Annotated in this window: 46 protein-coding genes and 9 tRNA genes (2 of these 55 cut by a window edge); 14 read left to right on the top strand and 41 right to left on the bottom strand. The window is 66.0% G+C overall.

Annotated features, from left to right (window positions below; genetic code table 11):
* The 3 genes from AACH00_RS17325 to AACH00_RS17315 form a co-directional block, all read right to left on the bottom strand.
* Positions 1-713, bottom strand: partial view of a UvrD-helicase domain-containing protein gene (locus AACH00_RS17325; protein WP_341400430.1) — the 5' end (the start) only. The gene continues 1,048 nt to the left of window position 1, outside the view; the window shows 713 of its 1,761 coding nt (coding positions 1-713); its start codon is at positions 711-713; the stop codon falls past the left edge of the window.
* 219 nt (positions 714-932) lie between these two features.
* Complete coding sequence (locus AACH00_RS17320; RefSeq protein WP_341400429.1) at positions 933-2,882, bottom strand: tyrosine-type recombinase/integrase; 1,950 nt, start codon at positions 2,880-2,882, stop codon at positions 933-935.
* Positions 2,883-2,960: 78 nt separating this feature from the next.
* Positions 2,961-3,034: transfer RNA gene (locus AACH00_RS17315), tRNA-Gly, on the bottom strand.
* A 102-nt stretch (positions 3,035-3,136) separates the two neighbouring features.
* On the opposite strand from AACH00_RS17315, the gene trmB reads away from it, so the two are divergent.
* Positions 3,137-3,928 carry a tRNA (guanosine(46)-N7)-methyltransferase TrmB gene (trmB, locus tag AACH00_RS17310; RefSeq protein WP_341400428.1) on the top strand — a complete coding sequence of 264 codons (792 nt, stop codon included), beginning with the start codon at positions 3,137-3,139 and terminating at the stop codon, positions 3,926-3,928.
* A 9-nt stretch (positions 3,929-3,937) separates the two neighbouring features.
* On the opposite strand, the gene AACH00_RS17305 is transcribed toward trmB, so the two are convergent.
* Positions 3,938-4,771, bottom strand: a complete 834-nt coding sequence (locus AACH00_RS17305) for an undecaprenyl-diphosphate phosphatase (protein ID WP_341400427.1) — start codon at positions 4,769-4,771, stop codon at positions 3,938-3,940.
* A 79-nt stretch (positions 4,772-4,850) separates the two neighbouring features.
* A complete protein-coding gene (locus AACH00_RS17300) occupies positions 4,851-5,435 on the bottom strand; it encodes a DUF1439 domain-containing protein (protein WP_341400426.1) in 585 nt (194 codons plus the stop codon).
* Between the two features lie 67 nt (positions 5,436-5,502).
* Here AACH00_RS17300 and AACH00_RS17295 point away from each other — a divergent pair, with 67 nt between their 5' ends.
* The 6 genes from AACH00_RS17295 to AACH00_RS17270 all read left to right on the top strand — a co-directional run bounded on the left by AACH00_RS17295 (position 5,503) and on the right by AACH00_RS17270 (position 13,016).
* Positions 5,503-6,144: a TetR/AcrR family transcriptional regulator gene (locus AACH00_RS17295; protein WP_341400425.1), complete on the top strand. Its 642-nt coding sequence runs from the start codon at positions 5,503-5,505 to the stop codon at positions 6,142-6,144.
* A 15-nt stretch (positions 6,145-6,159) separates the two neighbouring features.
* Positions 6,160-7,365: an efflux RND transporter periplasmic adaptor subunit gene (locus tag AACH00_RS17290; RefSeq protein ID WP_341400424.1), complete on the top strand. Its 1,206-nt coding sequence runs from the start codon at positions 6,160-6,162 to the stop codon at positions 7,363-7,365.
* A 13-nt stretch (positions 7,366-7,378) separates the two neighbouring features.
* Complete coding sequence (locus AACH00_RS17285; RefSeq protein ID WP_341400423.1) at positions 7,379-10,519, top strand: efflux RND transporter permease subunit; 3,141 nt, start codon at positions 7,379-7,381, stop codon at positions 10,517-10,519.
* Between the two features lie 69 nt (positions 10,520-10,588).
* A complete protein-coding gene (locus tag AACH00_RS17280; protein ID WP_341400422.1) occupies positions 10,589-11,242 on the top strand; it encodes a protein-L-isoaspartate O-methyltransferase family protein in 654 nt (217 codons plus the stop codon).
* Positions 11,242-11,577 (top strand): rhodanese-like domain-containing protein, encoded by a 336-nt coding sequence (locus AACH00_RS17275; protein ID WP_341400421.1) that lies wholly within the window; start codon positions 11,242-11,244, stop codon positions 11,575-11,577. Before AACH00_RS17280 ends, AACH00_RS17275 begins: the two co-directional genes overlap by 1 nt.
* Positions 11,578-11,654: 77 nt before the next feature.
* The gene (locus tag AACH00_RS17270) at positions 11,655-13,016 is read left to right on the top strand and encodes a TolC family outer membrane protein (protein WP_341400420.1); all 1,362 of its coding nucleotides are present in this window, start codon (positions 11,655-11,657) and stop codon (positions 13,014-13,016) included.
* Positions 13,017-13,028: 12 nt separating this feature from the next.
* Here AACH00_RS17270 and AACH00_RS17265 read toward each other — a convergent pair whose 3' ends face one another.
* Positions 13,029-14,321, bottom strand: a complete 1,293-nt coding sequence (locus AACH00_RS17265) for a 3-deoxy-D-manno-octulosonic acid transferase (RefSeq protein WP_341400419.1) — start codon at positions 14,319-14,321, stop codon at positions 13,029-13,031.
* Positions 14,322-14,367: 46 nt separating this feature from the next.
* Positions 14,368-15,756 (bottom strand): phosphomannomutase/phosphoglucomutase, encoded by a 1,389-nt coding sequence (locus tag AACH00_RS17260; RefSeq protein WP_341400418.1) that lies wholly within the window; start codon positions 15,754-15,756, stop codon positions 14,368-14,370.
* Between the two features lie 296 nt (positions 15,757-16,052).
* On the opposite strand from AACH00_RS17260, the gene AACH00_RS17255 reads away from it, so the two are divergent.
* The 5 genes from AACH00_RS17255 (at position 16,053) to AACH00_RS17235 (ending at position 21,064) form a co-directional block, all read left to right on the top strand.
* Positions 16,053-17,114 carry a sensor histidine kinase gene (locus AACH00_RS17255; RefSeq protein ID WP_341400417.1) on the top strand — a complete coding sequence of 354 codons (1,062 nt, stop codon included), beginning with the start codon at positions 16,053-16,055 and terminating at the stop codon, positions 17,112-17,114.
* Positions 17,115-17,157: 43 nt separating this feature from the next.
* Positions 17,158-17,952: a LytR/AlgR family response regulator transcription factor gene (locus tag AACH00_RS17250; RefSeq protein ID WP_341400416.1), complete on the top strand. Its 795-nt coding sequence runs from the start codon at positions 17,158-17,160 to the stop codon at positions 17,950-17,952.
* Positions 17,953-18,036: 84 nt separating this feature from the next.
* A complete protein-coding gene (locus AACH00_RS17245; protein ID WP_341400415.1) occupies positions 18,037-19,614 on the top strand; it encodes an Ada metal-binding domain-containing protein in 1,578 nt (525 codons plus the stop codon).
* A complete protein-coding gene (locus tag AACH00_RS17240) occupies positions 19,611-20,177 on the top strand; it encodes a methylated-DNA--[protein]-cysteine S-methyltransferase (RefSeq protein ID WP_341400414.1) in 567 nt (188 codons plus the stop codon). Before AACH00_RS17245 ends, AACH00_RS17240 begins: the two co-directional genes overlap by 4 nt.
* The gene (locus tag AACH00_RS17235) at positions 20,174-21,064 is read left to right on the top strand and encodes a DMT family transporter (protein ID WP_341400413.1); all 891 of its coding nucleotides are present in this window, start codon (positions 20,174-20,176) and stop codon (positions 21,062-21,064) included. The genes AACH00_RS17240 and AACH00_RS17235 overlap by 4 nt, the downstream gene beginning before the upstream one ends.
* 96 nt (positions 21,065-21,160) lie before the next feature.
* Here the strand turns inward: AACH00_RS17235 and AACH00_RS17230 are convergent.
* From AACH00_RS17230 to scpA, 34 genes are all read right to left on the bottom strand, one after another.
* Positions 21,161-21,237, bottom strand: a tRNA-Asp gene (locus AACH00_RS17230).
* A gap of 79 nt (positions 21,238-21,316) precedes the next feature.
* Positions 21,317-21,392: transfer RNA gene (locus tag AACH00_RS17225), tRNA-Glu, on the bottom strand.
* A gap of 7 nt (positions 21,393-21,399) precedes the next feature.
* Positions 21,400-21,476: transfer RNA gene (locus tag AACH00_RS17220), tRNA-Asp, on the bottom strand.
* 80 nt (positions 21,477-21,556) lie between these two features.
* Positions 21,557-21,632 (bottom strand) — tRNA-Glu (locus AACH00_RS17215).
* Positions 21,633-21,670: 38 nt separating this feature from the next.
* Positions 21,671-21,746 (bottom strand) — tRNA-Ala (locus tag AACH00_RS17210).
* Between the two features lie 72 nt (positions 21,747-21,818).
* A tRNA-Asp gene (locus tag AACH00_RS17205) sits at positions 21,819-21,895 on the bottom strand.
* 80 nt (positions 21,896-21,975) lie between these two features.
* A tRNA-Glu gene (locus AACH00_RS17200) sits at positions 21,976-22,051 on the bottom strand.
* 42 nt (positions 22,052-22,093) lie between these two features.
* Positions 22,094-22,169, bottom strand: a tRNA-Ala gene (locus AACH00_RS17195).
* A gap of 133 nt (positions 22,170-22,302) precedes the next feature.
* Positions 22,303-23,697, bottom strand: coding sequence for a glutamate--tRNA ligase (gene gltX, locus AACH00_RS17190; RefSeq protein WP_341400412.1), 1,395 nt, complete (start codon positions 23,695-23,697; stop codon positions 22,303-22,305).
* Positions 23,694-24,938: an O-succinylhomoserine sulfhydrylase gene (locus AACH00_RS17185; RefSeq protein ID WP_341400411.1), complete on the bottom strand. Its 1,245-nt coding sequence runs from the start codon at positions 24,936-24,938 to the stop codon at positions 23,694-23,696. The genes gltX and AACH00_RS17185 overlap by 4 nt, the downstream gene beginning before the upstream one ends.
* Positions 24,938-26,464: an amidophosphoribosyltransferase gene (purF, locus tag AACH00_RS17180; protein WP_341400410.1), complete on the bottom strand. Its 1,527-nt coding sequence runs from the start codon at positions 26,462-26,464 to the stop codon at positions 24,938-24,940. The genes AACH00_RS17185 and purF overlap by 1 nt, the downstream gene beginning before the upstream one ends.
* A gap of 41 nt (positions 26,465-26,505) precedes the next feature.
* Positions 26,506-27,003, bottom strand: coding sequence for a CvpA family protein (locus AACH00_RS17175; RefSeq protein ID WP_341400409.1), 498 nt, complete (start codon positions 27,001-27,003; stop codon positions 26,506-26,508).
* A gap of 17 nt (positions 27,004-27,020) precedes the next feature.
* Positions 27,021-27,875, bottom strand: a complete 855-nt coding sequence (locus AACH00_RS17170; RefSeq protein ID WP_341400408.1) for an SPOR domain-containing protein — start codon at positions 27,873-27,875, stop codon at positions 27,021-27,023.
* A gap of 122 nt (positions 27,876-27,997) precedes the next feature.
* Complete coding sequence (folC, locus tag AACH00_RS17165) at positions 27,998-29,290, bottom strand: bifunctional tetrahydrofolate synthase/dihydrofolate synthase (protein ID WP_341400407.1); 1,293 nt, start codon at positions 29,288-29,290, stop codon at positions 27,998-28,000.
* A 94-nt stretch (positions 29,291-29,384) separates the two neighbouring features.
* Positions 29,385-30,257: an acetyl-CoA carboxylase, carboxyltransferase subunit beta gene (gene accD / locus AACH00_RS17160; RefSeq protein ID WP_341400406.1), complete on the bottom strand. Its 873-nt coding sequence runs from the start codon at positions 30,255-30,257 to the stop codon at positions 29,385-29,387.
* Between the two features lie 46 nt (positions 30,258-30,303).
* Positions 30,304-31,113 (bottom strand): tryptophan synthase subunit alpha, encoded by an 810-nt coding sequence (trpA, locus tag AACH00_RS17155; protein WP_341400405.1) that lies wholly within the window; start codon positions 31,111-31,113, stop codon positions 30,304-30,306.
* Positions 31,110-32,396 (bottom strand): tryptophan synthase subunit beta, encoded by a 1,287-nt coding sequence (trpB, locus tag AACH00_RS17150; protein WP_341400404.1) that lies wholly within the window; start codon positions 32,394-32,396, stop codon positions 31,110-31,112. The genes trpA and trpB overlap by 4 nt, the downstream gene beginning before the upstream one ends.
* Before the next feature lie 22 nt (positions 32,397-32,418).
* Positions 32,419-33,057, bottom strand: coding sequence for a phosphoribosylanthranilate isomerase (locus AACH00_RS17145; protein WP_341400403.1), 639 nt, complete (start codon positions 33,055-33,057; stop codon positions 32,419-32,421).
* A gap of 22 nt (positions 33,058-33,079) precedes the next feature.
* Positions 33,080-33,964, bottom strand: a complete 885-nt coding sequence (gene truA / locus AACH00_RS17140; protein WP_341400402.1) for a tRNA pseudouridine(38-40) synthase TruA — start codon at positions 33,962-33,964, stop codon at positions 33,080-33,082.
* Positions 33,954-36,725, bottom strand: coding sequence for a motility hub landmark protein FimV (locus tag AACH00_RS17135; RefSeq protein ID WP_341400401.1), 2,772 nt, complete (start codon positions 36,723-36,725; stop codon positions 33,954-33,956). The genes truA and AACH00_RS17135 overlap by 11 nt, the downstream gene beginning before the upstream one ends.
* Positions 36,726-37,060: 335 nt before the next feature.
* Positions 37,061-38,188: an aspartate-semialdehyde dehydrogenase gene (gene asd, locus AACH00_RS17130; protein ID WP_341400400.1), complete on the bottom strand. Its 1,128-nt coding sequence runs from the start codon at positions 38,186-38,188 to the stop codon at positions 37,061-37,063.
* Between the two features lie 96 nt (positions 38,189-38,284).
* Positions 38,285-39,376 (bottom strand): 3-isopropylmalate dehydrogenase, encoded by a 1,092-nt coding sequence (gene leuB, locus AACH00_RS17125; protein WP_341400441.1) that lies wholly within the window; start codon positions 39,374-39,376, stop codon positions 38,285-38,287.
* Positions 39,377-39,402: 26 nt separating this feature from the next.
* Entirely contained in the window at positions 39,403-40,053 is a 651-nt protein-coding gene (gene leuD, locus AACH00_RS17120; RefSeq protein WP_341400399.1) for a 3-isopropylmalate dehydratase small subunit, read from the bottom strand.
* Between the two features lie 4 nt (positions 40,054-40,057).
* Positions 40,058-40,183: an entericidin A/B family lipoprotein gene (locus tag AACH00_RS17115; protein ID WP_341400398.1), complete on the bottom strand. Its 126-nt coding sequence runs from the start codon at positions 40,181-40,183 to the stop codon at positions 40,058-40,060.
* Between the two features lie 14 nt (positions 40,184-40,197).
* Entirely contained in the window at positions 40,198-41,610 is a 1,413-nt protein-coding gene (gene leuC, locus AACH00_RS17110; protein ID WP_341400397.1) for a 3-isopropylmalate dehydratase large subunit, read from the bottom strand.
* A 70-nt stretch (positions 41,611-41,680) separates the two neighbouring features.
* Positions 41,681-42,580 carry a LysR family transcriptional regulator gene (locus AACH00_RS17105; protein WP_341400396.1) on the bottom strand — a complete coding sequence of 300 codons (900 nt, stop codon included), beginning with the start codon at positions 42,578-42,580 and terminating at the stop codon, positions 41,681-41,683.
* Between the two features lie 304 nt (positions 42,581-42,884).
* Positions 42,885-45,122: an NADP-dependent isocitrate dehydrogenase gene (locus tag AACH00_RS17100; protein ID WP_341400395.1), complete on the bottom strand. Its 2,238-nt coding sequence runs from the start codon at positions 45,120-45,122 to the stop codon at positions 42,885-42,887.
* 219 nt (positions 45,123-45,341) lie between these two features.
* Entirely contained in the window at positions 45,342-47,252 is a 1,911-nt protein-coding gene (locus AACH00_RS17095; protein WP_341400394.1) for a propionate--CoA ligase, read from the bottom strand.
* 70 nt (positions 47,253-47,322) lie between these two features.
* A complete protein-coding gene (locus AACH00_RS17090; RefSeq protein ID WP_341400393.1) occupies positions 47,323-47,784 on the bottom strand; it encodes a VOC family protein in 462 nt (153 codons plus the stop codon).
* Between the two features lie 6 nt (positions 47,785-47,790).
* Positions 47,791-49,866, bottom strand: a complete 2,076-nt coding sequence (locus AACH00_RS17085; protein WP_341400392.1) for an acetyl-CoA carboxylase biotin carboxylase subunit — start codon at positions 49,864-49,866, stop codon at positions 47,791-47,793.
* A 257-nt stretch (positions 49,867-50,123) separates the two neighbouring features.
* The gene (locus AACH00_RS17080; protein WP_341400391.1) at positions 50,124-51,656 is read right to left on the bottom strand and encodes an acyl-CoA carboxylase subunit beta; all 1,533 of its coding nucleotides are present in this window, start codon (positions 51,654-51,656) and stop codon (positions 50,124-50,126) included.
* 75 nt (positions 51,657-51,731) lie between these two features.
* The gene (gene meaB, locus AACH00_RS17075; protein WP_341400390.1) at positions 51,732-52,760 is read right to left on the bottom strand and encodes a methylmalonyl Co-A mutase-associated GTPase MeaB; all 1,029 of its coding nucleotides are present in this window, start codon (positions 52,758-52,760) and stop codon (positions 51,732-51,734) included.
* Positions 52,761-52,769: 9 nt separating this feature from the next.
* Positions 52,770-53,237, bottom strand: coding sequence for a GNAT family N-acetyltransferase (locus AACH00_RS17070; protein WP_341400389.1), 468 nt, complete (start codon positions 53,235-53,237; stop codon positions 52,770-52,772).
* Positions 53,238-53,244: 7 nt separating this feature from the next.
* Positions 53,245-55,401 carry a methylmalonyl-CoA mutase gene (gene scpA, locus AACH00_RS17065; RefSeq protein ID WP_341400388.1) on the bottom strand — a complete coding sequence of 719 codons (2,157 nt, stop codon included), beginning with the start codon at positions 55,399-55,401 and terminating at the stop codon, positions 53,245-53,247.
* A 129-nt stretch (positions 55,402-55,530) separates the two neighbouring features.
* Between scpA and AACH00_RS17060 the strand changes: the two genes are divergently transcribed.
* Both AACH00_RS17060 and AACH00_RS17055 read left to right on the top strand, forming a co-directional pair.
* Positions 55,531-56,178 carry a GntR family transcriptional regulator gene (locus AACH00_RS17060; protein ID WP_341400387.1) on the top strand — a complete coding sequence of 216 codons (648 nt, stop codon included), beginning with the start codon at positions 55,531-55,533 and terminating at the stop codon, positions 56,176-56,178.
* A gap of 66 nt (positions 56,179-56,244) precedes the next feature.
* Positions 56,245-57,671, top strand: the 5' portion of a protein-coding gene (locus AACH00_RS17055; RefSeq protein WP_341400386.1) for an SUMF1/EgtB/PvdO family nonheme iron enzyme. Its footprint extends 28 nt past the window's final position; 1,427 of the gene's 1,455 nt are visible here — the first part of the coding sequence; the start codon lies at positions 56,245-56,247; the stop codon falls past the right edge of the window.

The raw sequence follows: 57,671 nt of genomic DNA, 5'->3' as shown, positions 1-57,671 counted from the left end.
TGCTGATGACGATCCCCCACAAGCGTCAATTGTGCCTGCTGAGATTTCAAGACTGATAAAACCGCCCCGTTCGTATCCTGTGCCTCGTCAAGCAGAATGTAGTCGTAGTGCAATTCAGGCCGGCTGAGAGACCAAAGCTTAAGGTAGCCATCATGCCCCAAGGGCGCAACGTCATTCGCATCGCTCATGCGGCCCCACAAATGCCGAGCCATACGAGTGACGTAAGTCGAAAAGACTTTCGCATCATTGGCGCTCATCTTTTCCAACTTCCCAGTCATCGGGACGTGTCGGCGCGTAATTTCGTCACTTTCGCTTTGACAAAACCGCTGGACTGTTCGCGCTGTGAGGTATCCGAGAGTTCTCGGCGTCAGCAGAACATCAGCAACATAAATTTCCTCAAGATTCAACAGCTGGGCAACTCGATTGCCCTGCAAGGCGTCGAAGAGCTTGGCTTGATTGTTGCGAAACTGAGGAGGTAATGAGCGTAGCGCCAACGAATGCGTGGTGCGGCAATCGACGGTCTTTGGAAACCTAGAACCCGCCTCCAAGGCAATGCTGCGATTGAACGCTAGGTAGACACCGGACTTTGTAGTCGACTTGCCGATCTCTGTGAGCGTAGTCGTCTTACCAGCGCCGGCGAAGGCGCTGATCTTCAGCGACTTCGCATACTTGAATAGCTCTACCGCGGATTCCTGCTCACTAGTCAGCGCCATTGCTGCTCCCAGTTGGGGCGGTCAAGAACGACCGGCGATGCCCAATGAAGCCTAGTTTAAGCCCTCAAAAGATGACAAGAACACCTCCCGAAATTGAAGTAGTTCTTGCATGCTGGCAATGACGCCCCCAACATGGACCGTTAAGCAGTAACCGCGCGACAGCTTGAAGCACGTTGATGAGACAAATTGGAGCACCCGAGACACACGCTGCTCATCGAATCACCTGCTTGCGGGGATACGGGCTGCGGCCTTTCGCTTCAGCGCGTGCTCAATGGCCTTCAATCCGGCAGCTTGATCAAAGCCTGAAATCTCGGCCAGCGCAAAGTTCATCTTTTGAATCGCGGGGCATACATCGTCAGGGACTTGATTCTTCATGTAGGGCAGAACGCCGCCCGCCACTCCACGCTCGTGGCCTGTGATCTGAACAACCACGCTAGGTGGAATTTCAAAGTCGTTGGTCGCGCGAGTGATAAACGTGTGACGGAAGGAATGAAAGGTCTTTCTGCCGTCACGCTCCCAGCCCAGCCGGCCCAGGTAGGCGCTGAACCACTTAACTGCAGCCTTGGAGTAGCCTTTGGTTGAGTCGTACTTCAACTCCGGGAACAACCGATCGTAGCCCTTGCCCTGAAGCGCAGTACGCCACTCAATCAAACCCAATTGAATCAACAGGGGGTGAAGTGGCACGTTACGTACCGAATTACTGTTTTTCACCGACTGATCATCAGCTCCGTCGTTGATGTCGATGTACCAGACACCAGCTGGGGTCTGCTTGATGTCGGTGAGTTTGAGCTGACACAGCTCGTTGATACGGGCGCCGGTATGTAGCCCGAGCAGTGGCAGCCAGTAGTAGAGGGGCATGAACTCCCTGTATGTACCGGCCAGATTAATTTGCCCTCGACCGGTCTTGAACCAGCTTGCCGAAAAGATGGCGTGCAAGTCATCGTCGGTGAAAGCGTCTCGGCTGTCCTGCTTGCGGTGCTTTCGCTTCTTTGGCCCAGCATCCTGATTAGCGGACGCTTGAACAAGGCCGTCAGCAGGATCCGCCTCGATGAGCCTCTCTTTGCTCAGCCAGGCAAAGAGGCCGGCGAGCCAGCCCATCCGCTTTCGTTGTTCCAGCTCTGAGATGCGCGGCCATTTCGAATCCACAACCTCAATTGCAGCGGTGATTGATTCGGCGATCTCTGGATGTTTGTGACGAAGGAGGTGCAACTTGGCTGGCACCTTCGGGAGGTACTCGTCCCGGTACGTTCTCAACATGTCCCGCGTCACTGCAGAAACCAATGGATCACCCATGAGGTCTGCGAACAGGTTGCAGGCATCGCGCAGACGCCTGGTGCGGTCTTCAGCGCAACCAGTCGAGCGCTCGCTCATGTAGCGCTCAGTCGCGTCCGAGACGCGCATTCCCTTGGCGGACGGTACGCGTCTGGCAGCAACAGCTCCCTCCTTCAAGCGCTGGACTTCCAACAGCTGCTCTGGCTTGACTGAGGCCAGCGTCACAACACGGAGGGCTTCAACTTCGGCGACTGCCAACTCGACTGAAGAGCGACGAAGTTCGACGGGGCGATCCGGCGCGAAAACATGGCCAGGGCGCGTCGGAAGGTCAAACAAGACCAACTGTGGTGTTGCTCGCGAAAGCAGCGCCGACGCGATCTCTGCGCATGATCGAACCCGCAGAACGCCTGTGTGTTGAACAACGACCGCGTTCACCGGCATGTGCCCCGACGCAGGAACAACGAAGACCTCTCGATCTCCTTCGTGCTCGACTTCAAGGGCTGACTGCGGCAGCACGTGCCCGGTAACTGCGGTCAGCCGGGCATGCAGCGTCAGGCGGCCCTCAGAGCCCTTGCGGAGCAGCTCTTCCTCGGTGAACCCCGCTGCCTCCGCGGCTTCCGGAAGCGAGAGGTAGCCAGCACCCTCAAGAAGTGGCGAGCCAAGGCTGAGACGTTCAATGTCCATTCGTTCGATACCGCTCAAGGCCAGAAATCTCTGACGCCAGTGAGCCATGGTTCCTGCAGCGACCGCCTTGGCAACGCCAGGCGTTCGAGAGCCTGTCGAGATGTGAATTTCACCTTTGCCAACGAACCGGCGCAGCCGTTCAGGCACAGTGATGCGAACGACGTAGATGCCGCTGCTTCGACGATACAAATTTGATTTTTGGGTCACTGTCACTCCGACTTTGTAGGAGTGCCCTGTAGCGACCGGGTGCAAGGACGGATTCCGATTGAAAATCAATCACTTGCAGAGATGTGGAGCGGGCGAAGGGAATCGAACCCTCACTATCTGCTTGGGAAGCAGAAGTTCTACCATTGAACTACGCCCGCACTGCGACGCATTCTAGCGGGGAAAGGTGCGGCTTCCGGGGCATCGGGCACAATGCGCGCCCTGCCCGCTCGCAACCTTGACGGGCCCAATTTGCGCCTTCCATGACCGACACGCCCAACGCCCCCCTGCCCGACCACGACGAGCCTGCCGACGACAACGGCCTGGGCGCAAACGCCAAGGAAGGGGCCACGGAAGCCGCCACTGAAGCCGCCACTGAGGGCGCCGCGCCGCGCCGCAGCATCCGCAGCTTCGTGGTGCGCGCGGGCCGCATGGGCACGGGCCAGATCAAGGCACTGGAAGAGTTGGGCCCGAAGTTCGTGCTGCCCTACCAGGCCTCCTTGCTGAACCCGACCGATGTGTTCGGCCGTCAGGCGCCGGTGGTGCTGGAAATCGGCTTTGGCATGGGCGCCGCCACGGCCAAGATCGCCGCTGCGCGCACCGACACCGATTTCATCGGCGTTGAAGTGCACACGCCGGGCGTGGGTGCGCTGCTGAAGCTGATCGGTGATGAGGGCCACCAGAACCTGCGCATCATCCAGCACGACGCGGTGGAGGTGCTGGAGCACATGATCGCCCCGGACAGCCTGGACGGCGTGCATGTGTTCTTCCCGGACCCGTGGCACAAGAAGAAGCACAACAAGCGCCGCCTGATCCAGCCAGCGCTGGTGAAGCTGCTGGCGTCGCGCCTGAAGCCGGGCGGCGTGCTGCACTGCGCGACCGACTGGGAGCCGTATGCCGAGCAGATGCTGGAAGTGCTGTCAGCCGAGACCAGCCTGGCCAACACCGCCGATGGCTACGCGCCGCGGCCAGACTACCGGCCCCTGACCAAATTCGAGGCCCGCGGCATTCGCCTGGGCCACGGGGTGTGGGACCTGCTGTTCAGCCGCCGCTGAGCGGCCTGCTCAATCAGCCCAGACGACGGTGCCGGTCCACCAGGTGGCCAGCACCAGCAGGCCGAAGGCGATGCGGTACCAGGCGAACACCGTGAAGGTGTGGTTGGCGATGTAGCGCAGCAGCCAGCGCACGCAGATCCAGGCGCTGATGAACGACACGACCAGGCCGACGGTGAACATCGGCACGTCGGCCATCGACAGCAGGTGGCGCTCTTTCCACATGCTGTAGGCGCCGGCGCCGACCAGCGTCGGAATCGCCAGGAAGAAGCTGAAATCGGTGGCCGCCTGGCGCGACAGGCCGAGCAGCATGCCGCCGATGATGGTCGAGCCTGAGCGGCTGGTGCCGGGGATCATGCCCAGGCATTGCACCAGGCCCACCTTCAATGCGTCCAGTGGCGAAAGATCGTCCACCGTGGCAATGCGCGGGGCCGCTGCAGCGGCGGTCGGCCGGCGTTCCACCCACAGGATGATCAGGCCACCCACGATGAACGACGTGGCCACCACCGGCGGCGTGAACAGGTAGGCCTTGATGGTCTTGTAGGCCAGCAGGCCGATGACGGCGGCGGGCAGAAAGCCGATCAGCACATTCAGCACGAAGCGCTGCGACGCGCGCTCGCTGAACACGCCCGTGGCTGCATCACGCAGGCGCACCCAGTAAACGATGACCACCGCGAGGATGGCACCGGTCTGGATGGCGATCTCGAACACCTTGGCCTTCGCATCGGCGAAGTTCAGCAGGGAGCCCGCCAGAATCAGGTGGCCGGTCGACGAGATCGGCAGGAACTCGGTCAAGCCTTCCACCACGCCCATGACGGCGGCCTTGAGCAGCAAAATCAGATCCAACAGGGACTCCCAAGCGCAAATTTGATGCGGCGCATCATAAACGGCGAGGCCCCTGAGGCGGCCGCAGGTTCGGGGGATTTCAAGTGGCTCGGCGCGCCACCAGCGTCAGCTCCAGCGCGTCAGCCGTGACGCGGATCTCGCCCGGCTCCACCCCTGCGCGCGCCAGCCGCGCCTGTTGCTGCTCACTCAGCTTCAGCAGCGGCGCGTCCTCCAGCAGCTTTTCCACCAGCAAGGTACCCACCCGCTGTGCCTGCATCAGCACACCGCCCTGGTCACGCTCCAGCCGCACCGATTGCACCGTCACGCGCCGCAGGCGCACGGTCTGATCCGACGGCTGATAGCGCAGCGCGCTGTCGAGCACCATCTCGCCCTGCCAGCGGCGGCCGTCGCCCTGGCGCTCAGCCACGCTCAGGCGCAGCGCGGTTCGCAACTGTTGCTGGTCGCCCAGCAACTGCACCTGCGGCGCGCTCAAGGTCAGCGACCACAGCCCCAACACCTGGCGCTCCTGCGGAAACCGGCTCGCCAGCAGCTGGTTCAGCTCGTCCTCGCGCCAGCGCAGCGTGGGCGGCACAAGCAGGCTGGCGCAGCCGGCCAGCCCGACGGGCAGCGCGCAAAGCAGGCCGCGGCAGACGACTCTGCGCTGGATCAGTACCTTCCCGGTCATAATACCCCCTATAGTATTGACGGCATCCCCGCCACTGTTAGCATTACTGACCGATCAGTCAGTAATCATGCCCAGCCCGTCCACCCGACAACGCCGCAAAGACGCCCGTCCGCAGGAACTGCTGGATGCTGCCATGGCCCTGTTCGTGGAAAAGGGTTTCGCGGCCACCAAGTCTGAAGAAGTGGCGGCGCGCGCTGGCGTGTCCAAGGGCACCTTGTACCTCTACTTCCCGAGCAAGGAAGAATTGCTGAAGGCCGCGATCCGCCACACCTTGTCGGCCGACATCGCCGCCGGTGCGCAGATGGCGGAGGCCCACACCGGCAGCTGTTCCGAGCTGCTGCAGGACGTGATGAGCGCGTGGTGGCTGCGGGTGTACAGCAGCAGCAGCGCCTGCATCTTCAAGCTGGTGCTGACCGAGGTGCGCAACTTCCCCGACATCGCCGACTTCTACCTGCGCGAAGTCATCGAGCCCGGCACCGCCGTGATCACCCGCATGGTGCAGCGTGGCATCGACGCCGGCGAATTCCGCCCGGTCGATGTGACCGGCACGGTGCATTCCATCGTGTTGCCGATGATCATGCTGTGCGTGCACAAGCACTCGCTGGGGGCTTGCCCGAACATGGAGGCCTCCCTCGGCGATCCGGAACTCTTCATCCGCCAGCACATGAGCCTGCTGCTCGGCGGACTGCGCCGCCCCGCGGCGACCTGAACCAAGAAGCAGCCCATGAAAAAACCTGTGATCTGGGCCGCTGGCCTGTGCGTGGTGGCCGCAGCCGCCTGGGTGGCGACCCACCGTGGCGGCAATGGCGCGGCCACCGCTGCCAGCGCACCCGCCACCGGAACCGACAGAGGGGCAGCGAGTGCACCGGCCATCGCCACCTTGCAGCTGGCGGCTGGCGATGTGACCAGCGTCAGCCGGGCCACCATGCAATCGAGCATCGAGCTCAACGGCAGCTTGAAGGCCCGGCAGTCGGCGGTCATCAAGGCCAAGGTGGCAGGTGAATTGAAGAGCCTGAGTGTGCGCGAAGGCGACGCCGTGCGCGCCGGCCAACTCCTGGGCCAGATCGACCCGACCGAGTTCGACCTGCGACTGCGACAGGCCGAGCAGCAGGCCGAAGCCGCGAAGGCGCAGCTCGATGTGGCGGAACGCGCGCTGGCGAACAACCGTGCGCTGGTCAACCAGGGCTTCATTTCAACCACCGCGCTGGACACGGCGGTGGCCAATGCCAACGGTGCGCGCGCCAGCCTGCAGGCCGCACAGAGCGCGACCGAGCTGGCACGCAAATCACGCAATGATGCGCAGCTGCTGGCACCGTTTGCCGGCTGGGTGGCGCAGCGCCTGGCGCAGCCGGGTGAGCGGGTGCCGCTGGACGGCCGCATCGTGGAAATCGTGGATCTGTCGGTGCTCGACCTCGAAGCCGCCATTCCGCCGCAAGACGCTGCCGCCCTGAAGATCGGCGCCAAGGCCCTGCTCGAGGTTGAAGGCCAGGCCGCCCCGGTGGCCGCCAAGCTGGCGCGCATCAATCCGAGCGCTGCGGCTGGCAGCCGCACCGTCTCGGCTTATCTGGAAGTGATGGGGCAGCCGGGCCTGCGCCAGGGCTTGTTCGCGCGGGGCCGCCTGATGACGGGTGAGCGCGAGGCGCTGACCGTGCCGACCTCGGCCATCCGCATTGATCAGCCGCAGCCCTACCTCATCGTCATCGACGAGACCCAGGTGGCGCGGCAACGGCCGGTCACGCTGGGCGTCACGGGCCTTGTGCAAGGTGTGCCGGTCACCGAGGTGCTCACGGGCGTGAAGGACGGCAGCCGCGTGCTGGCCGGCCGCGCCGGTCTGGTGGCCGACGGCACGCCGGTGCGGGCGCCTGCAGCGCCATCAGCCCCCGCGTCGTCGGCCAACACCGCGCCAGCAGCCTCCACGGCTGCCCGCTGAGCAGGCCCGCACCATGTGGTTCACCCGCGTCTCGATCAGCAACCCGGTGATGGCCGTGATGGTCATGCTGGCCCTCGTGGTGCTGGGCAGCTTCTCGCTGCAGCGCCTGAAGGTCGACCAGTTTCCGAACATCGACTTTCCGACCGTGGTGGTGTCGATCGACTACCCGGGCGCCTCGGCCGAAATCGTCGAGAACGAGCTGACCACCAAGGTGGAAGAAGCCGTCAACACCATCGCCGGCATCAGCCAGCTGACCTCGCGCAGCTACGAAGGCACCTCGGTCGTGATCATCCAGTTCAACCTGGAGCTCGACGGGCGCAAGGCGGCCGATGACGTGCGCGAGAAGATCGCACTGGTGCGCTCCAACTTCCCTGACGAGGTGAAGGAAGCGCGGGTGCAGCGGTTCGATCCGGCCTCACGCCCGATCTGGAGCCTGGCGCTGACCTCACCGGGTGGCGTGCGCAGCCCGTCCGAGCTCACCACCTGGGCCGACCAGGTGGTGAAGAAGCGGCTGGAGAACGTGCGCGGCGTGGGCTCTGTCACGCTGGTGGGCGGCGCCCGCCGCGAGGTGAACATCTACCTCAAGCCCGACGCGCTGCAAGCCTTCGGCCTGGGCGCGGATGCCGTGCTCAACACGGTGAAGGCCGAGACGCGCAACCTGCCGGCCGGCACCTTGCGCGGCGCCGATACCGAGCGCATCGTGCAGATCGACGGGCGCTTCACCAGCCCGGCGCAGATGGGCGAGCTCATCGTCGCGCGGCGCAATGGCCAGCCGGTGCGCCTGTCGCAGGTGGCCGACATCGTCGACGGCCCCGAGGAAGTCGAAAGCCTGGCGTTGTACAACGGTGAGCGCACCCTGGCGCTCGACGTGTTGAAGGCCCAGGGCGAAAACACCATCGACGTGGTGGACGGCCTGAGCGGCGTGGTGGCTGACTTGCAGGCCCGAGCCCCTTCGGGCATGACCCTGCAGGTGGTGCGCGACAACTCGCGCCCGATCCGGGTCTCGGTGAACAACGTGCGCCGCACGCTGATCGAAGGTGCGGTGCTGACCATCGGCATCGTGTTCCTGTTCCTGAACTCGTGGCGCTCCACGGTCATCACCGGCCTGACGCTGCCGATCTCGCTGATCGGCACCTTCCTGTTCATGCACGCCTTCGGCTTCACGATCAACATGATCACGTTGATGGCGTTGTCGCTCTGCGTGGGCCTGCTGATCGACGATGCGATCGTGGTGCGCGAGAACATCGTTCGGCATGTGCAGATGGGCCGCAGCCCGCACGACGCCGCGCTGTTCGGCACCCAGGAAATTGGCCTGGCCGTGCTGGCCACCACGCTGTCGATCGTGGCGGTGTTCCTGCCCATCGGTTTCATGGGCGGCATCATCGGCAAGTTCTTCCACGAGTTCGGGCTGACCATCGTCTCGGCCGTGATGATCTCGATGTTCGTCAGTTTCACGCTCGACCCGATGCTGTCGTCCGTCTGGCATGACCCGGCCATCGACCGCGAAGGCCAGCCCTTCGTGCCACGCAACCTTTATGACCACACGCTGGGGCGCGTCACGCACTGGGTTGACCGTGGCTCGAAGGCCTTGGCGCGGGGTTACGAGCGTGCACTGAGCTGGTCGCTGACGCACAAGGGCAAGACGCTGCTGATCGCCCTGTCCACGCTCGTGCTGGCGGTGCTGCTGGTGGGCAAGCTCGGCACCGAGTTCGTGCCCAAGGCCGACTTCTCCGAGACCACCGTCAGCTTCTACACCCCGGTGGGTGCCAGCCTGGAAGTGACGCGTGAGCGCACCGCGCAGGTCGACGCCATCCTGCGTGAATTGCCGGAGGTGCGCTACACGCTGGCCACCATCAACACGGGCCAGGCGCTGGGCCGCAACCAGGTCAGCATCTATGTGCGCCTGGTGGACCGGAAAGATCGCAGCCGCAGCGTTGATCAGTTCTCCGAGCCGCTGCGCGCACGGCTGGCCAGCGTGCCCGGCATCACCGTCACCCACGTCGGCCTGCTGGATGCGGTGGGCGGGCAGAAGCCCATTTCGCTGTCGATGCAGGGTCAAGACCTTGCGCAGTTGCAGAAGCTCTCGGCACAGCTGTCGAAGGACCTGCAGGCCATTCCCGGGCTGGTCGATCTGGACACCAGCATGAAGCCCGAGAAGCCCACCGTGGCGGTGGATGTGCGGCGTGACGCGGCGTCCGATCTGGGCCTGTCGGTGGCCAGCATCACCAGCCACCTGCGCAACCTGGTGACGGGCAGCGTGGTGGGCCAGTGGCGCGCGCCCGATGGCCGCAACTACGACGTGCGTGTGCGGCTGCACCCCTCGCAGCGTGAAGATGCAGCTGACCTTGCCCGGCTGTCGCTACTCGCCGGAACGAACGCCGATGGTTCAGCCCGCATGGTCAGCCTGCCGCAGGTGGCCGATCTGCGCCCGTCGACCCTGGCCAACCAGATCAACCGCCGCGACATGAACCGCGAGGTCGAGCTGACCGCCAACACCAGCGGCCGCGCGCTGGGCGAAGTCTCGGCCGACATCCGCACCCTGCTGGCCAGCAAGCCGCTGCCACCGGGCTACAGCTACCGCTTCGGCGGCTCGGTGAAAGACATGCAGGAATCGATCGGTTATGCGGTGTCGGCCCTGCTGATGGGCGTGATCTTCATCTACATGATCCTGGCCAGCCAGTTCCGCAGCTACCTGCAGCCGCTGGCCCTGATGAGTTCGCTGCCGCTGACGCTGATCGGCGTGGTGGGCGCGCTGCTGATCTGGCGCTCCACCCTGAACATGTTCTCGGTGATCGGCGTGGTGATGCTGATGGGCCTGGTGACCAAGAACGCCATCCTGCTGCTCGATTTCGCGATCCGCCTGCGGGCGGACGGCATGGAGCGCTCAGCCGCTCTGCTGCAGGCCGCCCATGTGCGGCTGCGTCCGATCCTGATGACCACGCTGGCCATGGTCTTCGGCATGGTGCCGCTGGCCTTCGCCCTGACGGAGGGCTCCGAGCAGCGCGCGCCCATGGGCCAGGCGGTGATCGGCGGCGTCATCACCTCGTCGGTGCTGACGCTGGTGGTGGTGCCGGTGATCTATTGCTACCTCGACGATCTGGCCCGGTGGGCACGGCGCCGATTTGGCACTCAGCACAGGGGTGAACCCGCATAAAATGAAGGGTTGATTCGAGCGCCGCCGTCCTGTTGGCAGCGCTTCAGCCCACCCCCGAAGGACACCGAGATGAACATCGAACAAGCCCGCTTCAACATGATCGAGCAGCAGATCCGCCCCTGGGATGTGCTGGACGCTGGCGTGCTGGGCCTGCTGGCCGCCGTGAAGCGCGAAGACTTCGTGCCCGTGGCGCAGAAGGCGCTGGCCTTCGTGGACGCCGAGATCACCCTGCCGGAAGGCCAGACCATGCTGGCCCCGCGCGTCGAGGCCCGCCTGCTGCAGGAAGCCAAGGTGCAGCGCCATGAGAAGGTGCTGGAAATCGGCGCCGGCTCCGGCTTCATGGCCGCGCTGCTGGCCCACCGCGCCCAGCATGTGTTCACCGTGGACAACCGCCCGGCCCTGGTCCGCATGGCCACCGACAACCTCAAGCGCGCCGGCCTGAGCAACGTCACCGTGCTCGAAGCCGACGGCCATGCCGGTCTGCCGTCCGAAGGCCCGTTCGATGTGATCGTGCTGTCGGGCTCGGTGGCTTCGGTGCCGCAAGCCCTGCTGGACCAGCTCAAGGACGGCGGCCGCCTGATCGCCATCGTCGGCGCCCTGCCCGTGATGCGCGCCACGCTGTTCACCCGCCAGGCTGCCGGCGCCTTCAGCCGCGTCGAGCTGTTCGACACCGTGGCCCAGCGCCTCGACGGCTTCGCCGAACCCACCCGCTTCAGCTTCTGATGAACACGCTGCACGTCCAGGAACTGTCATCGTTTCTTCAAGACGAAGCGGCACGCTCACCCGTGCTGCTGGACGTGCGCGAAGCCTGGGAAGTGGCGCTTGCGCCACTGCAGCTGTCGGGCGTGACCACATTGCACATCCCCATGAACCAGGTGCCGGCGCGCCTGGCGGAGCTGGACCCGCTGCAGCCTGTGGTCGCTTTTTGTCATCACGGCATGCGCAGCGCGCAGGTCGTCGCATTCCTGATGCATCACGGCCATGCCAGCGCGTACAACCTCGCCGGCGGCACGGATGCCTGGTCCGTCCACGTCGACCCCTCCGTGGCGCGTTACTGACCCTGCGCTGATCGCGCACGCCAGATGCCACCCCGACAACCGTTCACTCATTGATCCCAAGCCAGAGGAAAGCCTCCATGACGCATCTCCACCGCTCCCCGCTGTTCCGTGCCGCCCTGCTGAGCCCGCTGGCTGCCGCCGTGATGGCCCTGAGCGCACCTGCCCAGGCGCAGAACCTGCAGACGCTGTATGAAGCCGCCCGCGGCTTCGACGCGACCTACCTGGGCGCCGTGGCCCAGGCCGATTCCGCCCGCGCCAAGGCCGACCAGGCCCAGGCGCTGATCCTGCCGAGCGTGGGCCTGAGCGCTGGTCTGAGCCGCTCGGAAGCCGACACGCCGTACTCGTCAACCCGGAGCACTGACACAACGTCGCGCGCCATCACGCTGTCGGCCCAGCAGAGCCTGTTCAACCGCACCAACGGCCTGACCATCGACCAGGCCGAGCGCGCCGTGTCAGTGGCGCAAGCCCAGCTGGCCGCGGCAGAGCAAGACCTGATCGTGCGCGTGTCGCAGGCGTACTTCGATGTGTTGGCTGCCACCGATGCGCTGGGCACGGTGCAGGCCAACAAGAAGGCGGCGGCCGAGCAACTGGCCTCGGCCAAGCGCAACTTCGAAGTGGGCACCGCCACCATCACCGACACCCGTGAAGCCCAGGCCAAGTACGACCTGGTGCTGGCCCAGGAACTGGTCGCCGAAAACGACCTGCGCGTGAAGCAGCTGGCGCTGGAGCAGACCGTCGGCCAGAGCGGCCTGAAGCCGGCGCCGCTGGCCCTGCCGGTGGCCCTGCCGCCGGTGCAGCCCGCACAGATCGACACCTGGGTGCAAACGGCTGACGACAACAACACCTCGGTGCGTCAGGCTCGCCTGGCCCTGGATGTGGCCAAGCTGGAAACCGAAAAGGCCCGCGCCGGCCATCTGCCCACCGTGGGCCTGACGGGCAGCTACGGCAAGAACAAGGTGTCGGTCAGTGGTGACACGGCCGTGGCCCCCTACAGCATCTCGGGCACCGGCACCAACGCCGCCGTGGCCGTGACCCTGAACGTGCCGCTGTTCGCCGGCTTCGCCACGCAGAACCGCATCAAGGAAACGCTGCTGCTGGAAGACAAGGCCCGTTATGACCTGGAAGGCGCTCGCCGCTCGGTCTCGCAGGGCGCACGCTCGGCTTTCCTGGGTGTGCAGTCCGGTCTGGCGCAGGTGAAGGCGCTGGAAGCCGCTGAGTCGTCCACCAAGCTGGCGCTCGAAGCCACCCAGCTGGGCTACAAGGTGGGTGTGCGGGTGAACCTGGACGTGCTGAACGCCCAGACCCAGCTGTTCCAGACCCAGCGTGACCTGGCCAAGGCCCGTTACGACGTGGTGATGGGCGGGCTGAAGCTGCGTCAGGCGGCTGGCCAGCTGACCGCGCAGGACGTGCAGAACATCAACGCGCTGCTGGCGCGCTGAACCTCCGGCGCCTCAAAGCCAGGCGCTGATCGCTGCGGCCATGCGCGCCGCAGCACCGCGGTGAGCCGCCGCAAACTGCTGCGCGGCCTGCACCGCTGCTGAACGGCTGGCGGGGGCTGCCAGCCAGGCCAGCGCGGCCTGCAGCGCGGCACGCATATCGGGGGCGCGCTGCGCGGCCCCGGCAGCCAGCGCCAGCTCAGCGGCTTCGGCGAAATTGAAGGTCGACGGCCCCATCATCAGCGGGCAGCCGTTGGCCGCCGCCTCGATCAGGTTGTGGCCACCCAGCGGCAGGAAGCTGCCGCCCAACAGCGCCACATCGGCCAGGCTGTAGTACACGGCCATCTCGCCGAGCGAATCACCCAGCCACACGTCGACATCGCTGCCCAGCGCATCGGCAGGTGGCGTGTGCGCCCAAGTGCTGCGGCGGCGCAGGGTGAAGCCAGCGGCTTCGACCATGCGGGCAACATCGTCAAACCGCTGCGGGTGACGAGGCACGATCAGCAGCAGCGGCCGCGGCGCAGGCAACTCGGCCCAGGCCGCCAGCAACTGCGCCTCTTCGCCGTCACGGGTATTGGCCACGGCCAGCACCGGGCGCTGCCCGGCCGACTGCACCAGTGCGCGCCACTGCTGGCCCAGCGCCTGCTGGCTGGCGGGTGGCTGCAGGTCGTATTTCAGGTTGCCCACCACCTCGACCTTCGGCACGCCCGCGTCACGCAGGCGCCGTGCGTCGTCGGCGGTCTGGGCCAGCGCCACACTCAGCGCCTCGGCCGCAGGCCGCATCAGGGCCGACATGCGCTCACCCTTGCGGGCGCTGCGCTCGCTCAGGCGGGCATTCGCCAGCACCATGGGCACCTGCTGCTGCCGGGCCGCCTGCTGCAGGTTCGGCCAGATCTCGGTTTCCATCAGCACGCCCACGGCGGGCTGGGTGGTGCGCAGGAAGCGGCGCACCGCGCCCGGCGTGTCGAACGGCAACCAGCTTTGCACATCCCCTGGCTGCATCAAGGCATGTCCGGCCTCGCGGCCCGTGGCGGTGCCGTGGGTGAAGATGAAGCGCACGCCGGGGCGGCGGTCACGCAGGGCCTGCACCAGGGCAGCGGCGGCGCGGGTCTCGCCCAGCGACACCGCATGCAGCCACACCGCCCCCGGCGTCACCGCAGGCAGGCCCCAGCCGAAACGCTGGAGCAGCGCATGCCGATAGCCGGGCTCCAGGCGGCCGCGCCACCACAGGCGGGCCAGGTAAACAGGCGTACCCAGGCGCAGCAGCGTGCTGTAGCCGAAGCGGGCCAGTGCGCTTTGCCAGCTCACCAGCACCACCGCCTGGTCATGCTCAAACGGTCGTTCAAGAAACCGCTCAATGCGCGGCCGCAGCGATCTGAGCGTCCGGCTTCACGGCGCGCAGCACGGCCATGAAATCAGCCTCGATGCGGTGCATGGCCTCGGGCGTGTGGCCCTCGAAGCGCATCACCAGCACCGGGGTGGTGTTGGACGCGCGCACCAGGCCAAAGCCGTCCGGATAGTCGGCACGCAGGCCGTCGGTGGTGGTGATGGTGGCGCCCGGGAACTTCGCGGTCTCGAGGATCTTGGCAATCACCAGCGGCGGCTCGCCTTCGGCGCAGGCCACGTTCAATTCCGGCGTGTTGAAACTGGTGGGCAGTGCGTTCAGCACGGCGCTCGGATCGTCGTGACGCGAGAGGATTTCCAGCAGACGAGCGGCCGTGTACATGCCGTCGTCGAAGCCGTACCAGCGCTCCGAGAAGAACATGTGGCCGCTCATTTCGCCGGCGATCGGGGCGCCGGTTTCCTTCAGCTTGGCCTTGACCAGCGAGTGACCGGTCTTCCACATCAGCGGCTTGCCGCCGGCGGCTTCGATGGCCGGTGCCAGGCGCTGGGTGCACTTCACGTCATAGATGATCGTGCCGCCCTTGACGCGGGTCAGGATGTCGCGCGCGAACAAGATGAGCTGGCGGTCCGGATAGATGATCTGGCCGTCCTTGGTGACCACGCCGAGGCGGTCGCCGTCGCCGTCAAAGGCCAGGCCCAGTTCGGCGTCGGTGGCATGCACCACCTTGATCAGGTCAGCCAGATTTTCGGGCTTCGACGGATCCGGGTGGTGGTTGGGGAAGTCACCGTCGACCTTCGAGTACAGGTCGATCACCTCGCAGCCCAGCGCCTTCAGGATGGCCGGCGCGGTGGCACCCGGGATACCGTTGCCCGAATCAACCACGATCTTCATCGGGCGCGACAGCTTGCAGTCGCTGGTGATGCGGTGGGTGTACTCGGGCACGATGTCCATCTGGCCGATGCGGCCCTTGCCCGTGGTGTAGTCCTCGGCTTCGATGCGACGCTTCAGGCCCTGGATCTCTTCGCCGTAGATGGCGCGGCCGGCCAGCACCATCTTGAAGCCGTTGTAGTCCTTCGGGTTGTGGCTGCCGGTGACCTGGATGCCGCTGCTGCAACCGAACTTGGCGCGCGTGGCCGCCACGTAATAAACCATCGGCGTGGTGACTGCGCCGATGTCCACCACGTCGAGGCCCGTCGAGGCCACGCCGCGCATCAGGGCCGCCACCAGGCCCGGGCCCGACACACGACCGTCACGCCCGACCACCACCGCCTTTTCACCGGCCTTGATGGCCTCGGTGCCGAAGGCCCGGCCCAGGTGTTCGGCCAGGGTTTCGTCGAGCGTGGTGCCGACGATGCCGCGGATGTCATAGGCCTTGAAAATCGATGCGTTGACTTGCATGAGGGGTGCTTTCTTCGGGGTCGATGGTGCGCACACGCGCTGTTGGGGGCATTGTAGGAGCCGCCAGTTACATCATCACTGCAATCCTTTGGGGTGGCGCGCCGTCGATTCGTCGCGTGCAATGTCGATTCGGCGCGCGTGCGCCCTTCCGCATGCTCCGCCTGCCTAAACTGGCCCGCATGAACTCGACACACACCACAGCCGCCTCATGGCCTCGGCACAGCCTGAGATCGCAACTCCACGCGTCCTGGCGTTCCTGGTGGGCGCAGGATTTCAAGCACACCGGGCCAGGATGGATGCTGTGGTTGTGGACGCTGGTCTTCAGCCTGGCGTGCGCCGCGGGCTTCACCATCCTCGGCTTCGCCATGTTTGCCGGCGGCGAAGGCGCGTGGCGCAATCTGGACGGATGGCTGGAGTGGTACGTCATCAACTTGCGCATCAGCCTGGCCATCGGCATCACCATCCACCTGCTGCATGTGCTGTCGCGGGCGGTGATCGGGCTGCCACGCCTGCGCCGCATGGGCCGCCGGGCGCGCGGCTTTTACTTTTCCGGCATTCCCCTGGTGGGTGTGGCCGTGGGCATGCCGCTCGGCCTGTCGTGGGCAGACGCCGGCTGGTTGTGGGTGCTGCGTGACGGTGATGCCAATACCGTGGCGGCCAGCCTGCTGCTGTCCACGATGATCGGGCTGCTGTTCTGGGGCGGCTTCACGCTGAAGGCCCGCCAGCTGCGCGCCGAGCAGCAGGCCGCCGAAGCAGCCCTGAAGCTGCTGCAGGGCCAGATCGAGCCGCATTTCCTGTTCAACAGCCTGGCGAATGTGGTGGGGCTGATCGAGGTGGAACCGGCCCGCGCCCGCGCCCTGCTGGAGAGCTTCATCGCCTACCTGCGGGCCTCGCTGGGCGGCCTGCGCCAGGACAACCGCACGATGGCCGACGAGCTGACGCTGGTGCGGGCCTTTGTCGATGTGCTGAGCCACCGCATGGAAGACCGCCTCACGGTCGACATCAACGTGCCGGCCACGCTGCTGCCACTGCCGCTGCCAGCGCTGCTCATTCAGCCGCTGGTGGAAAACGCCATCCGCCACGGGCTGGAGCCCAAGGTGGAGGGCGGCCATCTGCAGGTGCATGCCCGCGCCGAGGGCAGCACGCTCATCATCGAGGTGATCGATGATGGCCTGGGGCTGACCCGGAACGCGGGCACCGCCGGCTCCGGCACGGCACTGGCCAACATCCGGGAACGGCTCTGGCAACAGTTCGGCACGGACGCCAGCCTGACCCTGGCACCAGGCGAAGCCGGACGCGGCGTGTGCGCACGCCTGACCTTGCCGCTGCCAGCCTTGCCTGCTGCCCCCTCAGCCTGACCGCACCGCGCTACATTCCACCGACCAGCCTGCCTTCAAGACCATGCGCGCACCCACCGCCCTGATCGCCGACGACGAACCCGCACTGGCCCGGTTTCTGGCCGAACAATTGCGCACCCTGTGGCCCGAGCTCGAGTTGCTGCCGCTGGCGCGCAACGGGATCGAAGCCACGCAGCGCATCAGCGAGCTGGCGCCGGACGTGGCCTTCCTCGACATCCGCATGCCGGGCCGGACGGGCCTGGAGGTGGCGCAAGGCATTGAGGGCACGACGCGGGTGGTGTTTGTCACCGCCTACGACGAGTTCGCCGTGCAGGCCTTCGAGCAGGAAGCGCTGGACTATCTGCTCAAGCCGGTCGGGCGGGAACGCCTGCAGCAAACGGTCGCTCGCCTGAAGGCCGCGCTGGCAGCTTCCCCAGATGCTGCGGCTGGCGACGATGGGCAACTCTCGCGCACGCTGCATCAGCTGCAATCACGACCAGCCCCGGGCGCGGGCGAGAGCGCACCGGCAGCAGCACCGCTGCGCTGGATCCGTGCCAGTGCCGGTGACACCACCTACCAGATCGCGGTGGACGACGTGCTGTGCTTCGAGGCCGATGAGAAGTACACGGTGGTGCACACGGCCGGCCGCGAGCACATCATCCGCATGGCGATTGCCGAGCTCGCGCAGCGGCTGGACGGTGAGCAGTTCTGGCAGGTTCACCGCTCCACCCTCATCAACGTGGACAAGCTGCACGCCACCCGCCGCGACGACGCCAGCCGACTGTGGCTGAAGCTGCATGGCACCGACAAGGAGTGGCCGGTGTCACGCGCCTACGTGCATTTGTTCAAGGCCATGTAGGCACGCAAACCGCCCCGGCGCGGCGGCTCAGGCAGAGGTCCGGAAATGGCTAGTCTGGATGGCCTGCCCGCCTATCATGGCGCCATGAGCACCCCGGACACCCCGCTGCAATCCGACGCCGCCTACCGCGCGCTCAGCACCCGCGATGCGCGCTTCGATGGCCGGTTCTTCGTCGGGGTTACCTCCACCGGCATCTACTGCCGGCCAGTGTGCCGGGTGCGTGTGCCACGCGCCGAGAACTGCCGGTTTTTCCCGCATGCCGCAGCGGCTGAGCAGGGCGGCTTTCGCCCTTGCCTGCGCTGCCGGCCTGAGCTCGCGCCAGGACTGTCGCTCACCGACACCAGCCGCACCCTGGCGCGCACGGCCGCCAGCATGATCGAGCGGGCCGTGGCCGACGGCCTGCCCGTGTCGCTGGCCGATCTGGCGGGGCGCCTGGGTGTGACCGACCGCCACCTGCGGCGCATCTTTGCCGCGGAATTTGATGTTTCGCCGATCGACTGGCTGACCACCCACCGCCTGCTGCTGGCCAAGCAATTGCTGACCGACACGCGGCTGCCCGTGACCCAGGTGGCGCTGGCCAGCGGCTTCGGCAGCCTGCGGCGCTTCAACGATGCTTTTGCCAGCCATTACCGCCTGGCCCCCGGTGCGCTGCGCAAGGCGGGTGAGCCACGCAACGCCAAAACCGCCCCGGTCACAGCGCATGACGCTGGTGACGTCACCCTGACCCTGCCCTGGCGCGCGCCCTATGACGTGGCCGCGATGCGCCAGTTTCTGGCCAATCGGCCCTTGCCCGGCGTGGAAGCCCATGCCGAGGGCGTGTGGCGCCGGACCCTGCGTGTGCCGCACCTGCAGACCCACCTCACCGGCTGGATCAGCCTGACGCTGGACGAGACCCGCGGCGCCGCCCGCGTCGGCGTCAGCGCCAGCCTCGCACCGGCGCTGGGCGCGGTGCGACGCCGGGTGCGACACCTGCTGGACGTTGACACCGACACCACCAGCATCGACGCCGCCTTGCAGAACCTGCCCGGCGGCATGCGGCCCGGCCTGCGCGTGCCCGGCTGCATGGACGGGTTCGAGACCACCGTGCGCATCATCCTCGGCCAGCAGGTGACGGTGGCTGCGGCCTGCACCCTGGCGGGGCGGCTGGTGCGCCGCTTCGGTGAGCCGGTGAGTACGCCGCACGAAGGCCTGACACACCTCTTCCCAACCGCGCAGGCGCTGGCAGAGGCGGATCCGGCTCACATCGGCGAGCTGGGCATCGTGCGCACCCGCGTCGGCGCCCTGCAAGCCCTGGCCCGCGCCGTGTCTGAAGGCGTGCTGCACCTTGACCGCTCCGAGCCGATGGAACAGACGCTGCAGAACCTGCAGAGCCTGCCGGGCATCGGCCCCTGGACCTGCGAGCTGGTGGCGATGCGTGTGCTTGGCTGGCCTGACGCATTTCCGGCCAGTGACATCGGCGTCATCAACGCGCTGGGGGGCCTGAAGCCCGCGGCGTCGGTGCCCATGGCCGAGGCGTGGCGCCCCTGGCGCTCGTATGCGGTGCTGCAGTTGTGGCAACAGCTGCCCGTGGCCGCGCCAAAGCCCCCATCAGCTACGGCGCCAGCGCGCACCGCCGCCCTCACCTCGCTTCACCTTGATACACCGCCGCAGGCCAACACATGACCACATCGCCACGCCCCTGGGCGGCCCAGACCAAGCTCCAGACACCAATGGGCACCATGCTGATCGCCTGCACCGAAGCCGGCCTCGGCGGTTGCTGGTTCGACGGGCAGCAACACCACCCGGGTGAGTTGCATGCGAAGAATGACGCGAACCACCGCTGGCTGCTGGCGACGGCCCGCACCTTCGACCGCTACTGGCAAGGCGCCGGTGATGCGGGGGACCTGGCCACCTTGCCGCTGGACCTGGCCGGCACGGCGTTCCAGCTCGCCGTGTGGCGGCAGTTGCGGCAGATCGCCCCGGGCGCCACCGTGAGTTACGGCGACATTGCCCGCGCGCTGGACCGCCCGAAGGCCGTGCGCGCGGTGGGCGCTGCGGTTGGCCGCAACCCGGTCAGCGTGCTGGTGCCTTGCCACCGGGTGATGGGCGCCAACGGCAGCCTCACCGGGTATGCCGGTGGGCTCGACCGCAAGGTGGCACTGCTTGAACTGGAGGGGGTGGCCATGCGCGCGCCCTCCCTGATCCCATACCCCGCCACCAGTGGCATGTCTGGCTTGACTGCATGAAAACCCGTGATCTGATCGAACTGCTCACCCTCGCCGCCATCTGGGGCGCCTCCTTCCTGTTCATGCGCGTCGCCGTGCCGGCCTTCGGGCCCTGGGCCCTGGCCGGGGTGCGGGTGCTCGGGGCATCGGCATTTCTGTTGCCGCTGCTGCTCGCCCGGGGTGAATGGGGCGCTTTGCGGCAGCACTGGCGGCCGATCTTTCTGGTGGGCATCACCAACTCCGCACTGCCCTTCCTGTGTTTCGGTTATGCCGCGCTGGCCATCACTGGCGGGCTTTCGGCCATCTTCAATGCCACCACGCCTTTGTGGGGTGCCCTCATCGGCTGGCTGTGGTTGAAGGATGCACCCGGGCGCAACCGCACCCTCGGCCTTTGGATCGGCTTCGCCGGGGTGCTGTGGCTGGCGGGGGACAAGGCCGGCCTGAAGGCCGATGCTGGCGGCGCGTCACCGGCGCTGGCAGTGCTGGCCTGTCTGGCGGCCACGGCGATGTACGGTTTTTCTGCCAACTTCACCAAGCGACGTCTGTCGGGCGTACCACCCATGGCGCTGGCCACCGGCAGCCAGTTGTCGGCCGCGCTGGTCTTGGTCGGCCCGATGCTGTGGACCTGGCCGGCCAGCCCGGCGCCGGTGCGCGCCTGGGGCGCGGCGCTGCTGCTGGCCCTGCTGTGCACCGGCGTGGCCTATGTGCTGTTCTTCAGGTTGATTGGCCGGCTGGGCGCGTCGAACGCCATCAGCGTGACCTTCCTGATCCCGGCGTTTGCCGTGGTGTGGGGCTGGCTGCTTCTGGACGAATCGGTGAGCAGCACGATGCTGCTGGCCTGCGGGGTCATCCTGCTGGGCACGTCGATGGTGACGGGGCTGTGGCAGCCGCTGAAGACCAAGGAATGAAGGCACGCCGTGCGCGACGGGAGCGCATGGCCTGCGCACGCTGCATTCAGACAACAAAAAACCCGCCGGGTGACCGGGCGGGTTCTTGAAAAACGGTGGCGGAGTGGACGGGACTCGAACCCGCGACCCCCGGCGTGACAGGCCGGTATTCTAACCAACTGAACTACCACTCCGCAGTGGTGCTGAGTTTCGCGGCAGTATCTCAACTGCTGCCAGGCCCTCTACGGCCTGTGCTTCATTGCTGAAGCAATCTGGTACGCCCTAGGGGATTCGAACCCCTGTAGCCACCGTGAAAGGGTGGTGTCCTAGGCCTCTAGACGAAGGGCGCAAAACCTTGGCGGAGTGGACGGGACTCGAACCCGCGACCCCCGGCGTGACAGGCCGGTATTCTAACCAACTGAACTACCACTCCGCAGTGGTGATGAGTTTCGCGGCAGTATCTCAACTGCTGCCAGGCCCTCAACGGCCTGTGCTTCATTGCTGAAGCGAATCTGGTACGCCCTAGGGGATTCGAACCCCTGTAGCCACCGTGAAAGGGTGGTGTCCTAGGCCTCTAGACGAAGGGCGCCACGGACTTTCAATTTGCCTTGATGTCACCCGGGAAGATGGTGGAGGTAAGCGGGATCGAACCGCTGACCTCTTGCATGCCATGCAAGCGCTCTCCCAGCTGAGCTATACCCCCGTGAACCGAGGTGACATCAATCACAAACTAAAGAACCTGCAGGACTCTCATCCAGCAGGCTCTGCTGTTTGGTGGCGGAGTGGACGGGACTCGAACCCGCGACCCCCGGCGTGACAGGCCGGTATTCTAACCAACTGAACTACCACTCCGCAGTGGTGCTGATTTTCACGGCAGTATCTCAACTGCCACCAGGTACTCAACAACCTGTGCTTCATTGCTGAAGCTTGTTTGGTACGCCCTAGGGGATTCGAACCCCTGTAGCCACCGTGAAAGGGTGGTGTCCTAGGCCTCTAGACGAAGGGCGCCAAGAACTCAAATTCATTCTGCTTCAACGGCGCCACCGAGAATGGTGGAGGTAAGCGGGATCGAACCGCTGACCTCTTGCATGCCATGCAAGCGCTCTCCCAGCTGAGCTATACCCCCGTGTGTCAGATCAATCTTTTCAGTTGCCTGAAAAATTCTCTCTGCTCGGGCGCTTCAATCAAAACTGCTCTTTCAAGCCGCTTTGCTCAAAGCATTTCGCCGTTCAAGCAAGACCAAGAGTATATACCGCTTTTCAAGCAGTCTGCAAGCGCCTGATCACTTCTTCGCGAGAAAAGAGCGCCAGCACCGCATCGACCGACGGCGTCTGCGCGCGTCCGCACACCAGCACCCGCACCGGAATGGCCAGTTGAGGCATCTTGATGCCGAACTCGCCGATGGTGTCCTTGATGGCCTGGTTCAGGCTGGGCTTGTCCCAGGTGGCGGTGGCCAGCCGGGTGGCCAGTGCAGCCAGAGCCGGCTTCACGGCCTCGGTCACATGCTGGGCCACATCGGCCTCGGCAGGCTGCACCGGCGCCACGAACATGGCCAGCCAGTCGGCCAGTTCGACCGTGGTGTGGCAGCGGTCCTTGAACAGCGCGCACATGGCGGCCAGGGCTTGCGCCTCCGGCACCGGCAAACCGCGCTTGTTGAACTGCGTGGCCACCATCGTCGCGAGGCGCTGGTCATCGGCCTGCTTCACATACTGGCCATTGACCCACGCCAGCTTGGTGGCATCCCACATGGCCGGGCTCTTCGACAGGTGCGTGCCGTCAAACCACTGCACCATCTGCTCGGCGCTGAAGATCTCGTCGTCGCCGTGGCTCCAGCCCAGACGCGCCAGGTAGTTCAGCATGGCTTCGGGCAGGTAGCCCTCGTCCTCGTAGGCCGACACCGCCACGGCGCCGCGGCGCTTCGACAGCTTCAGGCCGTCGTCACCCAGGATCACCGGCAGGTGACCGAAGGTGGGCAGCTCAGCGCCCAGGGCCTGGTAGATGTTGATCTGCCACGGCGTGTTGTTGATGTGCTCGTCACCCCGGAACACATGGGTGATGGCCATGTCGACGTCGTCGACCACCACGGCGAAGTTGTAGGTCGGCACACCATCGGCGCGCGCGATGATCAGGTCGTCGATCTCGCGGTTGCTGATGCTGATCGGGCCCTTCACCACGTCGTCCCAGGTCACCACGCCGTCGAGCGGATTGGCAAAGCGGATCACCGGCTTCACGCCTTCGGGCACGGCCGGCAGCACCTTGCCCGGCATCGGGCGCCAGCGGCCGTCATAGCCGGTCTTTTCACCGCGAGCCTTCTGGCCTTCGCGCAGCGCGTCCAGCTCTTCCGGCGTGCTGTAGCAGCGGTAGGCGGTGCCTTCAGCCAGCATGCGCTCGATCACTTCCGCATAGCGGTCCAGACGCTGCATCTGGTAGATCGGGCCTTCGTCGTAGTTCAGGCCCAGCCAGTGCATGGACTGCAGGATCTGCTCCACCGAATCCTGGGTGGAGCGGGCCACGTCGGTGTCCTCGATGCGCAGCACGAACTCACCACCGAAGTGACGGGCATAGGCCCACGAGTACAGGGCCGTGCGGGCCGTGCCCAGGTGCAGGAAGCCGGTGGGCGACGGGGCGATGCGGGTGCGGATTTTGCGGGTCATGCGCGGTTCTTCAATGCGTCCAGACCACGCGCCAGGTCGGCGCGCAGGTCGTCAATGTGGTCCAGGCCAACCGCCACGCGGATCAGGCCTTGCTGAATGCCGGCGGCCTGGCGCTGCGCTTCTGACAGACGTCCGTGCGAGGTGGTGGCCGGGTGGCTGATGGTGGTCTTGGTATCGCCGAGGTTGGTGGTGATGGAGCACACCTGCGTCGCATCGATCACCGAGAAGGCGTTGGCGCGCAGGGCGTCAGCGCCCTCCCCGATCACGTCGAACGACACCACGGCTGCGCCGCTGCCGCCCTGCTGGGCCATCGCCAGCGCATGTTGCGGATGCGACTTCAGGCCCGGGTAGTGCACGCGCGCCACGGCCGGGTGTGCTTCCAGCCATTCAGCCAGTTGCAGCGCCCGCTCGCTCTGGGCCTGCATGCGCACGGCCAGCGTTTCCATGCCCTTCAGCACGATCCAGGCGTTGAACGGCGACAGCGTCATGCCGGCCGAGCGTTGCACCGGCATCAGCTTGGCCTGGATGAGCTCAGCCGGGCCGCACACGGCGCCGGCAATCACCCGGCCCTGGCCGTCGAGGTACTTGGTGCCCGAGTGGATGATGAAGTCTGCACCGAACTTGACCGGCTGCTGCAAGGCAGGCGAGCAGAAGCAGTTGTCGACCGCGAGCCAGGCGCCGCCCGCGTGGGCGATGTCAGCCAGCGCGGCGATGTCACAGATTTCGGTCAGCGGGTTCGTCGGCGATTCAGCGAACAGCAGCTTCGTGTTCGGGCGCATCGCGGCCTGCCACTGCGCCACGTCGGTCTGCGACACGAAGGTCGATTCGATGCCGAACCGGCCCATCACGTCCTGCAGCAGCTTGATGGTCGAGCCGAACACGCTCTGCGAGCAGACCACGTGATCGCCCGCCTTCAGCAGGCCCATCACCAGCAACAGGATGGCGGACATGCCGCTGGCCGTGGCGATGCAGCCGCTGGTGCCTTCGAGGGCTGCCAGGCGGCGCTCCATCATCAACACCGTCGGGTTGGTGAAGCGGCTGTAGGTGAAGGCCTCTTCCTCGTCGGCAAACCGGCGCGCCGCGGTGGCCGCGTCCGGATGCACGAAACTGCTGGTCAGGTACAGCGCTTCGGAGTTTTCACCCCATTGCGAAGGCGGCAGGCCTTCACGCAGCGCCAGGGTTTCCAGTCGCGCATCGGCCGGCAAGCTCACCCGGGGCAACATCTTCTTGCCAGTGCTCATCAGGCGCCCCCGGTGCCGTTCTGCAAGGCCAGGCGACTGCGGTCGCCAGCTTCCAGCTCTTCGCCCTGCGAGGCGCGCTGGGCCTTCATGGTTTCGAAGTCCTCGGCCGTCACGTCACCGGTGATGTAGGTGCCGTCGAAGCACGAGGCCTCGAAACCGCGGATACCCGGGTTCAGGGCATTCACGACGCGCTTCATGGCGTCCACATCCTGGTAGATCAGCGCATCGGCGCCGATGAACTGGCGGATCTCTTCCATGCTGCGGTCATGGGCGATCAGCTCTTCCTTGGTCGGCATGTCGATGCCGTAGACATTGGGGAAGCGCACCGGCGGCGCGGCCGAAGCCATGTAGACCTTGTTGGCACCGGCCTCGCGGGCCATCTGCACGATTTCCTTGCTGGTGGTGCCGCGCACGATGGAGTCATCGACCAGCAGCACATTGCGGCCCTTGAACTCGACGCCGATGGCGTTGAGCTTCTGACGCACGCTCTTCTTGCGCACGCCCTGGCCCGGCATGATGAAAGTGCGGCCAACGTAGCGGTTCTTCACGAAGCCTTCGCGGTACGGCTTGCCGATCTTCTGGGCCAGCTGCATCGCCGAAGGACGGCTGGATTCCGGAATCGGAATCACCACGTCGATGTCGGACGGCGGCATGGTGGAGATCAGGCGCTGAGCCAGCGTCTCGCCCATGTTCAGACGGGCCTGGTAAACCGACACGCCGTCGATCACCGAATCCGGCCGGGCCAGGTACACGTACTCGAACATGCACGGGTTCAGCGTCGGGTTCTCGGCGCATTGCTGGCTGTGCAGCTCGCCCTTGGTGTCGATGAAGATGGCTTCGCCCGGCTGCACGTCGCGCACCAGCTTGAAGCCGTTGCCTTCGAGTGCCACCGACTCGCTGGCCACCATCACGTCTTGGTGGCCGTCAGCGCCCACCTGGGTGCCGAAGCACAACGGACGGATGCCGTACGGGTCGCGGAAAGCCAGCAGGCCGTAACCGGCAATCAAGGCCACCACGGCGTAAGAGCCCTTCACGCGGCGGTGCACCGCGGCCACGGCCTTGAAGACTTCCTCGGGCGACAGCGGCAGATCACGCGCAGCCAGTTCCAGTTCGTGGGCCAGGATGTTGATCAGCACCTCGGTGTCGCTCTCGGTGTTGATGTGGCGACGGTCGATGTCGAACAGCTCCGTCTTCAAGGCATGCGCATTGGTCAGGTTGCCGTTGTGCACCAGCACCACGCCGAACGGCGCGTTCACGTAGAAGGGCTGGGCCTCTTCCTCGTTGTAGGCGTTGCCGGCCGTGGGGTAGCGCACCTGGCCCAGGCCCACCGTGCCCGGCAGCGCCCGCATGTTGCGGGTGCGGAACACGTCTCGCACCATGCCACGCGCCTTGTGCATGAAGCACTTGGTGCCTTGCATCGTGACGATGCCGGCCGCGTCCTGCCCGCGATGCTGCAGCAGCAGCAGGGCGTCATAGATGAGCTGGTTGACTGGCTGCCTGGAGATCACGCCAACAATGCCGCACATGTGAGAGTCCGTTCTAGAAAGAGTTCGAAAAGATCAGGGAATCAGGTTTTCAGGTGTTGGCCCAGGCCTTCTGGCAGAAACGGCTGCAATTCCAGCAACACGATCTGCAACCAGGCAGCGCCCCGGCTTTCGGCCCACAGCGGCGACTTCGCCACCGGTGTCCACATCAGCACACTCGTCAACACCAGCAAAATCAGAACACCGCGTACCAGACCGAACAGCGCGCCCAGCACGCGGTCGATCAGGCTCAGCGGTGTGGCTGCCACCAGCAGCCGAAGCAAACGGGCCAGCAGCCCGCAGGCAATCAGGGTGACCACAAAGGCCAGCACAAAGCCCGCGACCAGCGCCTTCACCGACTCGGGTGGCTCGATGTGCAAGGCGGCCGACACCTCGGCGCCGTAGTGCCGGGCGGCCAGCCAGGCCAGCAGCCAGGCGGCCAGCGACATGACCTCGAACAGCAGACCGCGCCACACGCCGATCAGCACCGACACGACGAGCACGCCGGCCAGAAACCAATCGACGGGGGGCAAAGTCAACATGCTGGGTCCAGCCGCGCTCAAAGCACCAGCACAGCCGCAGGCAAGCCACCGGACTTGATCCGGCTGGCGGCCTTGTCAGCCTCGGCCTTGGTGGGGTACGGCCCCACGCGCACACGGATGCGGCGACCCGACGACGACTCGATCACCTGCGTGTAGGTCTTCAGGCCCATGGCCTCCACCTTCAGGCGGGCCTCACGGGCGGATGTCACCTCGGAAAACGCACCGATCTGCACCACGAAGCGACCGCTGTCTGCTGCCGCGTCAGGCTTGGGCTCCGGCTTCTTCTCGGCGGGCTTGGGTTCGGGCTTCTTTTCAGCCGGCTTCGGCTCGGGCTTCTTCTCGACCGGCTTCGGCTCGGGCTTGGGCTCCGGTTTTTTCTCGACCGGCTTGGCCTCGGGCTTCGGTTCCGGCTTCTTCTCTGCCGGCTTGGCCTCAACCTTCTTTTCGGAGGCGCGTGCGGCCGGGGCCGATGCCAGCTGCGCCTGGCTCGGCTTGACGACCGGCTCGATCACCTCGCGTTCAGTACGCTCACCGCGAGCAGCCATTTCAGCGGCTTCGGAAGCGCTGGGCTCGATCGGCGGCGGCGAGGCCACGCGATCAGGCGAATTGGGGTTCTGGCGCATCGACGGCGGCACCAGCGGCGACACACCGTCGCGCGAGGGAATCTCGATCGGGATGTCGACCGGGATCGGGCGAGGCTGGGTTTCGAACAGCAGCGGGAAACCGATGATGCCGGCGCCCAGCAACACGGCCGCGCCAATCAGGCGGCGGCGGGCTTTCAGGCGGGCGTCACGCACCACGTCGGCAGCATCAGCGGCAGCGTTGGAGCGCTTGTCGGCGTTGCCGAACTTGAATTTCGAAAGCAGACCCATGCGTGGCAATGTCGGGGCGATCTTGGACGATGCAACCCGCCGGATTGCCGGTTGCATCGATGTTCCCGGCCTGCTCGGGAGAGCCTGCTGGCCCACTCAAGCCAGCCCCATCGGGTGAGCAATCAAGCCCGGTGGGGCGCGCTCAAACGGGGCAAACCCTTCTCCAGCACGCCGCCCACGGTATAGAACGAGCCGAAGACCACGATTCTATCAGCGGGGTCGCTGGCTGATACGGCCGCGGCCAGTGCGTCGGCCGGGCTGGCATGGGTGCTGTGGGTGGCGCGCGCCCCGCCGTGGGCCGCCACGATCTCCGCCAGCTCGCCTGCCTTGGCAGCGCGCGGCAGCGGCAGATCGGTCAGGTACCACTCGTCGGCCAGCGCCGCCAGGCGTTGCACCACGGTGTGCAGGTCCTTGTCGTGCATCGCCCCGAACACCACCCGGGTGCGCGGGAAGAAGCCCATCTGGTCCAGGTTCAGGGCCAGGGCCGACACGCTCTGCGGGTTGTGCGCCACATCCAGCACCAGGGCCGGCTGGCCGGGCACGATCTGGAAGCGGCCAGGCAGATCGACCAGCGACAGACCCACCCGCACGGCCTGCGCCGTCACCGGCACGCGGTCGCGCAGGGCCTCCAGCGCCGCGATGGCGCCTGCCGCGTTCAGCAGCTGGTTGGCGCCGCGCAGTGCCGGGTAAGCCAGCGCGTGATAGCGCCGGCCGCGGCCGCTCCAGCTCCACTGCTGCCGATCACCGGACTGGTTGAAATCGCGGCCGACCAGCCACAGATCAGCGCCCACTGCCTCGCCCACGGCCAGCACGCTGTCAGGAGGCACCGGGTCGGCGATGATGGCCGGGCGCCCTGTCCGCAGGATGCCGGCCTTCTCGCGGCCGATGCTTTCGCGGTCCGGGCCGAGAAAGGCGACGTGGTCGATGTCGATGCTGGTGATCACCGAGCAATCGGCGTCAAAGGCATTCACGGCGTCAAGCCGGCCGCCCAGGCCCACTTCCAGGATGACCAGGTCGAGTGGCTCGGACGCCAGGCGACGTGCAATCGCCAGAAACGTGAACTCGAAATAGGTGAGCGTGATGTCGCCACGCGCCGCTTCAACGGCCGCGAAGTGGGGCACCAGGCTGTCGCCCGTCACCATCTCGCCGTTCACTCGGCAGCGTTCTTCAAAGTGCACCAGGTGCGGCTTGCTGAACACGCCGACCCGGTAGCCGGCGGCGCGGGCGATGCTGTCGAGCATGGCGCAGGTCGAGCCCTTGCCGTTGGTGCCGGCCACGCTGATGACGGGCACCTCGAACTGCAGATCCAGTCGTTCCTTCACGACCTTGACCCGGTCGAGGGTCATGTCGATCTCGATGAGATGCAGGCGTTCGCAGTGGGCCAGCCATTCGGCCAGGGTGGTGGGCAGGGTCATGGTGATCGTGGGCTCAACAAACCGCCGCCCCGGCTGCCAACGCCAGTACAGGCGGGCCGGCCGGGGCGGCTGGAGGGGGCAGGCAATCTGGCGGTCAGGCGACCGCGTCAGCGCTCTGGCGTTGCAGCATGGCCAGCTGGCTGGCGATGGCCTGACGCAGCTGGCGGCGGTCGACGATCATGTCGATGGCGCCCTTCTGCATCAGGAATTCGGCGCGCTGGAAGCCTTCCGGCAGGTCTTCACGCACGGTGTTCTTGATGACGCGCTGGCCGGCAAAGCCGATCAGGGCCTTGGGTTCGCCGATGACGATGTCGCCCACGAAGGCGAAGCTGGCGGAGACACCGCCCATCGTCGGGTCGGTCAGCACGCTGATGAACGGCAGGCGGGCCTTGGCCAGGCGCGTCAGCGACGCATTGGTCTTGGCCATCTGCATCAGGCTGAACAAGCCTTCCTGCATGCGCGCGCCGCCAGAGGCAGCAAAGCACACGAACGGCACCTTCTGCTCGATGGCGGTTTCAACGCCGCGCACGAAGCGCTCACCAACCACGGAGCCCATCGAGCCGCCCATGAAGTCGAACTCGAACGCGGCAACCACGACCGGCACGCTCATCACGGCGCCGCCCAGCACGATCAGGGCATCGGTTTCGCCGGTGGTTTCAAGTGCGCCCTTCAGACGCTCCGGGTACTTCTTGCTGTCCTTGAACTTCAGCACGTCGACCGGCAGCACTTCGTGGCCGATCTCGTAGCGGCCTTCGGCGTCCAGGAATGCATTCAGACGCTCACGGGCGCCGATGCGGTGATGGTGGTCGCACTTCGGGCAGACATTCAGGTTCTGCTCGAGGTCGGTCTTGTAGAGCACCGATTCGCACGAGGGGCACTTGATCCACAGGCCTTCCGGCACCGAGCGACGTTCACTCGGATCGGTGTGCTGAATCTTCGGGGGCAGCAGTTTTTCAAGCCAGCTCATGGATGGAACTCCTCAACGAATCGGGTCTGTCGGACAAATGGCTCGGTCAGAGCTTGTCCAGCGCCGTGCGGATCTCGATCATGAATTGACCGGCCGCCGAGGCTGCATTGTCGCGCGTTTGGGCTTCGAGGATCTGGATCAGCCGCGAGCCGATCACCACACCGTCGGAAACCCGGCCCACGGCCTGGGCAGTCTGGGCGTCGCGAATGCCGAAACCGACACCCACCGGCACCTTCACATGCTGGCGGATGCGCGGCACAGCGGCGGCCACCGCGTCGGTGTCCAGGTTGCCGGCGCCGGTCACGCCCTTCAACGACACGTAGTAGACGTAGCCGGTGGCAATCTCGCCCACCTGCTTCATGCGCGCCCCGGTCGAGGTGGGGGCCAGCAGGAAGATCAAATCGAGCCCGTGCGTGGCGAGCTTGGCCGCAAACGCGCCGCACTCTTCAGGCGGGTAGTCAACGATCAGCACACCGTCCACGCCCGCGTCGGCAGCATGCTGCACGAAGGCGTCGGCGCCGTGCTTCTGGTCGTAGCGCTCCACCGGGTTGGCGTAACCCATCAGCACCACGGGGGTGGCGTGGGTCTGGCGGAAGGCGCGCACGTAATCCAGCACCTGCGTCAGGCCGATGCCGTGCGACAGGGCACGCTCCGCCGCCTTCTGGATCACGGGGCCGTCGGCCATCGGATCAGAGAACGGCACGCCGAGCTCGATCACGTCAGCGCCGCCGTCGGCCAGCGCCTTCATGATCTCCACGGTGGCGTCCGGGAACGGATCACCCGCGCAGATGTACGGAATCAGCGCCTTGCGCTGGTCGGCCTTCAAGGCTGCAAAGGTGGCAGCGATGCGGCTCATGCGGCACCCCCTTCCTGCTTGTGGAAGGAGATCGTGGCTTCGGCCCCGCCCTTCACCGACTGGCCCTTGCAGGACGGGCGGCAGAAGAAGTCGGCGCCCGACACGTCGGCCACCGTGCCGATGTCCTTGTCACCGCGGCCGCTCAGATTCACCAGCACATGCTGATCCGGGCGCATGGTGGCGGCGAGCTTCATGGCGTAGGCCACAGCGTGGCTCGATTCGAGGGCCGGGATGATGCCTTCGGTGCGGCACAGGCGGTGGAACGCCGCCAGCGCTTCGTCATCGGTGATGCCGACGTACTCGGCGCGGCCGATGTCATGCAGGAAGGCGTGCTCGGGACCCACGCCGGGGTAATCGAGGCCCGCCGACACCGAATGGGTCTCGGTGATCTGGCCGTTGTCGTCCTGCAGCAGGTAGGTGCGGTTGCCATGCAGCACGCCGGGCGAGCCCGCCGAGATGCTGGCGGCATGCTTGCCGGAATCCAGACCCAGGCCAGCGGCCTCAACGCCGATCAGGCGCACGTTGTCGTGCTGGATGTACGGGTAGAAGATGCCCATGGCATTGCTGCCACCGCCCACGCAGGCGATGACCGCATCAGGCTGGCGGCCGATCATGTCGGGCATCTGCACCAGGCACTCATCACCGATGACGCGCTGGAAGTCACGCACCATCGCCGGGTACGGCGCCGGGCCGGCCACGGTGCCGATGATGTAGAAGGTGTCTTCGACGTTCGTGACCCAGTCACGCAGGGCTTCGTTCAGAGCGTCCTTCAGCGTCTTGCTGCCCGACTCCACCGGCACAACCTTGGCGCCCAGCAGGTGCATGCGGTAGACGTTCGGGCTCTGACGCTTGACGTCTTCGCTGCCCATGTACACCACGCATTCCAGGCCGTAGCGGGCGCAGATGGTGGCCGTGGCCACGCCGTGCTGACCGGCGCCGGTTTCGGCGATCACGCGGGGCTTGCCCATGCGCTTGGCCAGCAGGGCCTGGCCGATCGTGTTGTTGATCTTGTGCGCGCCGGTGTGGTTGAGGTCTTCGCGCTTCAGGTAGATCTGCGCGCCACCCATGTCGCGGCTCAGGCGATCAGCGTGATAGATCGGGCTGGGACGCCCGACAAAGTGCGCCAGCTCCTTCTTGAATTCAGCGATGAATTCCGGATCGTGGCGGTAGTGCTCGTAGGCAGCCTTGAGCTCGTCGAGCGCATGCACCAGCGTCTCGGAAACGAAGCTGCCGCCATAGGGGCCGAAATGGCCCGATGCATCGGGCTGGTTGTATTCAAACATGGAGAAGTTCCGGGAAAGGGGATCAGGTGGATGCCAGGGTGGCGCGGGCATCGGCCTCGCGCACGGCATCACAGAAGCGGCGCATCAGCTCGGCATCCTTGACGCCTTTGGCTGACTCCACGCCGGAGCTCACGTCAACGGCCCAGGGCCGGACGCGAGCGATCCCATCGATCACGCTTGCAGGATTCAACCCACCAGACAAAACGACCGGACGGGGCACGTTTGCGGGAATGAGTGACCAATCAAATGCCTTTCCACTGCCCCCGTAGCCATCCACATGCGCATCCAGCAGCACGCCTTGGGCAGAGGGGTATTGAGCCGCGAAGTCTAACAAATCGAAGCCCGGCGACATCCGGGCCGCCCGCAGGTAGGGTCTTCCGGGCGCCGTGCATTGCGTCGGCGTTTCATCGCCATGGAACTGCAGCAGCGCATTCGGCACTGCCTGCAGGCCCGCCTGAATCTCGGCCTCGCTGGCATTCACGAACAGCAGCACCGGCGTGACAAACGGCGGCAGCAAGCGCGCCAGCTGGCCGGCGCGCTCGGCGCTCACCGCCCGGGACGACGACGCATACAGCACGAAGCCGATGGCATCAGCGCCCGCAGCAGCGGCCGCTTCCACGTCCGCCTCACGGGTCAGGCCGCAAATCTTGATTCGGGTCATCAGGGTCACCAGGTGGGTTGCGTCAGGGCAGCCAGTCCATCGCGGCGGTGTGCACGGGCAGGTTCAGCTCGGCATCGTAGACGGGCCCGACAAAATACAGGCCATCGGCAGCAAAGGTGGGTGCGGCCACCTGGCGCGAGCGGGCATTCAGCACCTCGAGCAGCCAGCCGGGCGAGCGCGTGCCGGTGCCCACGGCAATCAGGCAGCCCATGATGTTGCGGACCATGTGGTGCAGGAACGCACTGCCCTCCACATCGAACCGCCAGTACGCGCCACGCTGGCTGATCTCGATCTGGCGCAGTTGCTTGACGGGCGACAGCGCCTGGCAGTCGATCGAGCGGAAGGAGCTGAAATCATGCTCGCCGATCAGGTGAGCCGCCGCCTCGCGCATCGCGTCGCCATTCAAGGGGCGAAACACCCAGCCGCAGCCGCGCGTCTCGATCGCCGGACGCACGGCTGATTCGACCAGCAGATAGCGGTAGTGGCGGCCGCGGGCACTGTTGCGCGCATGAAAGCTGCGCGGCACCTCGTGACACCACTGAACAGCGATGTCTTTGGGCAGGTAGCGGTTGGTGCCGCGCACCCAGGAAAACGGCTCGCGGTTCAGCGGGGTGTCGAAGTGCACGACCTGATTCAGGCCGTGCACACCCGTGTCGGTTCGACCGGCGCAGAGCGTGGTCACCGGCATCGCGGCGAACTGGCTCAGAGCGGCTTCAAGATGATCCTGAACCGTCCGGCCATCGGGCTGGCTTTGCCAGCCGTGGTAGTTCTCGCCGCGGTAAGCCACCCCCAGCGCAATGCGCCGGGTGGTGGCGGGCGGCGCGTCGGGCGCCGCAGTGTCTGGGCTCAGCGCTTCCGGAAGCCGAGCATCAGACGCCCGGCTCTCCGGAGTGGGCTCAGAGCTCATCCAGCATGGCTTGCGCGCGCTGGCGCGTCGCGCCTTCCGACTTGCTCACCACCTCTTCGAGCAGATCGCGGGCACCTTCGGTGTCACCGATGCGGCGGAATTCGTCCGCCAGCTCGATCTTGCGGGCGAGCGGGTCGCCATCATCGTCAGCCTCGCCGAGGCCAGACACGGCGAAGTCCATCGGCGCGCCACGCTCGGTGGTCGGCTCATCCAGATCCACCGGGGCCGTCGGCACGGGAGCCGGCGGAACATCCAGGTCCAGATTGAACGAGTCGGCATCCAGCGGAACGTCGTTGGCGGCCGGTGCAGCTTCAGGCGTGCCGTCCAGGTCGAGAGACAGATCGCCGAAGTCGAAATCAGCAGCCGGGGCCGCCACGGGCGCAGGCTGCGCAGGGGCATCGTCCAGCAAGCCGAGGTCGATCTCGATGTCGTCATCGTCGGCCGGAGCCGGTGCGGGCGACGGTGCCGGCGCTGGCGTCGGGGCCTGGGTGAAGGCCATCGGCTCGGACGCACCTTCCAAATCCTGCATGCCGGAAATGCCGGTGAAGGGTCGGGTGTTTTCCAGACCGGTCAGCTTGGACGCGGCGTCGAGGTCGATGTCAACGTCAAAGTCAGACTGCGGGCCTGCAGTGGAGCGGGCCTCGAAGGGCTGCGTCTTCTCGATCGGCGGGATGTCGTTCGGGCCACCTTCACGCATGTCAGGCGGAGCGTCCGACGAGGTGTCGATGTCCACCTCCATCAGGCCAGCAGCGCCGTACAGCGAATTGGCCGGATCGATTTGACGGCCGAGTTCCTGGGCGCGCGCCCAGTCTTCGCCCTGGCCGCCGGTGATGTCCTGCAGCTGCATGGCGTGCGACTCGAAGGTCCGCACGTCAGCGCGCTTGGCATACACCTCGAGCAGCTTGGTGCGGATGGCAGGCCGGTTCGGCTCGCTGCGCAGGGCTTCCTTGAGGATTTCCTCGGCCTGCAGATCGCGACCGTAGGCCAGGTACACGTCCGCTTCGGCGACCGGATCGACGTCGCCAATGGCGTCGAGCTGGCTCAGCGAGTAGCTCAACGACGAGGACGACGAATTGCCGGCACCGTCGCGCGTGTCGACGCGCTGGCCACCGCTGACGCCGAAGAACGAGTCAGGTTGCAGCTTGCTCTCAATGAACGAGGTTTCGTTGCCGTTGTCCTGGCCACGGCGACGCAGACGCATCACGCCCAGACCGGCCAGCAGCGCCACCAGCGACACGGCGCCAGGCAGCACGAACGGGTTGCTCGTCAGCGAATCCAGGAAGCTTTCTTCCTGTGCTGGCACGGGCGGCATGGCCGGTGCCTTGGGCTGCGACGCAGCCGATGCAGGCTGGGATGCCGAAGCCGGCACCACAGGCGTAGAAGCGGCCACCACCGGCGCGGAAGCCGCGACAGCGACAGGCGCGGAGGCCGGTGCGGACGCTGCAGCCACCGGGGCAGAGGCTGCAGCCGCGACCACAGGTGCCGCTGGCTTGGCAGCCGAAGCGGCGACTGGCGCAGCAACCGGGGCCGGCTTGGCCGGCGCGGGTGCTGGCGGCACAACGGGTGCAGCAGCCACGGTCGGGCGAGGCACGACCGGCGCCGGCGCAGCAGCCACCACCGGCGACGGCGCCGAAGCGGCGGCTACCGGCTTGGTGCCTGCCTGCAGCTTCTTCAGCTCGGCGACGTTGCGCGCGAGTTCAGCCACGCGGGCGTCAGCGGCCTTGCGCTCGGTTTCCTTCGAGACCTTGGCTTCCGGCACGGCCGAGGCGGCATTTGCACGCGACAGCTTGAGCTGGTCAGGCGTCGGCGCCACATCGGCCTTGCGGTCCTTCACGGCCGCCTCGACCTTGCCGGTGGCCTGGCGAGCAGGCTCGGTCGTCTTGACCTGCGGCGCGGCCGTGGCCACGCGCTGGCGGAAGCTGGAGAAATCAGCGCTGTGCGCCTGGATGACCTTGCGAGCCTCGGCCTGCGAAGCCGCAGCAGCAGCCTGCTCGTCCGGCAGCGACAACACGGCACCGGCCTTCAGGCGGTTCATGTTGTTGTTGACGAAGGCCTGCTCGTTGTTGCGGTAAAGCGCAACCAGCATCTGATCCAGCGAGACGCCGGGACGCTGGTTCGCCGCAGCGATCGACGACAGCGTATCGCCAGCGCGGACCTTGACGGTGTCAGCACCAGCTGCCGGCGCAGGCGCCGATGCAGCGGGCTTGGCGGGCTTCGGTGCAACCGCGACCGGGGCAGCCGCAGGCGGGCTCGGCGGCGGCGAGGCGACAACCGGTGCTGGCACCGGTGCCGGCGGACGAGCCACCACAGGCGCGGCCGGCGCAGGCGCTGCGCTGATCACCGGAGAGGTGGTGGCAGCAGCGGGCGGCGGCGCGGTACGCGGCGGGTCAATCAGCAGGGTGTACGAGCGCTGGAGGCGACCATTGGCCCACGCGAAATCGAGGATGACGTCGACAAACGGTTCGCTGACCGACTTGTCGCCCGTCAGGCGGATGTAGGGACGACCGTCCGCGCGTCGGGCCAGCGTGGCCTGCGCGCCCTGGAGCACCTGGTTGAAGTCAACGCCGGCAGCGCGGAAGGCATCAGGTGCAGCCACCGACGCGCGCAGCGAAGCGGCCTCGTCAGGCGACAGACTGGTGATGTCAATCTCGGCGCGCAGCGGTTCGCCCAGCGTCGACTGGACATTCAGCCGACCCAGGCTCAGCGCCGAAACAGTCGGGTGAACCACCAGCAGGGCAGCAGCCGCGACGGCGGAAAGCACGGGGCCATTGGCCCGGGATGAGGTGATCTTCAAAGCGTCTCCAGAACGCAATCAGCGAGCCGGAATTATCCGCCCGCTGCCAACGACAGTCAGCCCGCACTTGTCAGTTTCTGACGCGAAACGTAACAGGCGAGAAAACACTACGGTAACAAGCATATAGCTTGCCAAGCTCATGCAAAACGTCACATTTGCAGGAACGCTCGTTTTCACTCATCCGGGTGAAAGCCGATGTTGCCGGTGGGCAACGCGGCGAATCATCCAGATACAACTACGCCCGGTGTGCTTGCGCAGACCGGGCGTTGGTGGGTGCAAACGGGGCACAAGGCCCCGAAACATCACTTGTCGAGCAGGATGCGCAGCATGCGGCGCAGCGGTTCGGCAGCGCCCCACAGCAGCTGGTCACCGATGGTGAACGCGCCGACGTATTCCGGGCCCATGGCCAGCTTGCGGATACGGCCGACCGGGATGGTCATCGTGCCGGTCACGGCCACGGGCGTCAGATCGGTGATCGTGGCCTCGCGGGTGTTCGGCACCACCTTCACCCACTCGTTGTCGGCGGCGATCATGGCTTCGATGTCGGCCAGCGGCACGTCCTTCTTGAGCTTGAAGGTCAGGGCCTGGCTGTGGCAGCGCATCGCACCGACACGCACGCAGAAACCATCGACCGGAATGGCGGTCGAGCCGAAGCCCTCACCCAGGCCGAGGATCTTGTTGGTCTCGGCCATGCCCTTCCACTCTTCCTTGGACATGCCGTTGCCCAGATCCTTGTCGATCCAGGGAATCAGCGAGCCGCCCAGGGGCACGCCGAAATTGGCCGTCTCGGCGCCGGTGAGGGCACGCTGCTTGGCGATGACCTTGCGGTCGATCTCGAGGATCGCGCTCTTCGGGTCGTCAAGCAGCGCCTTGACCTCGGCATTCAGCGTGCCGTACTGCGTCAGAAGCTCGCGCATGTGCTGGGCACCGCCGCCGGAAGCGGCCTGGTAGGTCTGGGTGCTCATCCACTCGACCAGACCGGCCTTGTAGAGCGCGCCCACGCCCATCAGCATGCAGCTGACGGTGCAGTTGCCGCCGACCCAGTTCTTGCCGCCCTTGGCCAGTGCGTCCTTGATCACCGGCATGTTGACCGGGTCCAGGATGATGACCGCGTCGGACTCCATGCGCAGCGTCGAAGCCGCGTCGATCCAGTGGCCGTTCCAGCCGGCTGCGCGCAGCTTCGGGAACACCGCGGTGGTGTAGTCGCCGCCCTGGGCGGTGATGATGATGTCGCAGCGCTTGAGCGCGTCGATGTCGAACGCGTCTTGCAGCGTGGTTTCGTTCTTCGCCATCGACGGGGCCTTGCCGCCCGAGTTCGAGGTCGAGAAGAACAGCGGTTCAATCAGGTCAAAGTCGCCTTCGGCAACCATGCGGTCCATGAGGACAGAGCCCACCATGCCGCGCCATCCGACCAATCCAACGAGTGCCATGTCTAAATTTCCTAGTGTGGTGCGTTGCCCTGAACCCCGGAACCTCCCGGCTCGTTCGCCGGGGTCCAGGTGTTGGGGCGAGACGAAACCGAGCTGTCAGCTCTTGGTAATCGTTTTGCCGGTGATAGCCGCAACCACGGCATCACCCATCTCACGCGTGCCCACCTTCTGGGTGCCCTCGCTCCAGATGTCCGGCGTGCGGTAGCCGGCAGCCAGCACCGATTTGACGGCCGACTCGATACGGTCGGCAGCCTCGGGCTGTTGGAGTGAGAAACGGAGCATCATGGCAGCGGACAGGATTGTAGCCAATGGATTGGCCACGCCCTTGCCGGCGATGTCGGGGGCGCTGCCATGGCTGGGCTCATACAGGCCCTGGCCCTTGGCGTTCAGCGAGGCCGAAGGCAGCATGCCGATCGAGCCGGTCAGCATCGAAGCCTCGTCCGACAGGATGTCGCCAAACATGTTGCCGGTGAACAGCACGTCGAACTTCTTCGGCGCCTTCACCAGCTGCATCGCGGCGTTGTCGACGTACATGTGCTCGAGCTCGACGTCCGGGTACGCCTTGTGCACCTCGGTCACCACGTCCTTCCAGAACTGGAAGGTCTCCAGCACATTGGCCTTGTCGACCGACGTGACCTTCTTGCTGCGCTTGCGGGCGGCCTGGAAAGCGACGTGGGCGATGCGCTCGATTTCCGGGCGCGAGTAGCGCATAGTGTCAAAGGCTTCTTCAGCGCCGGGGAAATGCCCGTCGGTGGCGATGCGGCGGCCACGCGGCTGGCCGAAGTAGATGTCGCCGGTCAGCTCGCGGATGATCAGGATGTCGAGGCCCGCGATCAGCTCGGGCTTCAGGCTGGACGCGCCCACCAGTTCCTCGTAGCAGATGGCCGGGCGGAAGTTGGCGAACAGACCCAGGTGCTTGCGCAGGCCCAGGATGGCTTGTTCAGGGCGCAGCGGGCGGTCCAGCGTGTCGTACTTCCAGTCGCCCACCGCGCCGAACAGGATGGCGTCAGAAGCCTTGGCCAGGTTCAGCGTCGAGTCGGGCAGCGGGTGGCCGTGGGCCTCGTAGGCGGCACCGCCCACCTTGGCTTCTTCCATCTCGAACGGCAGGTCGAGCACGTTGAGCACGCGCACGGCCTCGGCCACGATCTCGGTCCCGATGCCATCACCAGGCAGCACTGCAATCTTCATCGTCATGGGGTTGTCTCTTTGTTTGCTCAGCCGACCAGGCGGGTATTCAGCCAGGGCATCTTGGCCAGGCGCTCGGCCTCGTAGGCCTTGATCTTCTCGGCGTGACGCAGGGTCAGGCCGATGTCGTCAAACCCGTTCACCAGGCAGTACTTGCGGAAGGCCTGCACTTCGAACGGCAGCTCGGTGCCGTCGGCCTTGATGACCACCTGGCGCGGCAGATCCACCGTCAGCTGATAGCCCGGGAAGGCATGCACTTCATCGAACAGCGCAGCAACCTGCGACTCCGACAACACGATCGGCAAGACGCCGTTCTTGAAGCAGTTGTTGAAGAAGATGTCGGCGAAGCTCGGCGCAATGATGGCGCGGAAGCCGTATTGCTCCAGCGCCCAGGGCGCGTGTTCGCGGCTGGAGCCGCAGCCGAAGTTGTTGCGGGCCAGCAGCACGCTGGCGCCCTGGTAACGCGGCTGGTTCAGCACGAAGTCGGGGTTCGACTTGCGGGTGGCCGGATCCTGACCGGGCTCGCCGGCGTCCAGGTAGCGCCACTCATCGAACAGGTTCGGGCCGAAACCCGTGCGCTTGATCGACTTCAGGAATTGCTTGGGGATGATCGCGTCGGTATCGACGTTCTCACGGTCCATCGGGGCCACGAGGCCCTTGTGCAGGGTAAATGCTTGCATGGGATTACTTCTTCTTGGCCGCGCCTTCGATGGACTCGCCGGCTTTCTGGATGTCCTTGCCGATGCCTTCAAAGGTGTTGCAGGCCGACAGCAGCGCCAGGGTGGCGACGACGACAAACAGCTTCTTCATGACGATGTTTCCTTTCAGGCCACGCGGCGCACGTCAACAAAATGGCCCGCCATCGCTGCCGCAGCGGCCATGGCCGGGCTGACGAGGTGGGTACGGCCGCCGGCGCCCTGGCGACCTTCGAAATTGCGGTTGCTGGTGGAGGCGCAACGCTCGCCCGGCTCCAGCCGGTCAGCGTTCATGGCCAGGCACATGCTGCAGCCCGGCTCACGCCACTCGAAACCCGCGGCGCGGAAGATCTGGTCCAGGCCTTCGGCTTCCGCCTGCGCCTTCACCAGGCCCGAGCCCGGCACCACCAGCGCCAGCTTCACGTTGCTCGCCACCCGGCCGCCCAGGTGCTTGACCACGGCGGCGGCTTCGCGCATGTCTTCAATGCGGCTGTTGGTGCATGAGCCGATGAACACCTTGTCGATGTGCACGTCGCTGATGGCCTTGTTCGGCTCCAGCGCCATGTACTGCAGGGCACGTTCGATGGCGCCACGCTTGACGGCGTCCTTTTCCTTGTCCGGATCAGGGATGCGGTCTTCGATCGACAGCACCATTTCCGGCGAGGTGCCCCAGGTGACCTGCGGCTGGATGCGCGCGGCGTCGAGCTCCACCACCTTGTCGAAGAAGGCGCCTTCGTCGGAGTGCAGCGTGCGCCAGTAGGTCACGGCCTGCTCCAGCTCCACGCCCTGCGGGCTGAACGGACGGCCCTTCACGTAGGCCAGCGTGGTGTCGTCCACCGCCACCAGGCCGGCGCGTGCGCCTGCCTCGATGGCCATGTTGCACACCGTCATGCGGCCTTCCATGCTCAGCGCACGAATGGCGGTGCCTGCGAATTCAATCGTGTAACCCGTGCCGCCGGCCGTGCCGATCTTGCCGATGATGGCCAGCACGATGTCCTTGGCACCCACGCCCCGGGCCACCTGGCCGTCGACGCGCACCAGCATGTTCTTGGCCTTCTTGGCCAGCAGCGTCTGGGTGGCCAGCACGTGCTCCACCTCGGAGGTGCCGATGCCATGGGCCAGCGCACCAAAGGCACCATGGGTGCTGGTGTGGCTGTCGCCGCAGACCACCGTCATGCCCGGCAACGTGGCGCCCTGCTCCGGGCCGATCACGTGGACGATGCCCTGGCGCTTGTCGCTCATCTTGAACTGCGTGATGCCGAAGCGGTCGCAGTTGTTGTCGAGCGTGTCCACCTGCAGCTTGGAGATGGGGTCGGCAATGCCTTCGCTGCGGTCGGTCGTGGGCACGTTGTGGTCGCTCACGGCCAGATTGGCCGACAGGCGCCAGACCTTGCGGCCAGCGATGTCCAGGCCCTCGAACGCCTGCGGGCTGGTGACCTCATGCACCAGGTGGCGGTCGATATAGAGCGTGGCCGTGCCGTCTTCCTCGGTGTGGACGACGTGCTCGTCCCACAGCTTGTCATACAGGGTGCGTGCGGTCATGTTGAGTCTCGGGTGTTTGTGGGGCGCTGCCGGCCCTCTCGGGCAGCTGCGCCAGTTCAGGGTTGAATTGTCAGGGAAGTTGCTCAGGCTGCGCCAGTGCATCCACGAAGCGCTGCACCACGGCCGGCAGCACGGCCTGCTCGCGGGCGGCAATCAGGTAACGGCGACGCGCCCACGCCTCATCCAGCGGGCGCACGTCGATGGCAAAGAGTCGGGCAAACCGGTGCGCCACGGCCGCGGGCAGCACCGCCACGCCGAGGCCAGCATCCACCAGCTGGGCAATCGCATCAAAACCGCGTACCTGCAGGCGGGCGTTCAGGGTGCGACCACGCTCCAGTGCGCGCTGCAACATCAGCTCATGCACCGAGGCGCCGATGTGCAGGCCGACGATGTCGTAATCCAGCAAGGCCTCGAAGGGCAGCGGCTCGGTGGCCGCCGACAGCGCATGGCCTCGCGGCAGCACCACAGCCAGCTCGCCCTCGCGGTAGGGCCAGGCCCGCAGGCGGGCGTCCACCAGCGGCGGCGCAAACACGCCCACGTCGGCCCGCCCTTCGGCCACCGCCTGCTGCACCGCCGTGCTGGTCATGTCTTCCAGGCTGATGCGGATGTGCGGATGCTCCCGCGAGAACGCGGCCAGATCAGCGGGCAGGCTCTCGGCAATCGCCGCCGCATTGGCCGCGATCCGCAGGTGGCCCTTGATGCCCCGGCTGAACTCAACCACTTCGCTTTCCAGCGCATGCAGCGATGCGTTCAGGCCGCGGATGTGGCGCACCAGCGCGCGGCCCGCTTCGGTGGGTTCCACACCGCGGGCGCGGCGCTCGAACAGCTGCACGCCCAGGCGGGTTTCCAGGTCTTTCAGCCGCTTGCTGGCGGCCGCCAACGCCAAATGCTCGCGCTCCGCGGCCCGCGTGATGTTGCGGGTCTCGGCAATGGCGAGCACCAGATTGAGCGTGACGAGGTCGAAGCGCATGGCGGCTGCAAGGCACAGCAAACGAAGAAGGCGCGAAGAGGCCGCATGTATCAGCAACGGTTCGCCTCGGTCAGGCGAGCGTCACAGCTTTGGGGGGGCACCGGTAAGCACCCAGCCAGCAGTCCTTCGCTGAAGCGAATGATGCGCGAAGGCTGAGCAAAGCGCACACGGCAGTTGTGAACCAAGCCTTCGCGCATGGCGAAGGATAAATGATCTCATTCCATCGCCCCACCCCAGGCACAGGCGAAAAAAAGCCACCCGAAGGTGGCTTTGTCAGAAGGCCGCGAACGGCCTGCTTGGTTGATCAGCCTGCGAAGGCGGCCAGCGCTGCGTTCAGCGTGGCGCTCGGGCGCATGATCTTGTCGAGCTTGTCGAAGTCAGGCTTGTAGTAGCCGCCGATGTCGGCCGGCTGGCCCTGCACCGCCGACAGCTCGGCCACGATGGCGGCTTCGTTGTCGGTCAGGGTCTTGGCCAGGGTGGCGTACTTGGCAGCCAGTTCCGGCTCTTCGGTCTGCGCTGCCAGGGCCTGCGCCCAGTACATGGCCAGATAGAACTGGCTGCCGCGGTTGTCCAGCTGGCCGGTCTTCGGGCTCGGGCCCTTGTTGTTGTCCAGCAGCTTGCCGGTGGCGGCGTCCAGCGTCTTGGCCAGCACCTTGGCCTTGTTGTTGCCGGTCTTCAGGCCCAGGTCTTCCAGGCTCACGGCCAGCGCCAGGAATTCACCCAGCGAGTCCCAGCGCAGATGGTTTTCTTCCACCAGCTGCTGCACGTGCTTCGGGGCCGAGCCGCCGGCACCGGTTTCGTACATGCCACCACCGGCCATCAGAGGCACGATCGACAGCATCTTGGCCGAGGTGCCCAGCTCCATGATCGGGAACAGGTCGGTCAGGTAGTCGCGCAGGATGTTGCCGGTCGCGCTGATGGTGTCCTGGCCGCGGATGACGCGCTCCAGCGTGTAACGCATGGCACGCACCTGGCTCATGATCTGGATGTCCAGACCGGCCGTGTTGTGCTCATGCAGGTACATCTTGACCTTGGTGATCAGCTGCGCTTCGTGCGGGCGGTAGGCGTCGAGCCAGAACACCACCGGCATGCCGGAGTTGCGGGCGCGGTTGACGGCCAGCTTGACCCAGTCACGGATCGCAGCGTCCTTCACCTGGCACATGCGCCAGATGTCGCCCTGCTCCACGTTCTCGCTCAGCAGCACTTCGCCGGTGGCCAGGTCGGTGATGTTGGCCACGCCGTCTTCGGTGATCTCGAAGGTCTTGTCGTGCGAGCCGTACTCTTCGGCCTGCTGCGCCATCAGGCCCACGTTCGGCACCGTGCCCATGGTCTTCGGATCGAAGGCGCCATGCCACTTGCAGAAGTTGATCATCTCCTGGTAGATGCGGGCGAAGGTCGATTCCGGCATCACGGCCTTCACATCCTTCAGTCGGCCGTTGGCATCCCACATCTTGCCGCCGTTGCGGATCATGGCCGGCATCGAGGCGTCCACGATCACGTCATTCGGCGAGTGGAAGTTGGTGATGCCCTTGGCCGAGTCCACCATTGCCAGCTCGGGGCGGTTTTCGTGGCAGGCGTGCAGGTCACGCTTGATCTCGTCCTGCTTGCTTTGCGGCAGCGTCGAGATCTTGTCGTACAGGTTGGCCATGCCGTTGTTGACATTCACGCCCAGCTCTTCGAACAGCTTGGCGTGCTTCTCGAACGCTTCCTTGTAGAAGATCTTGACGCAATGGCCGAAGACGATGGGGTGCGAGACCTTCATCATCGTGGCCTTCACGTGCAGCGAGAACATCACGCCGGTCTTGCGCGCGTCTTCAATCTCGCGCTCATAGAACTCGAGCAAGGCCTTCTTGCTCATGAACATGCTGTCGATGACTTCACGGTCCAGCAGCGAAACCTTCTGCTTCAGCACCAGCGTCTTGCCGCTCTTGGTGATCAGCTCCATCTTCACGTCACGGGCGCGGTCGAGGGTGATCGACTTTTCGCCGTGATAGAAGTCGCCGTGGTGCATGTGCGAGACGTGCGAACGCGACGCCTGACTCCACTCGGCCATGCTGTGCGGGTTCTTGCGGGCGTATTCCTTGACGGCCTTCGGGGCGCGGCGGTCGGAGTTGCCTTCACGCAGCACCGGGTTCACGGCCGAGCCGATGCACTTGGCGTAGCGGGCGCGCAGGGCCTTCTCTTCTTCGGTCTTGGGCGCTTCCGGGTAATCGGGAATCGCGTAGCCCTTGGCCTGCAGTTCGCGGATGGCCGCGATCAGCTGGTTCTGCGAGGCGCTGATGTTCGGCAGCTTGATGATGTTGGCATCGGCTTGCAGCGTCTTCTTGCCCAGTTCGGCCAGGGTGTTGGGCACCTTCTGCTCGTCGGTCAGGAAGTCGGGGAACTCGCCCAGGATGCGGTTCGCCACCGAGATGTCAGCGGTGTCGACCTTCACGTCAGCCGAAGCGGCAAACGTGCGCACGATCGGCAGGAACGAGGCCGTCGCCAGCAGAGGGGCTTCATCGGTCAGCGTGTAGATGATGGTGGGCTGCTGAGAACTCATCGCGTATCTCCTGGTGTGTTTGGTAAGGGCATGCCTGTGCCGGTCAGGGGCGACCAGGCGCAAGCCAAAGCGCAATGCGCGCGATTTTGAAGGGATCCGCTGACCGTTGGCTGTCAATTTTGAAGTCAGACTTCACATCGTGAAATTTCCTGGCCTTCACCGCCATTTTTTTTCAGTCATGGCATAAAAAAGGCCACCGGGTGGTGGCCTGGGTGCTGGTCAGGCGGTGATCACGTCCTTGACCTGCTGCAGGGCGCCGGGGTCTTCCATGGTGGTCAGGTCACCCGGGTCGCGGCCCTCGCACACCGCCTGGATGGCGCGGCGCAGCAGCTTGCCGCTGCGCGTCTTGGGCAGCACGCTGACAAACCGCACCCGTGCCGGGCGGGCCACTGCGCCGAGCTGGTCATCCACCAGCTTCATGATCGAGCCTTCCAGCTTCAGCGCATCGGCTGGGGACGCAGCCGATCCGCTGTCCTTCAGCACGGCAAAGGCCACGGCCACCTGCCCCTTCAGCGCGTCAGCCACACCCACCACCGCCACTTCGGCCACGGCCGGATGGCTGCTGATGCTCTCCTCGATCTCGCGGGTGCCCAGGCGGTGCCCGGCCACGTTGATCACGTCGTCGGTGCGGCCCAGGATGTAGAAGTAGCCATCGGCATCCTTCACGCCCCAGTCGAAGGTGCTGTACATGGTGCGTCCGTGGATGCTGCTCCAGTAGGTCTTCACGTAGCGGGCGTCGTCGCCCCACACGGTCTGCAGACACCCCGGCGGCAGCGGGCCTTCCACGGCAATCACGCCCTTCTGGTTGGGCTCGGTGATCTCGGCGCCGGTGGTCTCGTCAATCAATCGCACATCAAAGCCGTAGACCGCCTTGCCGGGTGAGCCGAACTTGGTGGCGGCCGGCTCGATACCGTTGCACACGGCCATGATCGGCCAGCCGGTTTCGGTCTGCCAGTAGTTGTCGATGACAGGCTTGTGGATGGCGTCCGACATCCAGGTGGCCGTCGGCTCGTCCAGCGGCTCGCCGGCCAGGAACAGCGCCTGCAGGCTGGAGAGGTCGTACTTGGTCAGGTAGGCAGGGTCCTGCTTCTTGAGCACCCGCGCGGCCGTGGGCGCGCTGAACATCACGTTGACCTTGTACTTCTCGACCAGGCTCCACCACACGCCGGCGTCCGGGCGGGTGGGCAGGCCCTCGTACATGATGGTCGCCATGCCGTTGATCAGCGGGCCGTAGATGATGTAGCTGTGCCCCACCACCCAGCCGATGTCGCTGGTGGAGAAGAACGTGCCGCCAGGCTGGCCCATGTAGATGTGCCGCATGCTGGCCGCCAGCGCCACGGCGTAGCCGCCGGTGTCGCGCTGCACGCCCTTGGGCTTGCCGGTGGTGCCGCTGGTGTAGAGGATGTAGCTCGGGTGCGTGCTGTCGACCCAGGCGCAGGGCACCACCGTGTCGAGGTGCTGCTCGCGCAGCGACGCGTAGTCTTCGTCTCGCCCGGCGGTGCGGCTGAACTCGGCCAGGCCGCGGTTCACCATCAGCACCTTCGCCGGCTTGTGGGTGCTCAGCGACACGGCTTCATCGAGCAGGTGCTTGTAGGGCACCACCTTGCCGCCACGCATGCCGGCGTCGGCGCTGATGATGGCCACCGGCTGGGCATCGTCGATGCGGCTGGCAAGTGAGTGGCTGGCGAAGCCGCCAAACACCACCGAGTGGATCGCACCGATGCGGGCGCAGGCCAGCATCGCGAAGCAGGCCTCGGCAATCATCGGCATGTAGATCAACACCCGGTCGCCCTGCTTCACGCCCAGCGACAGCAGGATGGCCGCCATGCGCTGCACCTCGGCGTGCAGCTCGCGGAAGCTGTAGGTCTGCTCGATGCCCGTTTCGGTGGACACGAAGATCAGCGCGTTCTGGTCCGGCCGGTCTTTCAGGTGGCGGTCTACTGCGTTGTGGCACAGGTTGGTCTTGCCGCCGGCAAACCATTTCGCGAACGGTGGTTCGCTGTAATCGCACACCTGGGTGAAGGGCTCGTGCCAGTCCACCAGGCAGGCCTGTTCGGTCCAGAAACCATCGCGGTCCTCAATGGAGCGGCGATGGAATTCAGCGTAGTTCGTCATTGAATGTCTCCTCATGGCGTGCCGGGCCTTCTGACCTCTATTGCACTGCGTCACGCTGACGCTGCCCTGTCATTTCGGCCCTGTTTCAGCCCAGTGCAGCCACCACGTCAGGCGGCGCCTGCACCAGCTCGATCAGCACGCCTTCACCGCACAGCGGGAAGTCGTCGTTGCCCTTCGGATGGATGAAGCAGATGTCGTGTCCGGCCGCGCCCGGGCGGATACCCCCCGGGGCAAACCGCACGCCGTTCGCCGTCATCCACTCGACGGCCTTTGGCAGGTCGTCAACCCACAGGCCCACATGGTTCAGCGGCGTCAGGTGCACGGCCGGCTTCTTGTGTGGGTCGATGGGCTGCATCAAATCGACCTCCACCGCGGTGGGGCCACTGCCGAGCGCGCAGATGTCTTCATCCACGTTCTCGCGCTCGCTGACAAACGTGCTCTTGACCTGCAGGCCAAGCATGTCGACCCACAGGGACTTGAGCCGCTGCTTGTCAGGCCCGCCGATGGCAATCTGCTGGATGCCGAGGATCTTGAAAGGCTTGCTCATGGCGGCTCACTCGAAGGCGATGATGTGCTGGTCCACGCTCAGGCTTTCGCCCTTCTGCGCGCGCACTTCCTTGACCACGCAGTCCTGCGTGGCCACGAGGATGTTCTCCATCTTCATGGCTTCGATCACCGCCAGCTTCTCGCCGGCCAGCACCTTCTGGCCCACGCTCACCGCCACGTCCACCAGCAGGCCCGGCATCGGCGACAGCAGGAACTTGCTCAGGTCCGGCGGCGCCTTGTAGGGCATCAGCTTGAACAGCTCGGCAGCGCGCGGCAGCAGCACCAGCGCATCGAGCTGCGTGCCGTTGTGGGCCACGCGCAGCGCCAGCGGGTTCTTGCCCGCCACCCGCTCCACCTGGGCGCTGAAAGGCTTGCCGTTCACGGTGCCGGTCATCAGGATGTCGCCCAGCTTGGTGCGGCTCTCGATGGCATACACCTTGTCGCCCACCTGCACATCGGCCGCACCACGCGCGGCGTCAAACACCGGCAGGTTCACGGCGTGGTGCACATGCTGGCCATTCGGGCCGAGCTGCACCACCACCAGATCAGCGTCGTTCTTCACACCGTGGCCAGGCAGCTGGCCGCTGATGCCGGCCGCACGCTCACGCGCCTTGCGGCGCACGAAGGCGGCGATGGCGACCAGGAACAACGGGTCGTCGTGCGGCACATCTTCGGCCTTGAAGCCCTGGCTGTAATGCTCGGCGATGAAGCCGGTGTTGAAGGCGCCCGTCACGAACTTCGGGTGGGCCAGCAAGGCCGCCTGGAACGGGATGTTGCTGCTGATGCCGCGAATCACGAAGCCGTTCAGCGCCGCGCGCATCTTGGCGATCGCGTCATTGCGATCACGGCCGTGCACGATGAGCTTGGCGATCATCGAGTCGTAGAACATCGGGATCTCGCCGCCTTCGTACACGCCGGTGTCCACCCGCACGCCGCCGTACTTGCCGTCGGCATAGGCCGGGCCTTGCAGCGTTTCCACCGACTGCTCCAGCTGCTGGGCCGGCGGTGCATAACGCACCAGTCGGCCGGTCGACGGCAGGAAGTTGCGGAACGGGTCTTCGGCGTTGATGCGGCACTCGATGGCCCAGCCGTCGCGCTTGATGTCGGCCTGTGCAAACGCCAGTCGCTCACCCGCGGCCACGCGGATCATCTGCTCCACCAGGTCCAGGCCGGTGATGCACTCCGTCACCGGGTGCTCCACCTGCAGGCGGGTGTTCATTTCCAGGAAGTAGAAGTCCTGGTCCTTGCCGACCACGAACTCCACGGTGCCGGCGCTCTGGTACTTCACGGCCTTGGCCAGAGCCACGGCCTGCTCGCCCATGGCCTTGCGGGTTTCGTCGGAAATGAACGGCGACGGCGCTTCCTCGATCACCTTCTGGTGACGACGCTGGATCGAGCATTCGCGCTCATGCAGGTACAGCACGTTGCCGTGGCTGTCACCCAGCACCTGGATCTCGATGTGGCGCGGCTCCAGCACGTACTTCTCGATGAACACGCGGTCATCGCCGAAGCTGTTGCGGGCTTCGTTGCGGCACGAAGCAAAGCCCTCGAAGGCTTCCTTGTCGTTGAAGGCCACGCGCAGGCCCTTGCCACCACCGCCGGCACTGGCCTTGATCATCACCGGATAGCCGATGCCCTTGGCAATCTCCACGGCCTGCTCGGGCGTGTCGATGGCGTCGTTGTAGCCCGGAATGGTGTTGACCCTGGCCTCGTTCGCCAGCTTCTTCGAGGCGATCTTGTCGCCCATCGCGGCGATGGAATAGTGCTTCGGGCCGATGAAGGTGATGCCCTCTTCCTCGCAACGACGCGCGAACGCTTCGTTCTCGGAGAGGAAGCCGTAACCCGGGTGCACCGCTTCAGCGCCAGTGGCCTTGGCCGCCGCGATGATCTTGTCGGCCACCAGATAGCTTTCACGCGAAGGCGCCGGGCCGAGCAGCACGGCCTCATCGGCCAGCTCCACATGGCGTGCGTCCTTGTCGGCCTCGGAATAAACCGCCACCGTCTTGATGCCCATCTTGCGGGCCGTCTTGATCACCCGGCAGGCGATTTCCCCGCGGTTGGCAATGAGGATCTTCTTAAACATGGTTGGTCTCCGCGGGGAACTCGCCTGCGTGCGCTTCGCGCACCAGGCAATCTGGCTTCGCCGAAACGGCCTTGCGGCCGTTTTCACCGCAGCTCGCAATAGGAATCTTCTTAAACATAGTGTTGACCTTCGATCAACGAGCGTCGCGTCGCGTCGCTCTGGATTTCAACCTAGCCGCATGCGCGGAACCGGCTCTGCCGGGCCGCTGCATGAGCCCCCTCGGGGGGCAGCGACCGGCAGGGAGCGTGGGGGCCTCGTTACAGTGGGATGTTTCCGTGCTTGCGCCACGGGTTTTCCAGCTTCTTGTCGCGCAGCATCACCAGCGATCGGCAGATGCGCTTTCGGGTTTCGTGCGGCTGGATGACGTCGTCGATGAAGCCGCGTGCGCCGGCCACGAATGGGTTGGCGAAGCGGGCCTTGTATTCGGCCTCGCGGGCCGCCAGCTTGACCGGGTCGCCCTTGTCTTCGCGGAAGATGATCTCCACCGCGCCCTTGGCACCCATCACCGCGATCTCGGCGTTCGGCCAGGCGAAGTTCACGTCACCACGCAGGTGCTTCGAGGCCATCACGTCATACGCGCCGCCGTAAGCCTTGCGGGTGATGACCGTGACCTTCGGCACCGTGCATTCGGCATACGCATACAGCAGCTTGGCGCCGTGCTTGATGATGCCGCCGTACTCCTGGCTCGTGCCCGGCATGAAACCCGGCACATCGACGAAGGTGATGACCGGGATGTTGAAGGCATCGCAGAAGCGCACGAAGCGCGCGGCCTTGATCGAGCTCTTGATGTCCAGGCAGCCGGCCAGCACCAGCGGGTTGTTGGCCACGATGCCGACCGTCTGGCCTTCCATGCGCGCCATGCCGATCACGATGTTGGCGGCGTAGTCGGGCTGCAGCTCGAAGAAGTCACCGTCGTCCACCACCTTCAGGATCAGCTCCTTGATGTCGTAGGGCTTGTTGGCGTTCTCGGGCACCAGCGTGTCGAGCGAATAATCCAGCCGGTTCGCGGCATCACCGCTCGGGCGCACCGGCGGCTTCTCGCGGTTGTTCAGCGGCAGGTAGTTGAAGAAGCGGCGCAGCATCAGCAGCGCTTCCACGTCGTTGTCGAAAGCCAGGTCGGCCACGCCGCTCTTGGTGGTGTGGGTGGTGGCGCCGCCCAGCTCTTCTGCCGTCACATCTTCATGCGTCACGGTCTTCACGACCTCGGGGCCAGTGACGAACATGTACGACGAATCGCGGACCATGAAGATGAAGTCGGTCATCGACGGCGAATACACCGCGCCACCGGCGCACGGCCCCATGATCATGCTGATCTGCGGGATCACGCCCGAGGCCATCACGTTCTTCTGGAACACGTCGGCATAACCACCAAGCGAGGCCACGCCTTCCTGGATGCGGGCACCGCCCGAATCGTTCAGGCCGATCACCGGCGCGCCAACCTTCATCGCCTGGTCCATCACCTTGCAGATCTTCTCGGCGTGCGATTCACTCAGCGCGCCACCAAAGACGGTGAAGTCCTGGCTGAAGGAGAACGCCAGGCGGCCGTTGATCATGCCGTAGCCGGTCACCACACCGTCGCCAGGGATCTTGGTGTCTTCCATGCCGAAGTCCACGCAGCGGTGTTCGACGAACATGTCCCATTCTTCGAAGGTGCCTTCGTCGAACAGCAGCTCCAGCCGTTCGCGGGCGGTCAGCTTGCCCTTGCGGTGCTGCGCCTCGATGCGCTTTTCACCACCGCCCAGTCGGGCTTTGGCGCGCTTTTCTTCAAGCATCTGCTGGATGTCATGCATGGTTGGCTCCTCAGGCACTCTCACTCGAAATCAAGTCAATTCAACACAAGCCGCCGCGGTGGTTCACCCTCGGCGTCAATGGAACAAATCAAGCAGCCGCCGGGCAGCCACCGAGGCTGCCACACGGCCAGCGCGCACGTCTTGCGTCAGCGCAGACAGCGTCTGGTTCACATCGGCATGCGCGCGGAAACGGGCCTTCAGGCCGACATCAATGCGCTCCCACATCCAGGCTTCGTCCTGGGCATGGCGGCGCTCGGTCAGTCGGCCACTGGCTTCCTGCAGCGCGCGAAAGCGGCCCACCGTGGCCCAGAAGGCATCCACGCCCTGGTTGCGCAACGCGCTCATCTGCATCACTTCGGGCATCCACGGCGCCGCGGCCTGCGCGCCGTCTTCGCCATGGCCGTGGTGGCCATAAATGCGCAGTGACGAGGTGATCTGCGCCCGCGCACGGGTGGCGGCGTTTTCATCGATGTCGGCCTTGTTGATGACCACCAGATCGGCGATTTCCATCACGCCCTTCTTGATGGCCTGCAGGTCGTCGCCCGCATTGGGCAGTTGCAGCAGGCAGAACATGTCGGTCATGCCCGACACCGCCGTTTCGCTCTGGCCTACGCCCACGGTTTCGATGATCACCACGTCATGCCCGGCGGCCTCGCACACCAGCATGGCCTCGCGGGTTTTTTCAGCCACGCCGCCCAGCGTGCCGCTGCTCGGGCTCGGCCGGATGTAGGCGGCCTCGTTCACGCTGAGCTGCTCCATGCGCGTCTTGTCGCCGAGGATCGAGCCGCCCGACAGGCTGGAGGATGGATCAACCGCCAGCACCGCCACGCGGTGGCCCCGGGCGATCAGGTGCAGGCCCAGCGCCTCGATGAAAGTGCTCTTGCCCACGCCCGGCACGCCGGAGATACCCAGGCGGAACGAACGCCCGGTGTGCGGCAGCATGGCATTCAGCAGGGCATCGGCCCGCAAGCGGTGGTCGGCGCGGGTCGATTCCAGCAACGTGATGGCCTTGGCCACCGCACGGCGCTGCTGCATGGGCGCGCCCTGCACCACATGCTCCAGCAAGGCCGCATCAGCAGCCGGCAAATCAACGGCAGGCAGCACGCTCAACCCTCAAGCCCGGGCTGCGCGCGCGGGCCGCAGGTAGTACAGGTCCCACTCGCCTTCGGCCTGCAGCACGAAGCCGTGGCGCAGGTAGAAGCGGTTGGCGTCACTCAGCTTGAGCGCCGTCACGCTGACCGCCTTGTGCTGCTCGTCCGCCTCCTTGAGCACCTGCTGCAGCACCCACGAACCCACACCCAGCGCCTGTGCGCTCGGGTGGATGTAGAGGTGGTCCAGCAACCAGTCGTGCTCACGGGGCACCACCACCACGAAGCCAACCAGCTCGTTGTCCTTCAGGATGTGGCGGGTGTAGGCCGGCAGGTAGCCGCGCGACAGCCGCTCGCGCGCACGCTGCGCGTCAAAGCGGCCGGCCTTCTCCAGGCTCTCGCGCATCGCGGCCAAGCGCAGCGACAGCAGCGCATCGAAGTCGTCTTCGCCGGCCGGGGCCAGGCGCAGGTTCATGTCGGCGGTGGCAGGCATGGGATCCTCAGGCGGCCTGGGCCGCACGAATCTGTTCCAGCACATCCTTCGCGCTGACCGGGATCGGCGTGCCTGGGCCGTAGATGCCCTTCACGCCCGCGTCGTAGAGGTAGCCGTAATCCTGCTGCGGAATCACGCCACCGACGAACACGATGATGTCGTCAGCACCCTGCTTCTTCAGCTCGGCAATGATGGCCGGCACCAGGGTCTTGTGACCTGCGGCCAGCGTGCTGATGCCCACGGCATGCACGTCGTTCTCGATGGCCTGGCGAGCGCACTCTTCCGGCGTCTGGAACAGCGGGCCCATGTCCACGTCGTAGCCCAGATCGGCAAACGCGGTGGCCACCACCTTGGCGCCGCGGTCGTGGCCGTCCTGGCCCAGCTTGGCGATCATCACGCGGGGGCGACGGCCGGCGTCTTCCGCGAACTGGGCGATCTCGCCCTTGAGCTTGTCCCAGCCTTCGGCACTGTCGTAGGCAGCAGCGTACACACCGGTCACCTTCTGGATGTCTGCACGGTGGCGACCGTACACCACTTCGAGTGCGTCGCTCACCTCGCCCACGGTGGCGCGCAGGCGCATGGCCTTCACGGCCAGGTCCAGCAGGTTGCCCTCGCCACTGCGGGCAGCGTCGGTCAGGGCCGTCAGCGCCGCCTGCACGCCGGCGGCGTCGCGGGTCGCCTTGATGGTGTTCAGGCGCTCGATCTGGCCGTCACGCACCTTGACGTTGTCGATGTCGAGGATGTCGACCGGATCCTGCTTGCTCAGCTTGTACTTGTTGACGCCGACGATGACGTCCTTGCCCGAGTCGATGCGGGCCTGCTTCTCGGCCGCGCTGGCTTCGATCTTCAGCTTGGCCCAGCCGCTGTCCACGGCCTTGGTCATGCCGCCCATGGCCTCGACTTCCTCGATGATGGCCCAGGCCTTGTCGGCCATGTCCTGGGTGAGCTTTTCCATCATGAACGAGCCGGCCCAGGGGTCGACCACGTTGGTGATGTGGGTCTCTTCCTGGATGATGAGCTGGGTGTTGCGGGCGATGCGCGACGAGAACTCGGTCGGCAGCGCAATGGCTTCGTCGAAGCTGTTGGTGTGCAGGCTCTGGGTGCCGCCGAACACGGCCGCCATCGCCTCGATGGTGGTGCGCACCACGTTGTTGTAGGGGTCCTGCTCGGTCAGGCTCCAGCCGCTGGTCTGGCAGTGGGTGCGCAACATCAGGCTCCTCGGGCTCTTGGCATTGAAACCCGTCATGATGCGGGTCCAGAGCAGGCGGGCCGCGCGCATCTTGGCGATCTCGAGATAGAAGTTCATCCCGATGGCCCAGAAGAAGCTCAGGCGACCGGCGAACTCGTCGACGTCCAGGCCCTTGGCCAGCGCGGTCTTCACGTACTCCTTGCCATCGGCCAGGGTGAAGGCCAGCTCCAGCGCCTGGTTGGCGCCCGCTTCCTGCATGTGATAGCCGCTGATCGAGATCGAGTTGAACTTCGGCATGTTCTTCGCCGTGTACTCGATGATGTCGCCGATGATCTTCATCGACGGCTCGGGCGGGTAGATGTAGGTGTTGCGGACCATGAACTCCTTGAGGATGTCGTTCTGGATGGTCCCCGAGAGCTTCTCCTGCGATACGCCCTGCTCTTCCGCCGCCACCACGTAGCCGGCCAGCACCGGCAGCACGGCGCCGTTCATCGTCATGCTCACGCTGACCTTGTCGAGCGGGATCTGGTCGAACAGGATCTTCATGTCCTCGACCGAATCGATCGCCACGCCGGCCTTGCCCACGTCACCGGTCACGCGCGGATGGTCGCTGTCATAGCCGCGGTGGGTGGCCAGGTCGAACGCCACGCTCACACCCTGCCCGCCGGCCGCCAGGGCCTTGCGGTAGAAGGCATTCGATTCTTCGGCGGTCGAGAAGCCGGCGTACTGGCGGATCGTCCACGGGCGCACCGCGTACATCGTCGCCTGCGGGCCGCGCACGAACGGCGCGAAGCCGGGCAGCGTATTGGCATGCGGCAGGTTGGCCGTGTCTTCAGCCGTGTACAGCGGCTTGACCGTGATGCCCTCGGGCGTCACCCAGTTCAGGGCGCCCACATCACCGCCAGGCGCTGACTTGGCAGCGGCCTTGGCCCATTGATCAAGGGTGGCAGGGGTGAATTCCGGGGCGTTCGACATGGGGTCTCCAGGGGGCCGTGCAGTGGTGCGGAAGATGCCGGGATCAGGCAAATTCCTCAACAAGACAGCCATGATACGTGATGCATAATTATGAATTCAAACTTGACACCGGTCTGACGCCCCTACCCCGTGCCCGCCAACGCTTCCCTTTTTGCCCCCCAGGCCCTGTACCTGCAGGTCGCTGAAAAACTGCGGGAGCAGATCTTCAACCGCGCGCTCGAACCCGGCAGCTGGATCGACGAGCAGAAGCTTTGCCTGGACTACGGCATCAGCCGCACGCCGCTGCGCGAGGCGCTGAAGGTGCTGGCGGTCGAAGGCTTGGTGACGATGAAGGTGCGGCGCGGCGCCTACGTGACCGAAATGTCGGCCGACGACGTGCACCAGGTCTACCGCCTGCTGGGCCTGCTGGAAAGCGACGCTGCCGCCGACATCGCGCAGAACGGCACCGATGCCGACCTGGCCGCGCTGCAGGCCCTGCATGACCAGCTCGAACAACAGGTGGACCAGCGCGACGCCTTCTTCGCCACCAACGAGCAGTTCCACCTGCACCTGCTGGCCGCGGCGGGCAACCGCTGGCGTCAGCAGATCGTGGGCGACCTGCGCAAGGTGATGAAGCTCAACCGGCACCACTCGCTGTTCAAGCAGGGCCGCCTGCATGAATCGCTGACCGAACACCGCGCCGTGATGGCCGCCCTGCAAGCCCGCGACGCAGCAGCGGCCGCCCGGCTGATGCGCGCCCACTTCGACAACGGGCTGGCGGCTGCCACCACGGCCTGACGCCGGCCCACCGGCCTGCGCAGAGCGCCGCGCGCGCCAAGCCGAGGCCGCGATAATCCCGGCCCGATGACCGCAGACACCCTCGACCTCCCGCACACCCTGGCCCACGGCAGCCGCCAGGAGCTGGCCGCCGCGCTCAGCGATGCCCGCCAGCACACCCTCGGCCTGCTCGACGCGCTGGTGGCCGCCCTGCCGCCCGGCCTGGAGCTGCGCGTGCTGCCCGAGCTCAGCCCGCCGCGCTGGCTGCTGGCCGAGCTGGCCTGGGCCGAGGACTGGTGGATTGCCCGCCACCCGCTGCGCCGCCTCGGGCCGCAGGCCAGCCCGGACACCCCCCGCTCAGCCGCCCCGCTGCCCCGGCTCGACGCGGCCGTGGCGCCCGGCCTCAGCCACGCCAGCCGCTGGCACCAGGACGTGCCCGATCTGCCCACGCTGCGCAGCCTGCTGGCCGCCAGCCGCCAGCGCACGCTCGCCCTGCTGGCCACCACGCCGCAGACCGACGATGCGCTGCACCCCTACCGCCAGGCGCTGCGCCGCGAGGACGAGCTGCGCCTGCTGCTGCTGACCATCTGCCAGACGCTGGGCCTGGCGCCCGGCCCGCTGGCGGCTTCCCCGCTGCCCTGCCCGGCCGCAGCCGATGATCTGGATGTGCCTGCGGCCACCCACCACTTCGGCGCCCCGCCCACCGGCCAACACCCCGCCCACGAACGGCCGGCCTTCGAGCTGGCCCTGCACGGCTTTGCGATCGACCTCGCCCCCATCAACTGGGCGCGCTTTTTGCCCTTCATCGAGGCCGGCGGCTACGAGGAGCCCCGCTGGTGGACACCCGAAGGCTGGGCCTGGGTGCGCCGCCAGAACCTGCTGCGGCCGCGGCACCTCAGCCGCAGCGACGACGGCCACTGGCTGCTCGCGCAGTTCGGGCAGTGGGTGCCGCTGGACCCGCGCTGGCCAGCGCTGTTTCTCAGCCGGCATGAGGCCCTGGCCTGGTGCCGCTGGGCCGGCCGGCGGCTGCCGAGCGAGCTGGAGTGGGAAGCCGCCGCTCGACTGGCCGCAGACGACCTGCCCGACAGCGCAGCCGACACCCGCACCCCGCCCTTCAGCTGGGGCCAGGCGCTGGAATGGACGCTGAGCGACGCACTGCCGTGGGCGGCCGTTGCGGCTGCAACCAACACCACCGCCACTGAGTCGGTTGAGCCATTCACCACCGAACCCGGCGATGCCCCCACCTGGCCCGCCGGCCTGGCCGACGAGCCACTGGTCAGCCTGCGCGGCGCCGGCCCCTTCACCGCACCGCGGCTGGCCACCCCCTGGACGCGCCACAGCGCCCCGCCCGGCTGGAACGCCTGGCCGACCGGCTTTCGGAGCTGCGCGCCGCTGGCAGACGGCGTGAGCGCCGTGCACGTGGGGCCAGCACCGGACTTCGTGCACCACAGCGCGCTGCTGGCCGCGCCCCGGCCGCCGCGCAAGCGGGCCGCGCCGAAGCGCCCGCCCGACAG

Source organism: Ideonella margarita (assembly GCF_038066635.1).
Classification (GTDB): domain Bacteria; phylum Pseudomonadota; class Gammaproteobacteria; order Burkholderiales; family Burkholderiaceae_C; genus Ideonella; species Ideonella margarita.
Note: the sequence above shows the minus strand (reverse complement) of the source record. Positions and strands in the feature narration are given on the sequence as shown.

Coding starts and splice junctions, on each gene's coding strand:
- leuC (WP_341400397.1), bottom strand. CDS start 41,610: ATGACCGCACGCACCCTGTATGACAAGCTGTGGGACGAGCACGTCGTC.
- AACH00_RS17250 (WP_341400416.1), top strand. CDS start 17,158: ATGCGCGCACCCACCGCCCTGATCGCCGACGACGAACCCGCACTGGCC.
- AACH00_RS17275 (WP_341400421.1), top strand. CDS start 11,242: ATGAACACGCTGCACGTCCAGGAACTGTCATCGTTTCTTCAAGACGAA.
- AACH00_RS17245 (WP_341400415.1), top strand. CDS start 18,037: ATGAGCACCCCGGACACCCCGCTGCAATCCGACGCCGCCTACCGCGCG.
- leuD (WP_341400399.1), bottom strand. CDS start 40,053: ATGCAAGCATTTACCCTGCACAAGGGCCTCGTGGCCCCGATGGACCGT.
- AACH00_RS17235 (WP_341400413.1), top strand. CDS start 20,174: ATGAAAACCCGTGATCTGATCGAACTGCTCACCCTCGCCGCCATCTGG.
- AACH00_RS17285 (WP_341400423.1), top strand. CDS start 7,379: ATGTGGTTCACCCGCGTCTCGATCAGCAACCCGGTGATGGCCGTGATG.
- AACH00_RS17145 (WP_341400403.1), bottom strand. CDS start 33,057: ATGACCCGAATCAAGATTTGCGGCCTGACCCGTGAGGCGGACGTGGAA.
- trpB (WP_341400404.1), bottom strand. CDS start 32,396: ATGTTTGAATACAACCAGCCCGATGCATCGGGCCATTTCGGCCCCTAT.
- AACH00_RS17080 (WP_341400391.1), bottom strand. CDS start 51,656: ATGCATGACATCCAGCAGATGCTTGAAGAAAAGCGCGCCAAAGCCCGA.
- gltX (WP_341400412.1), bottom strand. CDS start 23,697: ATGACCCGCAAAATCCGCACCCGCATCGCCCCGTCGCCCACCGGCTTC.
- AACH00_RS17070 (WP_341400389.1), bottom strand. CDS start 53,237: ATGCCTGCCACCGCCGACATGAACCTGCGCCTGGCCCCGGCCGGCGAA.
- AACH00_RS17300 (WP_341400426.1), bottom strand. CDS start 5,435: ATGACCGGGAAGGTACTGATCCAGCGCAGAGTCGTCTGCCGCGGCCTG.
- trmB (WP_341400428.1), top strand. CDS start 3,137: ATGACCGACACGCCCAACGCCCCCCTGCCCGACCACGACGAGCCTGCC.
- truA (WP_341400402.1), bottom strand. CDS start 33,964: ATGAGCTCTGAGCCCACTCCGGAGAGCCGGGCGTCTGATGCTCGGCTT.
- scpA (WP_341400388.1), bottom strand. CDS start 55,401: ATGTCGAACGCCCCGGAATTCACCCCTGCCACCCTTGATCAATGGGCC.
- AACH00_RS17185 (WP_341400411.1), bottom strand. CDS start 24,938: ATGAGCACTGGCAAGAAGATGTTGCCCCGGGTGAGCTTGCCGGCCGAT.
- AACH00_RS17240 (WP_341400414.1), top strand. CDS start 19,611: ATGACCACATCGCCACGCCCCTGGGCGGCCCAGACCAAGCTCCAGACA.
- AACH00_RS17260 (WP_341400418.1), bottom strand. CDS start 15,756: ATGCAAGTCAACGCATCGATTTTCAAGGCCTATGACATCCGCGGCATC.
- purF (WP_341400410.1), bottom strand. CDS start 26,464: ATGTGCGGCATTGTTGGCGTGATCTCCAGGCAGCCAGTCAACCAGCTC.
- asd (WP_341400400.1), bottom strand. CDS start 38,188: ATGGCACTCGTTGGATTGGTCGGATGGCGCGGCATGGTGGGCTCTGTC.
- AACH00_RS17100 (WP_341400395.1), bottom strand. CDS start 45,122: ATGAGTTCTCAGCAGCCCACCATCATCTACACGCTGACCGATGAAGCC.
- AACH00_RS17295 (WP_341400425.1), top strand. CDS start 5,503: ATGCCCAGCCCGTCCACCCGACAACGCCGCAAAGACGCCCGTCCGCAG.
- AACH00_RS17090 (WP_341400393.1), bottom strand. CDS start 47,784: ATGAGCAAGCCTTTCAAGATCCTCGGCATCCAGCAGATTGCCATCGGC.
- AACH00_RS17170 (WP_341400408.1), bottom strand. CDS start 27,875: ATGGGTCTGCTTTCGAAATTCAAGTTCGGCAACGCCGACAAGCGCTCC.
- AACH00_RS17175 (WP_341400409.1), bottom strand. CDS start 27,003: ATGTTGACTTTGCCCCCCGTCGATTGGTTTCTGGCCGGCGTGCTCGTC.
- leuB (WP_341400441.1), bottom strand. CDS start 39,376: ATGAAGATTGCAGTGCTGCCTGGTGATGGCATCGGGACCGAGATCGTG.
- AACH00_RS17085 (WP_341400392.1), bottom strand. CDS start 49,866: ATGTTTAAGAAGATCCTCATTGCCAACCGCGGGGAAATCGCCTGCCGG.
- folC (WP_341400407.1), bottom strand. CDS start 29,290: ATGACCCTGCCCACCACCCTGGCCGAATGGCTGGCCCACTGCGAACGC.
- accD (WP_341400406.1), bottom strand. CDS start 30,257: ATGAGCTGGCTTGAAAAACTGCTGCCCCCGAAGATTCAGCACACCGAT.
- AACH00_RS17115 (WP_341400398.1), bottom strand. CDS start 40,183: ATGAAGAAGCTGTTTGTCGTCGTCGCCACCCTGGCGCTGCTGTCGGCC.
- AACH00_RS17105 (WP_341400396.1), bottom strand. CDS start 42,580: ATGCGCTTCGACCTCGTCACGCTCAATCTGGTGCTCGCCATTGCCGAG.
- trpA (WP_341400405.1), bottom strand. CDS start 31,113: ATGAGCCGCATCGCTGCCACCTTTGCAGCCTTGAAGGCCGACCAGCGC.
- AACH00_RS17290 (WP_341400424.1), top strand. CDS start 6,160: ATGAAAAAACCTGTGATCTGGGCCGCTGGCCTGTGCGTGGTGGCCGCA.
- AACH00_RS17255 (WP_341400417.1), top strand. CDS start 16,053: ATGCTGTGGTTGTGGACGCTGGTCTTCAGCCTGGCGTGCGCCGCGGGC.
- AACH00_RS17280 (WP_341400422.1), top strand. CDS start 10,589: ATGAACATCGAACAAGCCCGCTTCAACATGATCGAGCAGCAGATCCGC.
- AACH00_RS17270 (WP_341400420.1), top strand. CDS start 11,655: ATGACGCATCTCCACCGCTCCCCGCTGTTCCGTGCCGCCCTGCTGAGC.
- AACH00_RS17095 (WP_341400394.1), bottom strand. CDS start 47,252: ATGAGGAGACATTCAATGACGAACTACGCTGAATTCCATCGCCGCTCC.